This is a genomic window from Streptomyces sp. NPDC034043 (genome assembly GCF_055575675.1).
This window is the reverse complement of sequence record NZ_JBVISF010000002.1, coordinates 344063-398739: the sequence shown is the minus strand read 5'-3', so window position 1 is coordinate 398739 and position 54677 is coordinate 344063. Positions and strand designations below refer to the sequence as shown.

The 54677-nt window shown below is 72.8% G+C and carries 54 protein-coding genes and 1 pseudogene (2 of these 55 running past the window's edge); 31 read left to right on the top strand and 24 right to left on the bottom strand.

The genetic code is table 11. The annotated features are described in order from the left end of the window. On the top strand, positions 1 to 933 hold the 3' end of the coding sequence (locus tag ACZ51S_RS06485) for a glycoside hydrolase family 9 protein (protein ID WP_468477780.1). 1536 nt of this gene lie to the left of the window's left edge; only the last 933 of its 2469 coding nucleotides appear in the window; the start codon falls outside the window, past its left edge; its stop codon occupies positions 931 to 933. Positions 934 to 1081: 148 nt separating this feature from the next. Here the strand turns inward: ACZ51S_RS06485 and ACZ51S_RS06480 are convergent, their stop codons facing one another. From ACZ51S_RS06480 to ACZ51S_RS06470, 3 genes are all read right to left on the bottom strand, one after another. After that, entirely contained in the window at positions 1082 to 2053 is a 972-nt protein-coding gene (locus tag ACZ51S_RS06480) for a CE1 family esterase (protein WP_468959924.1), read from the bottom strand. A gap of 28 nt (positions 2054 to 2081) precedes the next feature. Beyond that, a complete protein-coding gene (locus tag ACZ51S_RS06475) occupies positions 2082 to 3533 on the bottom strand; it encodes an endo-1,4-beta-xylanase (protein ID WP_468888198.1) in 1452 nt (483 codons plus the stop codon). A gap of 362 nt (positions 3534 to 3895) precedes the next feature. Continuing rightward, positions 3896 to 4867, bottom strand: a complete 972-nt coding sequence (locus tag ACZ51S_RS06470) for a glycoside hydrolase family 6 protein (RefSeq protein ID WP_468959921.1) — start codon at positions 4865 to 4867, stop codon at positions 3896 to 3898. Positions 4868 to 5137: 270 nt separating this feature from the next. On the opposite strand from ACZ51S_RS06470, the gene ACZ51S_RS06465 reads away from it, so the two are divergent. Then, positions 5138 to 6169, top strand: coding sequence for a LacI family DNA-binding transcriptional regulator (locus tag ACZ51S_RS06465; RefSeq protein ID WP_468802689.1), 1032 nt, complete (start codon positions 5138 to 5140; stop codon positions 6167 to 6169). Between the two features lie 240 nt (positions 6170 to 6409). Here ACZ51S_RS06465 and ACZ51S_RS06460 read toward each other — a convergent pair whose 3' ends face one another. From ACZ51S_RS06460 to ACZ51S_RS06450, 3 genes are read right to left on the bottom strand one after another with little or no spacing between them, the layout of a single operon-like run. Further along, a complete protein-coding gene (locus tag ACZ51S_RS06460; protein ID WP_468477785.1) occupies positions 6410 to 7897 on the bottom strand; it encodes a glycoside hydrolase family 43 protein in 1488 nt (495 codons plus the stop codon). Beyond that, positions 7894 to 10113: a glycoside hydrolase family 3 N-terminal domain-containing protein gene (locus tag ACZ51S_RS06455; RefSeq protein WP_468477786.1), complete on the bottom strand. Its 2220-nt coding sequence runs from the start codon at positions 10111 to 10113 to the stop codon at positions 7894 to 7896. The genes ACZ51S_RS06460 and ACZ51S_RS06455 overlap by 4 nt, the downstream gene beginning before the upstream one ends. A 9-nt stretch (positions 10114 to 10122) precedes the next feature. After that, on the bottom strand, positions 10123 to 11136 hold the full coding sequence (locus tag ACZ51S_RS06450; protein WP_468477787.1) for a LacI family DNA-binding transcriptional regulator: 1014 nt from the start codon (positions 11134 to 11136) through the stop codon (positions 10123 to 10125). Between the two features lie 279 nt (positions 11137 to 11415). On the opposite strand from ACZ51S_RS06450, the gene ACZ51S_RS06445 reads away from it, so the two are divergent. From ACZ51S_RS06445 to ACZ51S_RS06390, 12 genes are all read left to right on the top strand, one after another. Beyond that, entirely contained in the window at positions 11416 to 12714 is a 1299-nt protein-coding gene (locus tag ACZ51S_RS06445; RefSeq protein ID WP_468959918.1) for an extracellular solute-binding protein, read from the top strand. Between the two features lie 76 nt (positions 12715 to 12790). Continuing rightward, positions 12791 to 13696 carry a carbohydrate ABC transporter permease gene (locus tag ACZ51S_RS06440; RefSeq protein ID WP_388932234.1) on the top strand — a complete coding sequence of 302 codons (906 nt, stop codon included), beginning with the start codon at positions 12791 to 12793 and terminating at the stop codon, positions 13694 to 13696. Next, a complete protein-coding gene (locus tag ACZ51S_RS06435) occupies positions 13693 to 14523 on the top strand; it encodes a carbohydrate ABC transporter permease (protein ID WP_468477789.1) in 831 nt (276 codons plus the stop codon). Before ACZ51S_RS06440 ends, ACZ51S_RS06435 begins: the two co-directional genes overlap by 4 nt. A gap of 96 nt (positions 14524 to 14619) precedes the next feature. Next, positions 14620 to 15939, top strand: a complete 1320-nt coding sequence (locus ACZ51S_RS06430) for a glycoside hydrolase family 30 protein (RefSeq protein WP_468477790.1) — start codon at positions 14620 to 14622, stop codon at positions 15937 to 15939. 29 nt (positions 15940 to 15968) lie between these two features. Continuing rightward, positions 15969 to 17027 (top strand): glycoside hydrolase family 10 protein, encoded by a 1059-nt coding sequence (locus ACZ51S_RS06425; RefSeq protein WP_388931418.1) that lies wholly within the window; start codon positions 15969 to 15971, stop codon positions 17025 to 17027. Beyond that, a complete protein-coding gene (locus ACZ51S_RS06420) occupies positions 17024 to 18070 on the top strand; it encodes a Gfo/Idh/MocA family protein (protein ID WP_468802684.1) in 1047 nt (348 codons plus the stop codon). Before ACZ51S_RS06425 ends, ACZ51S_RS06420 begins: the two co-directional genes overlap by 4 nt. Continuing rightward, complete coding sequence (locus ACZ51S_RS06415; RefSeq protein ID WP_468477793.1) at positions 18067 to 18927, top strand: DUF6807 domain-containing protein; 861 nt, start codon at positions 18067 to 18069, stop codon at positions 18925 to 18927. The genes ACZ51S_RS06420 and ACZ51S_RS06415 overlap by 4 nt, the downstream gene beginning before the upstream one ends. Beyond that, positions 18879 to 19661, top strand: a complete 783-nt coding sequence (locus ACZ51S_RS06410) for a cupin domain-containing protein (RefSeq protein WP_468888221.1) — start codon at positions 18879 to 18881, stop codon at positions 19659 to 19661. Before ACZ51S_RS06415 ends, ACZ51S_RS06410 begins: the two co-directional genes overlap by 49 nt. After that, positions 19661 to 21133, top strand: coding sequence for a non-reducing end alpha-L-arabinofuranosidase family hydrolase (locus tag ACZ51S_RS06405; protein ID WP_468477795.1), 1473 nt, complete (start codon positions 19661 to 19663; stop codon positions 21131 to 21133). Before ACZ51S_RS06410 ends, ACZ51S_RS06405 begins: the two co-directional genes overlap by 1 nt. Positions 21134 to 21252: 119 nt before the next feature. Then, positions 21253 to 22761, top strand: a complete 1509-nt coding sequence (locus ACZ51S_RS06400; RefSeq protein WP_468802682.1) for a DUF4246 domain-containing protein — start codon at positions 21253 to 21255, stop codon at positions 22759 to 22761. 94 nt (positions 22762 to 22855) lie between these two features. Beyond that, positions 22856 to 24592: a DNA polymerase/3'-5' exonuclease PolX gene (gene polX, locus ACZ51S_RS06395; protein ID WP_468802681.1), complete on the top strand. Its 1737-nt coding sequence runs from the start codon at positions 22856 to 22858 to the stop codon at positions 24590 to 24592. A gap of 310 nt (positions 24593 to 24902) precedes the next feature. Further along, positions 24903 to 25058, top strand: a complete 156-nt coding sequence (locus tag ACZ51S_RS06390) for a hydrophobic protein (RefSeq protein WP_388931438.1) — start codon at positions 24903 to 24905, stop codon at positions 25056 to 25058. Between the two features lie 246 nt (positions 25059 to 25304). Here ACZ51S_RS06390 and ACZ51S_RS06385 read toward each other — a convergent pair whose 3' ends face one another. Beyond that, complete coding sequence (locus ACZ51S_RS06385; protein WP_388931440.1) at positions 25305 to 25850, bottom strand: type 1 glutamine amidotransferase domain-containing protein; 546 nt, start codon at positions 25848 to 25850, stop codon at positions 25305 to 25307. A 229-nt stretch (positions 25851 to 26079) separates the two neighbouring features. On the opposite strand from ACZ51S_RS06385, the gene ACZ51S_RS06380 reads away from it, so the two are divergent. After that, positions 26080 to 26523: a flavin reductase family protein gene (locus ACZ51S_RS06380; RefSeq protein WP_468478934.1), complete on the top strand. Its 444-nt coding sequence runs from the start codon at positions 26080 to 26082 to the stop codon at positions 26521 to 26523. A gap of 123 nt (positions 26524 to 26646) precedes the next feature. Continuing rightward, on the top strand, positions 26647 to 27147 hold the full coding sequence (locus ACZ51S_RS06375) for a hemerythrin domain-containing protein (RefSeq protein ID WP_468478897.1): 501 nt from the start codon (positions 26647 to 26649) through the stop codon (positions 27145 to 27147). Here the strand turns inward: ACZ51S_RS06375 and ACZ51S_RS06370 are convergent. Further along, positions 27137 to 28168: a glutathione S-transferase family protein gene (locus tag ACZ51S_RS06370; protein ID WP_468802680.1), complete on the bottom strand. Its 1032-nt coding sequence runs from the start codon at positions 28166 to 28168 to the stop codon at positions 27137 to 27139. The two genes, ACZ51S_RS06375 and ACZ51S_RS06370, sit on opposite strands and share 11 nt — an antisense overlap. A 171-nt stretch (positions 28169 to 28339) precedes the next feature. On the opposite strand from ACZ51S_RS06370, the gene ACZ51S_RS06365 reads away from it, so the two are divergent. After that, entirely contained in the window at positions 28340 to 28858 is a 519-nt protein-coding gene (locus tag ACZ51S_RS06365; protein WP_468478899.1) for a SixA phosphatase family protein, read from the top strand. 133 nt (positions 28859 to 28991) lie between these two features. Here ACZ51S_RS06365 and ACZ51S_RS06360 read toward each other — a convergent pair whose 3' ends face one another. From ACZ51S_RS06360 to ACZ51S_RS06345, 4 genes are read right to left on the bottom strand one after another with little or no spacing between them, the layout of a single operon-like run. Continuing rightward, entirely contained in the window at positions 28992 to 29531 is a 540-nt protein-coding gene (locus ACZ51S_RS06360) for a hypothetical protein (RefSeq protein ID WP_468888233.1), read from the bottom strand. 31 nt (positions 29532 to 29562) lie between these two features. Continuing rightward, positions 29563 to 30369, bottom strand: a complete 807-nt coding sequence (locus ACZ51S_RS06355) for a metallophosphoesterase family protein (RefSeq protein ID WP_468478901.1) — start codon at positions 30367 to 30369, stop codon at positions 29563 to 29565. Beyond that, on the bottom strand, positions 30366 to 30620 hold the full coding sequence (locus ACZ51S_RS06350; RefSeq protein WP_388931455.1) for a hypothetical protein: 255 nt from the start codon (positions 30618 to 30620) through the stop codon (positions 30366 to 30368). The genes ACZ51S_RS06355 and ACZ51S_RS06350 overlap by 4 nt, the downstream gene beginning before the upstream one ends. Continuing rightward, on the bottom strand, positions 30617 to 31291 hold the full coding sequence (locus ACZ51S_RS06345; RefSeq protein WP_468478902.1) for a nucleotidyltransferase family protein: 675 nt from the start codon (positions 31289 to 31291) through the stop codon (positions 30617 to 30619). The genes ACZ51S_RS06350 and ACZ51S_RS06345 overlap by 4 nt, the downstream gene beginning before the upstream one ends. Positions 31292 to 31419: 128 nt before the next feature. On the opposite strand from ACZ51S_RS06345, the gene ACZ51S_RS06340 reads away from it, so the two are divergent. Genes ACZ51S_RS06340 through ACZ51S_RS06325 form a run of 4 tightly spaced genes read left to right on the top strand, consistent with a single transcriptional unit; the run spans position 31420 to position 34733 of the window. Next, a complete protein-coding gene (locus ACZ51S_RS06340; RefSeq protein WP_468478903.1) occupies positions 31420 to 32709 on the top strand; it encodes a cytochrome P450 in 1290 nt (429 codons plus the stop codon). Further along, complete coding sequence (locus ACZ51S_RS06335) at positions 32681 to 33004, top strand: plasmid stabilization protein (RefSeq protein ID WP_388931463.1); 324 nt, start codon at positions 32681 to 32683, stop codon at positions 33002 to 33004. The genes ACZ51S_RS06340 and ACZ51S_RS06335 overlap by 29 nt, the downstream gene beginning before the upstream one ends. Positions 33005 to 33027: 23 nt before the next feature. Further along, positions 33028 to 33702, top strand: a complete 675-nt coding sequence (locus tag ACZ51S_RS06330) for an HAD family hydrolase (RefSeq protein ID WP_468478904.1) — start codon at positions 33028 to 33030, stop codon at positions 33700 to 33702. Further along, positions 33699 to 34733: an NAD-dependent epimerase/dehydratase family protein gene (locus ACZ51S_RS06325; RefSeq protein ID WP_468478905.1), complete on the top strand. Its 1035-nt coding sequence runs from the start codon at positions 33699 to 33701 to the stop codon at positions 34731 to 34733. The genes ACZ51S_RS06330 and ACZ51S_RS06325 overlap by 4 nt, the downstream gene beginning before the upstream one ends. On the opposite strand, the pseudogene ACZ51S_RS06320 reads toward ACZ51S_RS06325, so the two are convergent. Then, positions 34711 to 34860 (bottom strand): annotated as a pseudogene (locus ACZ51S_RS06320) (glutathione-dependent formaldehyde dehydrogenase); the annotation flags it as partial. The gene ACZ51S_RS06325 and the pseudogene ACZ51S_RS06320 sit on opposite strands and share 23 nt — an antisense overlap. A gap of 219 nt (positions 34861 to 35079) precedes the next feature. On the opposite strand from ACZ51S_RS06320, the gene ACZ51S_RS06315 reads away from it, so the two are divergent. Both ACZ51S_RS06315 and ACZ51S_RS06310 read left to right on the top strand, forming a co-directional pair. Next, positions 35080 to 35616, top strand: coding sequence for a cysteine hydrolase family protein (locus ACZ51S_RS06315; RefSeq protein WP_388931473.1), 537 nt, complete (start codon positions 35080 to 35082; stop codon positions 35614 to 35616). Positions 35617 to 35678: 62 nt separating this feature from the next. Continuing rightward, entirely contained in the window at positions 35679 to 36791 is a 1113-nt protein-coding gene (locus tag ACZ51S_RS06310) for a carboxylate-amine ligase (protein WP_468478906.1), read from the top strand. Positions 36792 to 36888: 97 nt separating this feature from the next. Here ACZ51S_RS06310 and ACZ51S_RS06305 read toward each other — a convergent pair whose 3' ends face one another. Then, positions 36889 to 38358 (bottom strand): amino acid permease, encoded by a 1470-nt coding sequence (locus tag ACZ51S_RS06305; protein WP_468478907.1) that lies wholly within the window; start codon positions 38356 to 38358, stop codon positions 36889 to 36891. 521 nt (positions 38359 to 38879) lie between these two features. Between ACZ51S_RS06305 and ACZ51S_RS06300 the strand changes: the two genes are divergently transcribed. Beyond that, on the top strand, positions 38880 to 39245 hold the full coding sequence (locus ACZ51S_RS06300; RefSeq protein WP_468478908.1) for an STAS domain-containing protein: 366 nt from the start codon (positions 38880 to 38882) through the stop codon (positions 39243 to 39245). 15 nt (positions 39246 to 39260) lie between these two features. Then, a complete protein-coding gene (locus ACZ51S_RS06295) occupies positions 39261 to 39719 on the top strand; it encodes an ATP-binding protein (RefSeq protein WP_468478909.1) in 459 nt (152 codons plus the stop codon). A 54-nt stretch (positions 39720 to 39773) separates the two neighbouring features. Here the strand turns inward: ACZ51S_RS06295 and ACZ51S_RS06290 are convergent, their stop codons facing one another. After that, entirely contained in the window at positions 39774 to 40745 is a 972-nt protein-coding gene (locus tag ACZ51S_RS06290; protein ID WP_468478910.1) for a helix-turn-helix domain-containing protein, read from the bottom strand. Between the two features lie 120 nt (positions 40746 to 40865). Here ACZ51S_RS06290 and ACZ51S_RS06285 point away from each other — a divergent pair, with 120 nt between their 5' ends. Both ACZ51S_RS06285 and ACZ51S_RS06280 read left to right on the top strand, forming a co-directional pair. Continuing rightward, positions 40866 to 41906 carry a saccharopine dehydrogenase family protein gene (locus tag ACZ51S_RS06285; protein WP_468478911.1) on the top strand — a complete coding sequence of 347 codons (1041 nt, stop codon included), beginning with the start codon at positions 40866 to 40868 and terminating at the stop codon, positions 41904 to 41906. A 130-nt stretch (positions 41907 to 42036) separates the two neighbouring features. Next, complete coding sequence (locus tag ACZ51S_RS06280) at positions 42037 to 43113, top strand: enoyl-CoA hydratase/isomerase family protein (protein ID WP_468802713.1); 1077 nt, start codon at positions 42037 to 42039, stop codon at positions 43111 to 43113. A gap of 157 nt (positions 43114 to 43270) precedes the next feature. Here ACZ51S_RS06280 and ACZ51S_RS06275 read toward each other — a convergent pair whose 3' ends face one another. Further along, positions 43271 to 44014, bottom strand: coding sequence for a TetR/AcrR family transcriptional regulator (locus ACZ51S_RS06275; protein WP_468478912.1), 744 nt, complete (start codon positions 44012 to 44014; stop codon positions 43271 to 43273). A gap of 108 nt (positions 44015 to 44122) precedes the next feature. Further along, positions 44123 to 45046 (bottom strand): SDR family oxidoreductase, encoded by a 924-nt coding sequence (locus ACZ51S_RS06270; RefSeq protein ID WP_468478913.1) that lies wholly within the window; start codon positions 45044 to 45046, stop codon positions 44123 to 44125. Between the two features lie 156 nt (positions 45047 to 45202). Here ACZ51S_RS06270 and ACZ51S_RS06265 point away from each other — a divergent pair, with 156 nt between their 5' ends. Beyond that, positions 45203 to 46003: a hypothetical protein gene (locus ACZ51S_RS06265; protein ID WP_468802677.1), complete on the top strand. Its 801-nt coding sequence runs from the start codon at positions 45203 to 45205 to the stop codon at positions 46001 to 46003. Between the two features lie 38 nt (positions 46004 to 46041). Here ACZ51S_RS06265 and ACZ51S_RS06260 read toward each other — a convergent pair whose 3' ends face one another. The 4 genes from ACZ51S_RS06260 to ACZ51S_RS06245 all read right to left on the bottom strand — a co-directional run bounded on the left by ACZ51S_RS06260 (position 46042) and on the right by ACZ51S_RS06245 (position 50002). Continuing rightward, on the bottom strand, positions 46042 to 46188 hold the full coding sequence (locus tag ACZ51S_RS06260) for a hypothetical protein (RefSeq protein WP_468478915.1): 147 nt from the start codon (positions 46186 to 46188) through the stop codon (positions 46042 to 46044). Between the two features lie 67 nt (positions 46189 to 46255). Continuing rightward, on the bottom strand, positions 46256 to 47863 hold the full coding sequence (locus ACZ51S_RS06255) for a molybdopterin-dependent oxidoreductase (RefSeq protein WP_468959913.1): 1608 nt from the start codon (positions 47861 to 47863) through the stop codon (positions 46256 to 46258). A 67-nt stretch (positions 47864 to 47930) separates the two neighbouring features. After that, on the bottom strand, positions 47931 to 48110 hold the full coding sequence (locus ACZ51S_RS06250; RefSeq protein ID WP_388931498.1) for a hypothetical protein: 180 nt from the start codon (positions 48108 to 48110) through the stop codon (positions 47931 to 47933). A 206-nt stretch (positions 48111 to 48316) separates the two neighbouring features. Continuing rightward, positions 48317 to 50002: a ricin-type beta-trefoil lectin domain protein gene (locus tag ACZ51S_RS06245; protein WP_468959911.1), complete on the bottom strand. Its 1686-nt coding sequence runs from the start codon at positions 50000 to 50002 to the stop codon at positions 48317 to 48319. Positions 50003 to 50217: 215 nt separating this feature from the next. Between ACZ51S_RS06245 and ACZ51S_RS06240 the strand changes: the two genes are divergently transcribed. The 3 genes from ACZ51S_RS06240 (at position 50218) to ACZ51S_RS06230 (ending at position 52303) form a co-directional block, all read left to right on the top strand. Then, positions 50218 to 50874: a TetR family transcriptional regulator gene (locus ACZ51S_RS06240; RefSeq protein ID WP_468478917.1), complete on the top strand. Its 657-nt coding sequence runs from the start codon at positions 50218 to 50220 to the stop codon at positions 50872 to 50874. 23 nt (positions 50875 to 50897) lie between these two features. Beyond that, the gene (locus ACZ51S_RS06235; protein WP_468478918.1) at positions 50898 to 51818 is read left to right on the top strand and encodes a serine/threonine dehydratase; all 921 of its coding nucleotides are present in this window, start codon (positions 50898 to 50900) and stop codon (positions 51816 to 51818) included. A gap of 125 nt (positions 51819 to 51943) precedes the next feature. Next, on the top strand, positions 51944 to 52303 hold the full coding sequence (locus tag ACZ51S_RS06230) for a hypothetical protein (protein WP_388931508.1): 360 nt from the start codon (positions 51944 to 51946) through the stop codon (positions 52301 to 52303). 81 nt (positions 52304 to 52384) lie between these two features. Here the strand turns inward: ACZ51S_RS06230 and ACZ51S_RS06225 are convergent, their stop codons facing one another. The 3 genes in view from ACZ51S_RS06225 to ACZ51S_RS06215 are tightly spaced (at most 9 nt apart) and all read right to left on the bottom strand, a layout consistent with a single transcriptional unit that may run on beyond the window. After that, a complete protein-coding gene (locus tag ACZ51S_RS06225; protein WP_468478919.1) occupies positions 52385 to 52597 on the bottom strand; it encodes a hypothetical protein in 213 nt (70 codons plus the stop codon). Next, on the bottom strand, positions 52594 to 54510 hold the full coding sequence (locus tag ACZ51S_RS06220) for a peroxidase family protein (protein WP_468959908.1): 1917 nt from the start codon (positions 54508 to 54510) through the stop codon (positions 52594 to 52596). The genes ACZ51S_RS06225 and ACZ51S_RS06220 overlap by 4 nt, the downstream gene beginning before the upstream one ends. A gap of 9 nt (positions 54511 to 54519) precedes the next feature. Next, on the bottom strand, positions 54520 to 54677 hold the end of the coding sequence (locus ACZ51S_RS06215) for an alpha/beta fold hydrolase (protein WP_468802672.1). Its footprint extends 1207 nt past the window's final position; the window shows 158 of its 1365 coding nt (coding positions 1208–1365); its start codon lies beyond the right edge, outside the window; it ends in the stop codon at positions 54520 to 54522.

Genomic DNA, 54677 nt, shown 5'->3' with positions numbered 1-54677 from the left:
AACGCGCTCGGCCTCTCCTACGTCACCGGCTACGGCGACCGCTACGCCGAGAACCAGCACCACCGGTTCTGGGCGCACCAGAACGACGCCTCCCTGCCGCACCCGCCGGCCGGTTCCTTCGCCGGAGGGCCGAACGCCGGGCTGGAGGACCCGGTGGCCAAGGAGAAGCTGGCGGGCTGCGCCCCGGCGGCGTGCTACGTGGACGACATCGGCTCGTACTCCACCAACGAGGTGGCCATCAACTGGAACGCCTCACTGGCCTGGCTGGCGGCCTTCGCGGCCGAGCGGCGCGGCGCCCCGGCGGCGCCCGTGGTCCAGGTGACCCCGGCAGCCGTGACGGTCCCGGAGGGCGGCTCGACGCCGGTGGGCGTACGGCTCTCGGCCGCGCCCGCGCAGAACGTGACGGTGACGGTGGCCCGCAACTCCGGCGACGGGGACCTGTCGGCAGCCGCGAGCCTGGTGTTCACCCCCGCCGACTGGGCCACCGCGCAACAGGTTCCGGTCCTCGCCGCGCAGGACGCCGACGCGTCGCCGGGCAGCGCGACGTTCACGGCCGGCGGTCCCGGCGTGGGGCCGGCGGCGTTCACGGCGACGGAGGCGGACGACGACGCGCCGGCGGCCTCCTGCACGGTGGCGTACCGGATCGACAACGCCTGGGGCAACGGCTTCACCGCGACCGTGACCGTGCGGAACACCGGAACCACGACGGTCTCCGGCTGGACCCTCGGCTGGAGCTTCGCGGGTGACCAGCGGATCAGCAACGGCTGGAACGCCACCGTGACCCAGTCGGGCAGTTCGGCCACCGCCCGGGACGCCGGGTGGAACGGCACCCTGGAGCCCGGCGGCAGCGCGAGCTTCGGCTTCCAGGCGACGTACTCGGGCACCAACGCCATCCCGGCGCGCTACACGCTGAACGGTGCGCTCTGCTCCTGACCGCTCACCACGCCCTGAAGGCCCGCCCGCACCGGAACCCCTGGTGCGGGCGGGCCGCTCCCGTACCCGGCGCCGGTACGCGGTGGACGACGAAGGGGTGGAGCCAGGACGATCCTGGCCCCACCCCGTGGTTGCGCGGGCGGGTCACTCACCGGAACTGTGCGAAGAACCTCCAGATCTCTCCCTTGGTCCAGGTGGTGACGCCGCTCTCGTAGGGGGAGCCGTCGACCGGACCGGGCAGGTGGCCGCCGTCGAACGCGGCCCACTGGACCGGGTACCCGGCACGGCAGCCCGAGTAGGTGGTGGTGATGTGCGTCCGGCTGCCCGGGGCGGGCTCGCGCGGGCTCTGCGGAGCGCAGCCGTTGTTGCGGACGAACCGGTCGCGCAGGGACCGTCCCTGCGCGATGCCGAGGACGGCGTCGCCGACGCCGTGGATTCCGAAGTAGGCGATGGGCTGGGTGCCGCCGGCGCACCCGCTGATCTCGGCGCCGGAGATGACGGCGACGGCCCTGAAGACGTGCGCCCGGGTGCACGCGAGTGCGTAGCTCATTCCGCCGCCCCAGCTGAAGCCGGTGGCGAAACGCTGCGCCGTGTTGACGCAGAGGCCGCCCTCGATCCGCCGGATCATGTCGTCGACGAAGGTGACGTCCTCACCGCGCGGATTGGCCCAGCCGTTGTCGAGGCCCTGGGGGGCGACGAGGATCGCGCTGTTGCCGGACTGCTCCTGTTGGCCGTAGTAGGACCACGCGCTCCCGCTCGTTCCGCCCGAGGCGACGTCGCGGGCGGTTCCGCCCCGCCAGTGGAACGCGAGGACCAGCCGGTAGGGACGGCTGCCGGAGTAGTTGTCGGGAACCCTGAGGATGAAGCTGCGGCTCTTGCCGCCGCTCTGGATCGTGTGCGTACCGCTGGCCAGTGTCGGGGCGCTTCCGCATCCGCCACTGGACGACAGCTTGATCGTCTGTGCTTGCCGGTCGCCGTCCACCGTCGCCGCGTCGGCGGGCGCCGGCCGCACCGCGGAGAGCATGCCGATCGTGAGCGTCGCCGCCACCACGGCGGCCAGACGGGACCACCGGCGGTGCGTGCGCGGAGGGGCGGGGGAAGACGTACCGTAGGTCTTCATCGGTTCACCCTTCCGTCGTGGCGGGTAGTCAGGTGCGGGTCCAGCGCTGGTTGCTGCCGCCCGAGCAGGCGTAGAGCTGGATCAGGGTGCCGTTGGCGGTGCCGTTGCCGACGGCGTCCAGGCAGAGGCCGGACTGGACTCCGACGATGGATCCGTCCGAGTTCAGGCGCCACTTCTGGTTGTCGCCGCCCCAGCAGCTGTAGATCTGGACCTTGGTGCCGTTGCCGGTGCCGGCGGCGTCCAGGCACTTGTCGCCGTAGACCCTGAGCTCACCCCCGGCGGTGTACGACCACTGCTGGTTGGTGCGGCTGTTGCAGTCCCACAGGTTGAGCTGGGTGCCGTCGGTGGTACTGGCACCGGGGACGTCGAGGCACCGGCCCGAACCGACGCCCTTGACCTGCCCGGTGCCGGGCGTGGGGGTGGGAGTGGAGGAGCCGGCGTTGAGCGCGTTGAGCACGGCGGTGTACGCGGGCTTCTTGTTGCCGTTGCCGTCGAACAGCAGCGGCGTCTGCTCCGACCGCCAGGAGTCGGTGTCGCGCACGCCCCAGACGGTGATGCCGAGGCAGCGCGGGACGGCCAGGCAGTCGTTGGTCACGTTGGCGTAGGTCGTGGCCGAGGCGCCCTGGATGTCGAGCTCGGTTATCGCCACGTCGACGCCGAGGGCGGCGAAGCTCTGCAGGGTGGTGCGGAAGTTGCCGTTGTACGGGCTGTCGTTGTTGAAGTGGGCCTGGAATCCGACGCAGTCGATCGGGACTCCGCGCTGCTTGAAGTCCCGGACCATGGCGTACATGGCCTGCGTCTTGGCCCAGGTCCAGTTCTCGACGTTGTAGTCGTTGTAGCAGAGCTTGGCGGCCGGGTCGGCGGCGCGGGCGGTGCGGAAGGCGGCCTCGATCCAGTCGTTGCCGGTGCGCTGCAGGTTGGAGTCGCGCCGCGCGCCGGAACTGCCGTCGGCGAAGGCCTCGTTCACGACGTCCCACTGGGCGATCTTGCCCTTGTAGTGGGCCATCACGCCGTTGATGTGGTTGGTCATCGCCTGGCGCAGGGGGCTGCCGCTGAGGTTCTGCATCCAGCCGGGCTGCTGCGAGTGCCAGGCCAGGGTGTGGCCGCGTACCTTCTTGCCGTTCTGCACGGCCCAGTTGTAGACGCGGTCGCCCGCGGCGAAGTCGAACCGGCCCTGCTGGGGTTCGGTGGCGTCGATCTTCATCTCGTTCTCGGGCGTCACCATGTTGAACTCGCGGGCCGCGATCGAGGTGTACGCCGGGTCGCCCAGCCTGCCCGAGGCGACGGCGGTGCCGAAGTAGCGGCCGCTCTGCGCCGCCGCGCCGCCGAGCGTGCTTTCGGCGGCGTGCGAGGTCAGCGGAGCCACCAGCAGGGCGGCCGAACCGAGGACGCCGGCGACCAGCGCCGTACGGAGAACGCCGGCCTTCCGGCGGACGGCGGACGGGGGAATGGCGGACGGAGGAATGGCATTCGAGCCCATGAAAGAGCCTCCAGGAGAGAAATTCCACGGAAGGATGGGAACGCGGCAGAGCGAATCCGCGTGAACGACGCCCACGTCCAGGACCGCATCCATTGACAAAGGGCGCTCGCCGTCAGGGCGTGAATATCCGAGGCCGGCACCCGGCACCCGGCACCCGGGCGCAGACGGGGGGTATCGCCTCGGCCTCAGTCTGGAAACACCGCAGAAACATGTCAAGAGTTTCGTAAGTGTTTCGAGAATCCGGGCCCCCTCCGGTTAGTCCAATAGCCGCTTTTCATAGAACGATCCTCATCGAAAACATTTCGATGAGGATCGCTCGGCTGGGGCTGCGGCTGAAATGCCCGGGTGGAATCAGAACGTGGTCAGTAGCCGTAGACCATCTTGTACGCGACCTCCGGCAGGAACTGACCGGCCGTGGAGCCGGCCCCGACGCCGCAGTCGCCGTCGGACTCGCCGGGGACCTTGATCCACAGCAGCATCTCGGCACCGCCGCCGCGCTGGGTGGGCGTACCGATCCGGCGGCCGGTGGGGTTGCACCACTGGCCGTTGGAGCCGTTGCCGTTGCGGCTGGTGTCGACGACGAACGGTTTGGTGTAGCCGTAGGCTCGCAGGGCCGAGTTGACCGCGTTGCCGTAGGAGGTGTTCTGGTCGGTGGTGAAGTAGTTGGAGACGTTCAGCGCGAAGCCGCGCGCCCCGCCGACCCCGGCGGCGACGAGCTGCCGCGCCATGGTCGAGGCGTCGACCCAGCCGGGGTTCCCGGCGTCGAGGTAGACCCAGGTGTTGGGTGCCTTGGCGCGGAACTGGGCGATCGCGTTCTTCAGCATGGCGTTGCGCTCCGTGATCTGAGCGGGGGTCATGCAGCTTTCGTGGCCTAGCGCGTCGGGTTCGAGGACGACGACGGCCGGGCGGCTGCCGATACCACTGGCGAAGGCGGCGATCCAGGCGTCGTACGCGGCGCGGCTGCCGGCCCCGCCGCCGGAGTGACCGGCGCAGATGTCGCGGTTGGGGATGTTGTAGGCGACCAGGACCGGCAGCTTGTCGGAGGAGTCCGCGCGGCCGGCGTAGGCGCCAGCGGCGGCGGCGATGTCGCCGCTCCAGTTCCCGAACCAGCGGGCTCCCGGGGTGTTGGCGATGGAGGTCCGGATCGCCGCCGCCCGCCCGTCGCCGGGGTTCGCGTGGGCCCAGCGGAGCGCGGAGTTGTCGGGGTCGGTGTAGAAGCCGCTGGTCATGGTGGTCGGGTCGGCGGCGTATGCGGGGCCGGCGTTGAGCAGGGCGAGGCCGGCGGTGAGCGCACCGGCCAGCATGACGGACGCGGCTCGGACGGACTTGCGCATGGGTCTTCCTCCGGTGGGGGTGAGGAAATGGAAGCGCTTCCAGTTTTGATGGGGGGTCGGATCGCGCTGATGGGATGATTGGCGCCGCCGCCGGGGCGTGTCAAGAGGTTGAACGCAGAAGTACCGTTGGTGGCCGGTATGGCGTCATGGGTTGGAAGCGCTACCAGTTCCGGGCCGAGGACGGCGTTCACGGGCGGGTCCGAACCCGGGCGGCGCGTGGAATCATGGCCGCTGTTCGCCATCCGCGTGAGCCCGAGGAGCAGTCCGTCCATGGAGCCGTCGCCCAAGCGCATGCCGACCCTCGACGAGGTCGCCGCACGCGCCGGTGTGTCGCGCACGGCGGCCTCCCGGGTGATCAACAACGCCCCGAACGTCAGCCGCGCCAAGCGGGAGGCCGTCCAACGGGCGGTGCGCGAGCTGCGCTTCGTGCCGAATCAGTCCGCGCAGGCCCTCGCTACCCGCAGGGTGGGAGCAGTGGTGCTGGCGGTCGCCAGCGACGAACCGGGGCTGTTCGCGGACCCGTTCTTCGCGGAGGTCATCGTCGGCGTCAGCGCGGCGCTGGAACAGACCGAGCTGGAACTGATCCTGCTGCTGGCCAACACCCCGCGCGGCCGGGAGAGGTTCGAGCGGCTGCTGCGTTCCCGCCGGGCCGACGGCGTCATGCTGATGGCGCTGCGGGGCGACGATCCGCTGGGGCGCCTCGGCGAGGAGGCCGATCTGCCCGTCGTCTTCGGCGGACTCCCGCTCGTCGGGGAGCCCACGTGGTACGTGGACGCCGACAACCGGGGCGGTGCCCGCCTGGCCGCCGAGCACTTCGCGGGCACGGGCCGCCGACGGCCCGTCATGATCACCGGCCAGGTGGACACCAGGGCCGCGGTCGCGCGGGAACAGGGGTTCACCGACGGTCTGACCCTGTCGGGCCTGCCGCTGCTCGGGGTCGAGCCCGGGCAGTTCACCGAGGAGGGCGGTTCCGGGGCGATGGAGCGGCTGCTGCGGGCACACCCCGATGCCGACGCGGTGTTCGCGGCCTCCGACGCGATGGCCATCGGCGCCCTGCGCACCCTGCGGGAACGAGGGCTCCGGGTCCCCGAGGACGTCGCGGTGATCGGCTTCAACGACCTGGCGAGCGCCCGGCACACCAGCCCTCCGCTGACCACGGTCCATCAGCCGGTACGGGCACTGGGGCAGGAGATGGCCAGGATGCTGGTCAGGGCCATCGAAGGACACCGCCCCAGCCCGTTGATCCTCCCGACCCGCCTGACGGTGCGCGAGTCCGCCCCCGGTCCGTCCGCGCCCGCCTGACCGGTACGGGACGAGCTGCCACCGGCCGGCGGGGGCGCCGGCGTCCGGCACCTGCACGGCCGCGACGCCGGTGGCCTTGCTCGTGGCGCGGCGGCTGAAGGGCGGAACCGGCATGGCGAACTCCATGGTCCGTGGGGGTGGGGGTGCCGCGCACGAGGGAGGTCGGGCTTCGGCGGGCGTCGGGGACGAGGCGGCAGGCGGCGGTGGGGGACCGCCGCCTGCCGGCGGGCATACGCGGGGTCAGGGCCTGCCCGGCGGTTCCTGTGGGTTCGGGTACGTGATGTCGAACCCCGTGAAGTGGGCCCGGTTGGTGGAGGGACGGCCGTTGGAGGTGGCGTAGAGCCCGAGCTGGACGCTGGTGAACAGCGGGGTGAGGAAGGTGGCTTCGACGGTGGTGAGGTCCTGCCAGGTTCCCTCGGGGGCCGCGTGGGCGAAGGTGTGGCCGAAGCCGCGGATGCGGACCCCCAGGCGGACGGGGCCCGGGGGGACGGGAACGCCCGCCAGGACCTCGGCCCCGCGGCGGAGGCTGAGCCCTTCCGCGGTGAGGAGGAAGAGGAGGTGCGCGTCGTCGTCCACGATGACGGCGAGGCCCGCCTCTTCACCCGGTGCGGCGGGGGTGAAGCGCAGTTCGGTGGAGACGTCGCAGTCGGGCTGTTCCTGGGGGCGGGCCAGGAGCGACGGGGCGGCGCGTTCGCCGAGGCGCTCGGGGCGCAGCCGGAGGCGGAGCCCGTCGCCGGTGGTCCAGAACCGCTCCGGCGGTGTGCGCAGGCAGCTCCAGTCCGCGGAGAGCATGGCGAAGTCCTCGTGGACGGGGCGGCGGGGGCCGGTGTGGACGACGGGGGAGAAGACCGGCCGGCCCGCGTCCCAGCCGATCCGGCTGAGGAAGGTCTCGCGGCCGAGGGCGGAGCCGGGGCGGACGCCCAGGAGGACGGCCCGCCAGTCGCCGTCCGGGGTCCGGACGAGGTCGGCGTGCCCGGTGCAGGTGACCGGACCCGTGGCGGGCGGTAGCACCGGATTGCCGGGGACGCCCTCGTAGGGGCCGGTCACCCGGTCGGCGCGGGCGGCCACCACGCTGTGGTCCACATCGGTGCCGCCCTCGGCGGTGAGCAGGAGGTAGCCGCCGCCGGTCCTGTAGAGGTGCGGGGCTTCCGACCACCGGGCGCCGGCGTGGCTCCCCGACCACAGGACGTGCTCCGGTCCCGTCAGCCGTCGTTCGTGGGGGAGGTACTCGCGCATCCAGATCTCGGTGCGGCCCGCGGCGTCGTCCACGACTCGCGCGGCCGTGAACCAGGCCCGGCCCCCGCCCCGGCGGTTCCCGTCGCCGTCGCCGTCGTCCGGCCCCTCGTCGAAGAACAGCGACGGATCGAAGCCCTCACCCTCCAGCCAGTGGGGCTCCGACCACGGCCCCGCCGGGTCGGTCGCCGTGACGACGAAATGCCCGGGTCCGTCCATCAGCGTGCACACGAGGTGGAAGACCCCGTCATGGTGCCGGATCGTCGGTGCGAACAGGCCCCGGGAGGGCTCGCACCCGTCGAGGTCGAGCTGGGACGCCCGGTCCAGCGCGGAGCCGATGCGCCGCCAGTTCACGAGGTCGCGGCTGTGGAACACCGGAAGGCCCGGGAACCATTCGAAGCTGGACGTCACCAGGTAGTAGTCCGCCCCCACCCGGCAGACGGACGGGTCGGGCCGGAACCCGGGCAGCACGGGATCGCCGGAGAAACCGGTCATGGCACCGGGACGATCTCGACCGGCACGGACAGCACCCGGTCGGCCGCCGGGTGACGCACGGGGCCCTCCAGGACGAAGGAGCCCCGGAGCGGAAGATCACCGCTGGACCGTCCGACGGCCACGCCGATCTCCCCGGGCTCCACCCGTCTGCGCAGGTCGAGCCCGGTGAAGGAGGTCCGGTCGGCATGGACCGAGAAGGTGACCCGGGCGGCCGCGCCCGGCCGCAGTTCGACCCGGGCGAACCCGGCGAGCCACCGCCGCGGCCGGACGACGGAAGCCACGGGGTCGGAGAGGTACAGCTGGACCACTTCGGTCCCGGCCACCTCGCCGACGTTGCGTACGGTGACCGAAACGGCGACGGCCCCGTCCGTCGCGGCGGCGGGATCCACGGAGAGCTCCGAGCAGGTGAAGCTGGTCCAGCTCAGCCCGTGCCCGAACGGGAAGAGCGGGGTCGGGTCCACCGAGCTCCAGTCCGTGCGCCCGCCGAGCCTGGCGTGCAGGTAGGTGCCGGGCTGGCCGCCGGCCCGGCGGGGGATGGAGACGGGCAGCCTGCCGGACGGTTCCGCGGCACCGCTGAGGATCCGGGCCAGCGCCGTCCCGCCCTCCTCGCCGGGGAAGAAGGCCTGCACCACGGCCGACGCGCGCTCGGCCAGCGTGCCGAGCGCGTAGGGACGTCCGGAGACGAGGACCAGGACGGTCGGCACCTCCGAGTCCAGGACGGCGGAGGCGAGCGCCGCCTGGTCGCCGGGCAGGTCGAGGGTCTCGGCGTCGCAGCCCTCTCCGGAGGTGCCCCGGCCGAACATGCCCGCCCGGTCCCCGAGCACGAGCAGGTTCACGTCCGGATCGTCCGCGGTGACCGTGAACCCGGCGGCGGTGAGCGCCTGGCCGAGCGTCGGGATCTCCAGCCCGAGGTCACCGGGCAGCGCGACGTGGTTGGGGAAGGAGTAGCAGCCGAGGAAGGACTGGGGGTCGTCGGCGTGGGGCCCGCTGACCGCGACCCGGCACGGACGCAGCGGCAGGATGCCGTCGTTGGCGAGCAATACGGTGGACCGCTCGGCCAGGAGCCTGGCCAGGGCCCGGTTCTCCGGAGGGTCGAGGTCGACCGGCTCGGGCTTGAGGGGTTCCCAGTCGGGGTCGAGCAGGCCGAGCCCGGCCTTCTGGAGCAGGACCCGTTCCGCGGCCCGGTCGATGTGCTCCTCGGGCAGGCTTCCCGCCCGTACGAGTCCGGTGAGCGGCTCGCCGTAGCACCGGGCCGTGGGCAGTTCGACGTCGATCCCCGCGGTGAGCGCCAGCGCGCCGGCCGCGCCCCGCGATCCGGCGACACCGTGCCGGGTCTCCAGGAAGGAGACGGCGTAGTAGTCGGCGACGACCACACCGCCGAATCCGAGCTCGCCCCTCAGCAGTTCGGTCAGCAGCCCCTGGTCGGCGGCCACCGGGACGCCGTCCACGTCGGTGTAACTGTTCATCACCGACCGGGCGCCCCCCTCGCGCAGTGCCCGTACGAAGGGCTCGACCAGTACGTCGGCGAACTCGCGCGGTCCCGAGGCGACGGGGGCCATGTTGCGGCCGCCGCGCGAGGCCGAGTACCCGGCGAAGTGTTTGAGGGTCGCCACGATCCCGGCGCCCTCCAACCCCTGCACGTAGGCGGTGCCGATCGCTCCGACGAGGTAGGGGTCCTCGCCGATGCACTCCTCGGTCCTGCCCCACCGGTAGTCGCGGACCACGTCGAGCACCGGCGCCAGGCCCTGGTGGACGCCGACCCGCCGCATCCCCGCGCCGATGGCGGCGGCCATCCGGCGCACGAGCCCGGGGTCGAAGGAGGCGCCCCAGGCCAGTGGCCCGGGGAAGACGGTCGCTCCGAACGTCATGAACCCGGTCAGGCACTCCTCGTGGGCGATCGCCGGTATCCCGAACCGGCCGGCTCCGGTCACCCGCCGCTGGAGCGAGGCGAGCCGCTCCATTCCGGCTTCCGCGGTGATCGGCGCGGTGCCGTACACCCGGGTGAGCTGGCCGAGGCCGTGGGTGACGATGTCGTCGAGGCCGGGCGCGGACTCGCCGGAGTCGTCCTCCATCGGGGCGACGGGTGCGCCCGGATCCGAGGGCAGCGCCCAGAAGCCGGCGAGCTGACCCGCCTTCTCCTCCAGCGTCATCCGTTTCAGCAGATCGGCGACTCGTACGGACACGGGCAGGAGGGGGTCACGCCAGGGCTCGGTCAAGGAGTTCTCCTAGGAACGTGGCGGGGCGGTGGAGAGCCGGACCTTGAGCTCGGTCGAGAGCTCCATCCGGGGGCTGACCAGGGGCTGGCCGTCCAGGAGCTGGAAAAGGGTGCGGGCGGCGAGCCGGCCCATCTCCTCCAGTGGCTGGCGCACCGTCGTCAGCGGCGGTGACAGCCATTCGCACATCGGCAGGTCGTCGAAGCCGACCACGCTGAGGTCCCGCGGGACGCTCAGCCCGGCCTGCCGGGCGGCTTCGTAGACGCCCATCGCCTGCTGGTCGCTCCCGGCGAAGACGGCGGTCGGCGGTTCGGGGAGGGCGAGCAGTTCCCGGGCTCGCCGGAAGCCGCCCTCGTGCTGGAAGTCGCCGAACCGGATCAGGTCGCGGTCGACCTCGATCCCGGCCCGCTCCAGCGCGGCGCGGTACCCGTCGATGCGGGCCTGGCTGCAGAGCATCTCCTTGCGCCCGCCGATCGCGGCGATCCGGCGGTGCCCCAGCTCCAGCAGGTGCTCGGTGGCGGCGAGGCCGCCCGCCCAGTTGGTCGCGCCGATGCTCGGCACACCGTTGCCCGGCAGGTCGATCGGGTCGATGACGACCAGCGCCACCCCGGCCTGTTCGACCTGGGCACGCTGGGCCTGGGTGACCGAGGCGGTGACGAGGATGACGCCGTCGCTGTGGTGCAGGACCGGCAGCGCGGCCCAGCTCGAAGGCGTGGCCTCGCCCGGCGGGACGAGCGACACGACGGTGCCGACGCTGCGCCGGGCGCACTCGGCCTCGACGCCGCGCAGTATCTCCACCGCCCACGCGCTGTCCAGGCCGCCGATGATCAGGTCGACGAGGCCGGACCTGCGGGCCCTGGCCTGCGCGCCGGGGTGGAGGTAGTTGTGGGAGCGCAGCAGGCCCTCGATCCGTTCGCGTGTCGCGGGTGCGACGTCGGAGCGGCCGTTGACCACCTTGGACACGGTGGCCTGGGAGACCCCCGCCTCAGCGGCGATGACGGCCAGGGTCGGGCGCTGCTCGCTCAACTTCTCTCCTCCGCGCGGACGCCTTGGGCGGGCGACAGGTATCGCAAACTTTCGATGAGTCTCCGGGCGGCGCGACCGGGTTGTCAAGCGACAAGAAGCTTGTTGCTGAGGGAAATTCGGTAAGAAGGCTTGACCGTGAGCCTTCACGTTCCTAGTTTGTGGCAGCGTCAATTCGAGAATGTTACGAAAGATTTTCGAACCGGCTGAACCAGCGACGGGTACCGACTGACCGACCCGTACCGACCGACCCGAACCGGCATTCCCCACCCCGGAGGTCCCATGGCCAGCACACCCCCGAGTCGACGAACCTTCCTCGCGCTCTCGGGCCTGACCGCTCTGTCCGTCCCGCTCGCCGCGGCCTGCGGCGGCGGTGGCGGCGGCTCCGGCCCGGGGTCGGCGGCCGGCGGCAAGGTGTCCTTCGCGTGGTGGAACATCGCCACGACGGAGCCGGGCAAGTCCCTGTTCCCGCAGATCTCCTCGGCGTTCACGGCCGCTCACCCGGACATCACGATCAAGACCACCTCGTTGGAGAACGAGGCCTTCAAGTCCAAGCTGACGGCCGGCACTTCCTCGGGCAGGCTCCCCGACGTCTTCCAGACCTGGGGCGGCGGCGTGCTGCGGCAGCAGGTCGACGCGGGGCTGGTCGAGGACCTCACCGCGGCGTTCGGCTGGTCGTCCGAGCTCACCCCGGTCTCGCTGCAGGCCTACCAGTTCGAGGGCCGGACCTACGCGGTGCCGTACGACATCGGCATGGTCGGCTTCTGGTACAACAAGAAGCTCTTCGCCCAGGCCGGGATCACCGCTCCGCCGGCCACCTGGGCCGAGTTCCTCGAAGACGTCAGGAAGCTCAAGGCGGCGGGCGTCACTCCGATCGCCCTCGCGGGCAAGGAGAAATGGCCGGGCCACTACTACTGGGCCTACCTCGCGATGCGCGTCGCCGGCCTCCCGGCGCTCCAGCGGGCGGCGACCGCCAAGGACTTCACCGGCGCCGGCTTCGTCCGGGCCGGCGCCCACCTCAAGGAGCTGGTCGACCTCCAGCCGTTCCAGACGGGTTTCCTCGGCGCCGGCTACTCCACCCCCGGGGGCCAGGCCGCGACCATGGGCAACGGCAAGGCCGCCATGGAGCTGATGGGGCAGTGGGCGCCGTCGGTGCAGAAGGACGCTGGCGCGGACCTCGGAGCGGACCTGGGCTTCTTCCCCTTCCCGGCGGTCGAAGGCGGCGTCGGTCAGGTGACCGAGGTGTTGGGCGGTGGCAGCGGGTTCGCGCTGCGCAAGGGCGCCCCGAAGGAGGCACTGGACTTCCTGAAGTTCTTCGTCCTGGAGAACGAGTCCAGACTGCTGGCCTCCAACGGCTACCTGCCGGTGGTCAAGGGGGCGGAGAGCCAGCTCACCGAGCCCAACAGGAAGGTGGTGGCCGACAGCCTGGTGAAGGCGACGGGCTTCCAGCTCTTCCTCGACCAGGCCTACCCGCCCGCGGTGGGCCAGGAGGTCAACGACAGCGTGGCCGACCTCATGGCGGGCAAGAAGACGCCCGAGCAGGTCACCAAGTCGATCACCGAGGCTGCGAAGGGTGCCTAGCCCCGTGTCCACCCTGACCGAGGAGCGGACGCGGGACGCCGGGCCGGTGCGCCCGCCCGCCCCCGTACGGTCGCTCCTGCGCGGGCCGGGAAGCTGGGCGTCGGTCGCCTGGTTCCTCGTCCCGGCCCTGGTCCTCTTCCTCGTCTTCGTCCTCGCACCGATCGCGGTCGCCGTCTGGACCGGCTTCTTCACGTGGGGCGGGGTCGGCCCCATGGACGACTTCGCCGGCTTCGGGAACTACGCGAGGCTCTTCGGCGACCAGGTCTTCCTCGGCGACCTCGGGCGCGGGCTGTACCTGATCGTCCTGTCGGTCACGGTGCAGTTGCCCTTCGCGCTGTTCACCGCGGTCCTGCTCAACCAGCGGCTGCGGGGCCGGGCCGTCTACCGGGCGCTGTTCTTCGCGCCGTACATCCTGTCCGAGGTGGTCACGGCGGTCCTCTTCACGATGATCTTCCTTCCCGGCGCCGGCATGGCCGACCACCTCGCCGGCCTCCTCGGCCTGGAGGGGCTGCAGGGCAAGTGGCTCGCCGATCCCTCGACGGTCATGCCGACCCTGTTCGTGGTCATGACCTGGAAGTACTTCGGGTTCCACATGATGCTCTTCCTCGCAGGCCTGCAGGGCATTCCGGCCGAGATCCTCGAAGCCGCCTCCATCGACGGCGCCGGCGCCTGGCAGCGCTTCCGGAACGTGACGCTTCCGCTGCTCGGGCCGACGATCCGGATCAGTGTCTTCCTCTCGATCATCGGGGCCATCCAGCTCTTCGACCTCGTCTGGGTCATGACGGCGGGCGGGCCCAACCACTCCTCCGAGACGATGGCCATCTCGATGTTCCAGTTCGGCTTCAAGCGCTACCAGGTCGGCTACGCCAGTGCGATCAGCGTGGTGCTGTTCATGATCAGCCTGGTCTTCTCCCTCTTCTACCAGCGCTACGTGCTCCGCCGTGACCTGAGCGGGGCCATCACCTCGGGAGGCGGCCGATGAACGCCCGCAGGACGGTACGGGGCCTGTCGCTGCACGCCGTGGTCTGGCTGATCGGCGCGTTCGTCGTCGTGCCGCTGGTCTACGCGGTGATCTCCGGGTTCAAGAGCACCGGAGAGCTGACGACCAACCCGTTCGGGCTGCCGGAGCACTGGGAGACCGGCAACTACACCGGCATCCTCGGCGAGGGGATGTTCTGGCGGCAGATCGCCAACAGTGCGGGCATCGCGATCGGCACGACGTGCTGCACGGTGGCGGCGTCCGCGATGGCGGCGTTCGTGCTGGCCCGCTACGCCTTCCGGGGCCGGGAGCTGTTCTACACGCTGTTCACGATCGGGCTCATGTTCCCGTTCGCGGTGGCCGTACTGCCGTTGTTCCTGCTGCTGCGCACCTTCGGACTGCTCGACAACCCGCTCGGGGTGATCCTCCCGCAGGCGGCCTTCGGGCTCCCCATGACGATCATCATTCTGCGCGGCTTCTTCCGGACCATCCCGGCGGAGGTCGAGGAGGCGGCCGTCATGGACGGCTGCGGCAAGTTCCGCTTCTTCTGGAAGATCCTGCTGCCGATGGCCCGTCCGGCGCTCGGCACGGTGTCGGTGCTGGCGATCGTCGCGAGCTGGAACAACTTCTTCCTGCCGCTGCTGGTCTTCAACGACCCGAAATGGCAGACGATCCCGGTCGGAGTCCAGCAGTTCCAGGGCCAGTACTCGACCGACTACGCGCTCGTCCTCGCCTACATCGTGCTCGCCATGGTCCCCGCCCTCGCGTTCTACGCCGTCGCCGAGCGGCAGCTGATCGGCGGCCTCACCGCGGGCGCCACCAAGGGCTGACCCGTCCCGCGCGACCTCCACCCCCGAGGAGACATCGTGAAACGCCTGACCGCACTCGCACTGCCATTTTTGTTAGCGCTAACATCAGCGACGGCCGTGGCCGCCCCCGCGCGCGACGCCATCGACTTCCGCACGGCGCTCCAGCCCATCGACGGATTCGGCTTCTCGATGGCCTTCCAGCGGGCCGACCTGCTGCACGGCGCGCGCGGCCTCGGCCCGGCCAAGCGGCGCGAAGTCCTCGACCTGCTGCTCAGCAAGGACAAGGGCGCGGGCCTGTCGATCCTGCGTCTGGGCATCGGGTCGTCGACCGACAGGGTCTACGACCACATGCCGACGATCCTGCCGGCCGATCCCGGCGGCCCGGACGCCACGCCGGAGTACGTCTGGGACGGCTGGGACGGCGGCCAGGTCTGGCTCGCCAAGGAGGCCAAGTCCTACGGCGTCGAACGGTTCTACGCCGACGCCTGGAGCGCCCCGGCCTTCATGAAGACCAACGGGAGCGAGAACGACGGCGGCGAGCTGCGGCCCGAATGGCGTCGGGCCTACGCGGACTACCTCGTCCAGTACGCGAAGTTCTACCGGCAGGAAGGCATCGGGATCACCGACCTGGGATTCACCAACGAACCCGACTGGACGGCGGCCTACGCCTCGATGCGGTTCACCCCGCGGCAGGCCGTCGACTTCCTCAAGGTGCTCGGGCCGGCCGTCCGCGCGTCCGGACTGAAGACCGGGCTGGTCTGCTGCGACGCCGCCGGCTGGGACCGGCAGGTCGCCTACACCCGGGCCATCGAGGCGGACCCCGCCGCCGCCAGGTCCGTGCGGACCGTCACCGGCCACCGCTACAGCGGCCCGACAGCCGTCCCGCAGCCGACCGGCAAACCGGTGTGGATGTCGGAATGGTCCCCGGACGGGGCCACCTGGAACGAGAACTGGGACGACGGCAGCGGCTACGACGGTCTCGCCGTCGCCGCCGACATCCAGAACACCCTGACCACCGGCAACGCCAGTGCCTACGTCTACTGGACCGGCGCCTCCCTCGGCGCGACCCGGGGGCTCATCCAGCTCGCCGACCCCGGTGACGACTACCGGGTGTCCAAGCGGTACTGGGCCCTGGCCGCCTTCAGCCGCTTCATCCGGCCCGGCGCCGTCCGCGTTCCGGTCACGCACGCCGACCAGGCACTGAAGATCACGGCCTTCCGCAACACCGACGGCAGCCGCGTCATCGAGATCCTCAACACCGCGACCACCGAAAGCTCCGCCGCGTTCTCCCTCCGCGGCGCGCACGACCGGCACCCCGACGGCTACGTCACCGACGGAACCCGCTCGATCACCCCGGCCGACGTCGTCTCCACGCACGGCACGACCCTCACGGCGACACTCGCCCCGCGCGCGCTCACCACGATCGTCCTCGACTGAACCGCCCGCACCCCGAGGAGCAACCCGCCATGTCCGTTCACCTGCCCGCTCCCCTGTCCCGGATCCTCACCGCCCTGTCCGCCGCCGTATGTCTCTCGGCCGGTCTCGCCGCGGCGCCCGCGGCCGCCGAGCCCCGTCCCAGGACGCTCGGCGAACTGGCCGCGAAGCACCACAAGTACTTCGGCTCCGCCACCGACAACCCGGAGTTCACCGACGCCCCCTACCTGAAGCTCCTCGGCAGCGAATTCGGCCAGACCACCCCCGGCAACGCCATGAAGTGGTACGCCACCGAGCCGGAGCGCGGCGTCTTCGACTTCACCGACGCCGACAAGGTCGTCGCGTTCGCCAAGGCCCACCACCAGAAGGTCCGCGGCCACACCCTCGTCTGGCACAGCCAGCTCCCCGCCTGGCTCACCGAGGGCACCTGGAGCGCCGACGAACTGCGCTCCATCCTCAAGAACCACATCCAGACGGAGGTCCGGCACTTCAAGGGCCAGGTGATCCACTGGGACGTCGTCAACGAGGCCTTCAACGAGGACGGCACCTACCGCGAATCGCTCTTCTACAAGACGCTCGGCCCCGGCTACATCGCCGACGCCCTGCGTTGGGCCCACGAGGCCGACCGGCACGCCAAGCTGTACCTCAACGACTACAACGTCGACGGCATGGGCCCCAAGAGCGACGCCTACTACAAACTGATCAAGCAGCTGAAGGCCGAAGGGGTCCCGGTCGAGGGCTTCGGCATCCAGGGCCACCTGGCGCTCCACTACGGCTTCCCAGCCGACGTCCAGCGGAACATGCAGCGCTTCGCCGACCTCGGGGTCGACGTCGCGGTCACCGAGCTCGACATCCGGATGACCCTCCCCGCGACCCCCTCGATGCTCGCCACCCAGGCCACCTGGTACGCCGACTACGTCAGGGCCTGCCTGGCGGTCAGGAGGTGCGTCGGCGTCACCATCTGGGACTACACGGACAAGTACTCGTGGATCCCCTCCGTCTTCCCCGGCGAGGGCGCGGCGCTGCCCTACGACGAGAACCTGCTGCCCAAGCCCGCCTACCACGCGATCAGGAAGGTGCTGGGCGGATGATCAGGACGGCGATCGTCGGAACGGGCGGGATCGCGGGCATCTGCCACGCTCCGGCCCTCCGCGCGCAGGCGCACCGGGCCCGGATCGTGGCGGCCGTCGACGTGGACGCCGCCCGCGCCGAGGAGTTCGCGGCCGGACACGGCGTCCCCGCGGTCTACACCGACCTGCGCACGATGCTCGAGGAGCAGAGGCCGGACCTCGTGCACCTGTGCACGCCTCCGTTCCTGCACGCCGAACAGGCCGTGGCCTGCCTGGAGTCGGGGGCGTGGGTGTGGTGCGAGAAGCCGGTGGCCCGGTCGCTGGCCGAGCTCGACCGGATCCGCCGCGCCGAGGGGCCCGCCTTCGCGGGCGCGGTGTTCCAGCACAGGTACGGCTCGGGGTCCCGGTACCTGCGCGACCGGATCACGGCCGGCACCCTGGGCCGTCCGCTCGTCGCGCAGTGCGTCACCGCGTGGTATCGCGACGACGCCTACTACGAGGTGCCCTGGCGCGGCACCTGGGAGAGCGAGGGCGGCGGCCCGACCCTGGGCCACGGCATCCACCAGATGGACCTGATGCTCGCGGTGCTCGGCGAATGGACCGAGATACGGGCGATGGCCGGCCGCCTCGCGCGCGAGGTCCAGACCGAGGACGTGTCCGCGGCCCTGGTCCGGTTCGGTGACGGAGCCATCGCGACGGTCGTCAACAGCGTCCTTTCCCCCCGCGAGGAGAGCTACCTGCGCTTCGACCTCACCGACGCCACCGTCGAACTGCGGCACCTGTACGGCTACTCCAACGCGGACTGGACCTTCACCCCCAGCTCGCCGGGGGTGAAGTGGGAGCCCCCCGACGACGTACCCAGCTCGCACACCGCCCAGCTCGCGGCCTTCCTGGACGACTACGAGGCGGGGACCCGGCCCGACCTCGGCAGGCCCACCATGGAACTGGTCACCGCCCTGTACAAGGCCGCGATCACCGGCCTGCCGGTCCGGCGCGGCGAGATCGACGAGGCCGACCCGTTCTACGGCTCGCTCGACGGCGGGCGCCCGGAGGTGTTCCGGTGACGTTCGAACTCCTCGAGGACGAGGACTCGCTGACCGTCCGGGCCCGCGGCGTCGACCTCTTCCGGTACGTGCACCGGCCGGTCATGGACCCCTTCGAGGCGCCGAAGCCCTACCTGCACCCGGTGCGCACGCTCGCCGGAGACGTGGTCACCGGGTACCGGCCGCACGACCACCGCTGGCACAAGGGCATCCAGATCACCGCGTCGTGGCTGTCCGGGCAGAACTTCTGGGGCGGCGGCACCTACCTGCGCGGCCAGGGCTACGTGGACCTGCCGAACCTCGGCACGATGCGCAGCCTCACCGTGTCCGCCGCGACCGGCCACGGCCGCGCCGTGATCACCGAAGCCCTGGCCTGGCACACGATGGCGGGGGAACACTGGATCGACGAACACCGCACGCTGACCGCGCACGGCCCCGGGGCCGGCTACTGGACCCTGGACGTCACCACCTCGCTGACCAACGTCCACGACGGCGCTCTGACGTTCGGCAGCCCCGGCACGCAGGGCAGAGAACTCGCCGGATACTCCGGCCTGTTCTGGCGCGGCCCGCGCGAGTTCACCGGCGGCGCGGTGACCGGCCCCGCGATGGGCGAGCGGGGCGACTGGCTGGCCTTCACCGGCGCGCACGACGAGGTCGACCGCTCCTCCACCCTCCTGTTCCTGGACGATCCCGACGCCCCCGGCCACTGGTTCGTCCGCACCGAACCCATCCCCGCCGTCAACCCGTCCCTGGCGTTCGAGGAGGAACTGCCACTGGCCCCCGGCGACACCCTGTCGCGCCGCTACCGGATCGTCGTCGCCGACGGCGCATGGACCGCCGGCCGCGTCTCCCGCCACCTCGCGGACCACCCGTGGTGAGCCCGTTCCCCGGGGGCGTGGGGATCTCCGGGCTCACCGTCTACGACTGGGAAGCCGCCGACGGGCTGTGCGGCGGCACGCCCCACATGCACCTCGTCTGCTCCGAGGCCTACGTCGTCATCGCCGGCGCGGGCAGCGTACAGACCCTCACCACCTCCGGTTTCGGCGAGACCCCGCTGCTCCCCGGCGACGTCGTCTGGTTCACCCCCGGCACGATCCACCGCCTCGTCAACGACGGAGACCTGCGCCTCGTCGTGCTCATGCAGAACGACGGACTGCCCGAGGCGGGCGACGCCGTCTTCACCTTCCCCGCTCCCGTGCTGGCCGATCCCCATGCCTACCGCAGGGCGGCCGGCCTGAGCGGCGACCGCTCGGCGGCAGCGCGCCGCCGCCGCGACCTGGCGCTGGAGGGTTTCCTGGCCCTGCGCGAAGGCGGGCTGAGGGAGTTCCACAACGCGGCCCACCGGCTGAAGAGCGAGCTCCTGGACGCCTGGCGGATCCGCTGGCGCGACGGCGCCCTCGCCGCGGCCGTCACGACCGGCCGTCAGCTGGAACGGCTGAAGGCCGGAGACCTCTCCCACCTCGCCGACGGCGAAGTGTCACGGCTGGAGCGCCCGCGGCGCCAGCGCTTCGGCATGTGCGGCCTCCTCCACACCTATCCCGTACCCGACCCCTCGACGCGCCCGCCCCGCGGTCCGTCGGGAACACCCCATCCCCCGAAGGAGCCCTTCTGATGTGGTCCCGCCCACCGTCCCCGGTCCATCCGGTACGACGCCTGCTCGCCGTCCTCGCACCCCTGCTGCTCCTGGTCGCCTTCCTCGGTGCCCAGCCCGCCGCGGCGGCGACGGTCGACCCCAACGCCTCGTACGTGCTGGTCAACCGCAAGAGCGGCAAGGCCCTGGACGTCTACAACCTGGCGACCAATGACGGCGCCCGCATCACCCAGTGGACCAGGAACGACCAGCTCCAGCAGCAGTGGCAGTTCGTCGACTCCGGCGGCGGCTACTACCGCATCAAGTCCCGCCACTCCGGCAAGGTGCTGGACGTCCAGAACGGGTCCACCGCGAACGGCGCCGCGATCGTCCAGTGGGCCGACGCGAACGGTACGAACCAGCAGTGGCGGCTGGCCGACAGTGCGGACGGCCACGTGAGGTTCATCGCGCGCCACAGCAACAAGGTCCTGGAAGTGCAGGGAGGCTCCACCGCCGACAACGCGAACGTCGTCCAGTACGACGACTGGGGCGGCACCAACCAGCAGTGGCAGCTCGTCCGGGTCGGCGCCGGCAACCCCGGCACGTGCGAACTGCCGTCGGCCTACCGCTGGACGTCGACGGGCCCGCTGGCGCAGCCGAAGCCCGGGTGGGCCTCGCTCAAGGACTTCACCGTCGCCCCCTACAACGGGCGGCAGCTCGTCTACGCGACGACCCACGACACGGGCAAGAGCTGGGGCTCGATGAACTTCAGCCCGTTCACCAACTGGTCGGAGATGGCGACGGCCGGCCAGAACGCCATGTCGGCGTCCACCGTCGCGCCCACGCTCTTCTACTTCGCGCCGAAGAACATCTGGGTGCTCACCTACCAGTGGGGCGGCGGGAGCGCCTTCTCCTACCGGACGTCGAGCGACCCCACCAACCCCAATGGCTGGTCGCCGCAGCAGGTGCTCTTCTCCGGAAGCATCGCCGACTCCGGAACAGGACCGATCGACCAGACGATCATCGGTGACGGCACGAACATGTACCTGTTCTTCGCCGGTGACAACGGCAAGATCTACCGGGCCAGCATGCCGATCGGGAACTTCCCGGGCAGCTTCGGCTCGAACTCGACCGTGATCATGAGCGACACGACGAAGAACCTGTTCGAAGCCGTTCAGGTCTACAAGCTCCAGGGCCAGAACCGCTACCTCATGATCGTCGAGGCGGACGGCTCGCAGGGCCGCTACTTCCGCTCGTTCACGGCCACCAGCCTGGACGGCACGTGGACGCCGCAGGCCGGGAGCGAGAGCAGCCCGTTCGCCGGCAAGGCCAACAGCGGCGCCACCTGGACCAACGACATCAGCCACGGCGAGCTGATCCGCACCACCGCCGATCAGACCTTCACCGTCGACCCCTGCAACCTGCAGTTCCTCTACCAGGGGCGTGACCCCAACGTCGGCGGCGACTACGGCCTGTGGCCCTACCGGCCGGGCCTGCTGACACTGCGTCGCTGACGGCGTGACACGGGCCGGCTCCACCGCGGAGCCGGCCCGTGAACCCGCCCACGGCAGCGGTGTCGGTGTGCTGGGCTATTCTTCCCGCCACCGCACACCGACTGTAGGGACCACGAGAATTGACCGGCCTGCCCGCTTTCCCCCTGCCCTTCCAGACTTCCCGTTCCATAGCGTTCGCCAAGCCCCGCACACTGCGGGAACTCGACATGATGGAGTGCAGCGCGCACATCCGGGCTAAGCCGGGCTGGTCCGACAAGATGGGCGATGACGGCATCGTCGCCAGGTGGACCCGAGAAGCGGTCGCCCAGGGCCTCACCGAAGCGCAGGTCCGCTACGTGCTCGACGAGCTCGTGCACTACGCCGCGCTGCGGGACGCACGGACCGGCATCGAGGTGTCCGCCGTCGACGGGGTCTGGCAGTCGGACACGCTGGTCGACGAGGAGCTGAGGTCCCGGCTGCGCGAGGCGGTCCGGGTCCTGGAGGAGGTCCCCGAAGCGGAACGGGACTGGCATCCCGGATCCGACGGACAGGTGCTGGACCTGGTGCACCCCTCGCTGTTCTGCCTGGTGCGCGGCGTGAGCGGGGCGCCCGAGGAGGCGTGGCGGAATCCGGCGGACCGCTACTCGAAGTACGAGTTCTCGGAGAAGTTCCAGTGGCTCCCCACGGACGTCGACGTCAGTGACGACGGCGGGGTCACCTTCCTCTCGTACGTGAACAACGTCCACCCCGAGACCCATCGCGAACTGGCCGCGGTCCTGCCTGACTTGTTCGCCCGCCTGCGCCCGCTGCTGGAGAACGTACTGACCGACCTGCGCCACCCGCGGCCCCTGCGGATCGAGACCGATCCCTACGGGTGGTACGGCTCGAAGCCGGAGCGCCCGGACCGGTCCTCCTACAGTGACGACGAGGCCTACGCCCAGGCCCGCCGAGCATGGGAAGCGGCCCTGGACGAGTGGTGGGAGAACCGCCGGCCGGTCGTCCCGGACGCCCCGGCCTTCACCCCGCCCGAGCCGCCCGGCGAGGCCGACCGCGTCGACCTGCGCGGCCGCCGTCTCCAGGTCATCGTCAAGCTCGCCACCGTTCACCTCACCCCGGAGAAGCCCGAGTACCCGGGCGGCTCCTGGCACGTCGAGGGGATGCTGAACGAGCGGATCGTCTCGACCGGCATCTATTACTGGGACAGCGAGAACATCACCGAAAGCCGGCTGGGCTTCCGGGCGGCACTCGACGACCCGGACTACGAACAGAACGACGACGACGGCCTGCGCGAGGTCTACGGCCTGGAGGACGAGGACGCGCTGAACCAGGTGCTGGGATCGGTATCGACGCTGGCGGGGCGCTGCCTGGCCTTCCCGAACGTCCTGCAACACCGGGTCGGCTCGTTCCGCCTGATGGACCCCACCCGCCCGGGGCACCGCAAGATCCTGGCGTTCTTCCTGGTCGACCCCTCGCAGAGGATCGTCTCGACCTCGGACGTGCCTCCGCAGCAACCGTGGTCCGACACCTCCACCATGACGCTCGAGCAGGCCGAGGAGCACCGCGAGCAGCTCATGCGGGAGCGCAAGTTCTTCGTCGACGAACACAACGACCAGCTCTACGAACGGGAATTCTCCCTCTGCGAGCACTGAACCACCTCGCCACCCGTCCGCGGCCGGGCCCGGGCTTCACTCCCGCACGGGCGCCCGGCGCGCCCGGCGCGGGCGGGCGGGGCACCCTGGAGGTATGGGCCGAGCCAACGACCGGGTCGAGGCGATGCTCCAGGAGTACGCCGACCTCATCGCCATCCGGGGCGGGGAGGCCTTCAAGGCCCGCGCCTACGAGAAGGCGGCCCGAGCCGTCGGCGGCCACCCGCAGGACGTCTCGACCCTCGACGCGAAAGGCCTGCGCGAGATCCCGAACGTCGGCAGGTCCGTCGCCGACAAGATCCTGGAGTACCTGCGGACCGGCCGCATGACGGTCGTCGACGAGGCCCGGGCGTCCGTGCCGGCCGGAGTGCGCGAGCTGGTCGCGATTCCGGGGCTCGGGCCCCGCCGGGCGATGCTCCTCTACGAGGAGCTCGGGATCACCTCCGTCGACCAGCTGGTCGAGGCCGTCCACCAGGAACGGCTGCGCGACCTGAAGGGCTTCGGGGAGCGGACCGAGGAGAAGATCCTGCACGGCGTCGCCCTCCTCAGGAAGGCCGGCGAGGGCAGGATCCTGATCAGCGCCGCGATGGACCTCGCCGAGCAGCTCGTCGCCGAACTGTCGGACGTCCGCGGCTGCGTCCGGTGCACGTACGCCGGATCCCTGCGCCGCATGAAGGAGACCATCGGCGACATCGACATCCTGGTCGCGGCACGCCGGCCGGCCCCCTTCATGGACGCCCTCACCGCCCTCCCGGACACCGCCGAGATCATCGCGCGGGGGGAGAAGAAGACCTCCGTACGGACCGCCGCCGGCGTCCAGGTGGACCTGCGGGTCCTGCCGCCGGCCTCCTGGGGCGCCGGGCTCCAGTACTTCACCGGATCCAGGGCGCACAACATCCGCACCCGCGCGCTCGCCGTACGCCAAGGCCTCAAGCTCTCCGAGTACGGCCTCTTCGACGCCGAGACCGGCGAGAGCGTCACCTCCGGGACGGAGGAGGCGGTCTACGCCCGGCTCGGACTGCCCTGGATACCGCCGACGCTCCGCGAGGACCGCGGCGAGATCGCGGCCGGCCTGCGCGGCGAGCTGCCCGATCTCGTCACCGAGGAGGACATCCGCGGCGATCTGCACACGCACACCGACCTCACCGACGGGCTGGCCCCCCTGGAGGAGATGACCGCCGCCGCTGCCGCCCGCGGCTACGCGTACTACGCGGTGACCGACCACGCCCCGAACCTGTACATGCAGCGCATGACCAGCGAGAAGATCCTCGCCCAGCGGGAGCGGGTACGCGCGCTCGACGACGCGCACCGCACGATGCGGCTGCTGCACGGCACGGAACTCAACATCGGCCCCGACGGCGCCCTGGACTGGCCCGACGAGTTCCTCGCCGGCTTCGACATCTGCGTGGCCTCCGTCCACTCCCACTTCGATCAGAGCAGGGAGGACCTCACCCGCCGCCTCGTCCGCGCCTGCGAGAACCCGCACGTCGGCATCATCGGGCACCCCACGACCCGGCGGATCGGCAGGCGCCCGCCCATCGACGCCGACTTCGACGAGGTCTTCAAGGCCTGCGCCCGGGCGGGCACGGCGCTGGAGATCAACGCGCATCCCGAGCGGCTCGACCTGTGCGACGAGGACGTCCTGCGCGCGAAGCGGTACGGCGTGAAGTTCGCCGTGAACTCCGACGCGCACGCCACCACCCATCTGCCCTACATGCGCTACGGGGTGGCCACGGCGCAGCGCGGCTGGCTCACGGCGGACGACGTCATCAACACCTGGCCCCTGGCCAAGCTGCGCCGGTTCCTCGGCAAGCCGGGAGGCCGTACGCGCTGACCGGGGCGTTACCGGGCGCTCAGTCCGGGGGTTCCGGCACCGGCTCCTCGGGGTTGCCGTCCGGGGGACCGGAGGGCCGCGACGGGGGCTTTGCCGGCTCCGTCGGCTCCGGCTCGCGGGGGACGGGCTGCGGTCCGGACGGGACCGGCTCCGGGCCGTCCGGCGGGGGCGGGCTGGGACGGGTCACGGTGTTCACCTTTCTTCCGGCGATGCCGGCCCGGGAATGGGGCGGGCGCGCGGGGGCAAGCGCTGCATGCGGTCGCCCGGCCCCCGGGCGCCGCTTGCCGGCCGTTCGATTCGGAGGTGGGTCATGGTTCCGCTCCTTCTGGTCCTGTTGCTGATTCTGCTGCTCCTCGGCGCGGGTTTCGCGGTGAAGGTCCTCTGGTGGGTCGCCATCGCGGTGCTCGTGCTGTGGCTGGTGGGGTTCGTCGCCCGGGGCAGCGGCGGGCGCTGGTACCGGTGGTAGCGCACCCCATGGCACCGCCCGGGGGCCCGCCGGTCCGGCGGGCCCCCGGGCGGTGCCCGCCGCCGTTCGGGTGACCCGGGGCCTAGGCCCTGTCGTCAAAGTCCCGCCTGGCCCGCGGCCCCCGGCACCGCACCTCGCCGCGTTGTCGGGGCACCCGAGTACGTCCAGTACGCGGGCGCCCCTCCGCCTTGCGATGCACGGCACCGGACGCCGCAGGCCTGACCGGCGCTACTTTGACGACAGGACCTAGGGGTGCAGGTGCCGGTCGAATTCCCGCAGGACGGCGCCACAGAAGGCCTCCAGGTCGTCCGGTTTGCGGCTGGTGACCAGCGTCGACGGGGCCGCGCGGCAGACCCGCACCTCCTCGTCCACCCAGCTGCCGCCGGCGTTGCGGACGTCGGTGGCCAGGCTCGGCCACGAGGTCAGGGTCCGGCCGCGTACGACGTCGGCCTCCACCAGCATCCAGGGGGCGTGGCAGATCGCGGCGACCGGCTTGCCCGCGGTGAAGAAGCTGCGGACGAAGCCGACGGCCCGCTCGTCGGTCCGCAGGGCGTCGGGGTTGGCGACCCCGCCGGGCAGCACGAGCGCGTCGAAGGCCTCGGACGTGTCCCCGGCGAGGACGTGGTCGACGGTGAAGCGGCCCGCCTTGTCGAAGTGGTCGAACGCCTGCACCTGCCCGGCCTCGGTCGACACCAGCTGGGGATTCCAGCCGGCCCCCTCGACGGCCTTCCACGGCGCGGTCAGTTCCACTTCCTCGACGCCTTCGGGCGCGGTCAGAAAGGCGATGCGCACCGAATCCACCTCCTTCGGCTCGTACGGATTGCGCGTACGCCCCGCCCCTGCCCGGACACGCGCCGCCCAAGCACCCGCGTTCGCGGGACGGCGGCGGAGGATGGGCGACGAAGAACCCCGCCCGCCGCCAGGCGCGGCCCCACTCCCGGGAGACACCGTGACGGACCCCCATCCCCGACCCGATCCCGCCCCCGGCCTCGGCGCCTTCGCCGAAGCGGTGGACGGCACGATGTACGTCGTCACGGCCGCCTCGGGCGGGCGGCGGGCCGGCTGCCTGGTCGGCTTCGCCTCGCAGTGCTCGATCGAACCGCCGCGCTTCACGGTGTGGCTGTCCACCGCGAACCACACCTACGACGTAGCCCGCACGGCCCGGCACCTCACCGTGCACGTGCTGGGCCGTGAGCAGCGGGCCCTGGCGGAACTGTTCGGCGGGCAGACGGGCGACGGCGTCGACAAGTTCGCCCGCACCGCCTGGCGGCCCGGCCGGGATGGCAGCCCCGTGCTGTCGGACGTACGCGTCTGGTTCACCGGCCTGGTCGAAGAGACCGTCGCGGTGGGCGGTGACCACGTCGGCTTCGTGCTGTCCCCGGTGGACCAGAGCGGCGGATCCGCCGGCTCCGGGCCGCTGCGCTTCGGCGCGGTCCGCGACGTGGAGGCCGGCCACCCGGCCTGACCAGCCCGGCCTGACCAGCCCTGCCGGCCCGGCCGACCGCCGAACGGCGGCACCGGGGGTTTCAACCGCCCGCGAGTGAGCACCTGCCACACGACGCAGACCCCGACAAAAGGAGGCACGGCCATGGCCGTCGAAGCGAAGGAACAGGACGTCGTCGAGCTGATCCTCCAGGACCACCGGACCATGGAAGAGCTGTTCCGGCAGATGCGGAGCGTCGAGGCGGACCGCGCGGGCGCGCTCGCGAAGTTCTCGGCGCTGCTCATCGCCCACGGCGAGGCGGAGGAAGCCGAGGTCTACGGCGCGCTCAAGCGCTTCAAGAACGTGGATGACGACGAGGTCGAGCACGGAGTGGAGGAGCACGACGAGGGCAACCAGGCGCTGCTCGCGCTGCTGGAGGCGGACGACATCGGCTCCGAGGACTGGGACTCCAAGCTGGAGGACCTGGTCAAGGCCGTCTCCCACCACCTGGACGAGGAGGAGCGGACGATCCTCAACGGCGCCCGGGAGAACGTCCCGGACGAGCGCCGGGCCGAGCTCGGCGCCGCGTTCCTGAAGGAACGCCAGAGGCTGCTGGAGTCCGGCTGCGGCAGCGTCGAGAACGTACGCGCCGTCGTCAACCGGTGAGCGCCGGCGACCGGGCCGTCAGTGGATTGTGGTCCGCCGGCACCCGCTCCGCCCGGGGCGGCGGCCCCGGCGGGGTGCCGTCGCCGAAGGGCCGGCCGCCCAGGCGGGCCCGGTCGTGCGGGGCAAGCCAGGCCTCCGCCCGGGGACCGGCCGGCACGATGCCGGCGGGGTTGATGTCGGAGTGCACGAGGTAGTAGTGCCGTTTGATGTGGTCGAAGTCGACGGTGTCGCCGAAGCCGGGCGTCTGGAACAGGTCCCGCGCGTACTCCCAGAGCACCGGCATCTCGGCGAGCTTGTTCCGGTTGCACTTGAAGTGGCCGTGGTAGACCGCGTCGAAGCGCACGAGCGTGGTGAACAGCCGTACGTCCGCCTCGGTGATGGTGTCTCCGACCAGGTAGCGGGAGCTCGCGAGCCGGTCGGACAGCCGGTCGAGCCGGGCGAACAGCTGCTCGTACGCCTCCTCGTACTTCTCCTGGGTCCCGGCGAAACCGGCCCGGTAGACGCCGTTGTTCACGTCCCGGTAGACCACCTCGTTCACCGCGTCGATCTCCGGCCGCAGCCGCGGCGGGTACAGTTCGGGCGCGCCCGGACGGTGGTGGGAGGTCCACTCCAGCGACAGGTCGATCGTGACCCGCGCGAAGTCGTTGGTCACCACCGCGCCGGTCGGGACGTCGACGATCGCGGGCACCGTGATGCCGCGGTCGTAGCCGGGGTCGCGGGCCAGATAGGCCTCCTTGAGGCGTTCGATGCCGAGCACCGGGTCCCGGCCGCCCGGATCGAGGTTGAAGGTCCAGCTGTCCTCGTCGTGCACCGGGCCGGCGACGGCCATCGGCAGGGCGCTCTCCAGACCGAGCAGCCGCCGTACGACCACCGCCCGGCTCGCCCACGGACAGGCCCGGCTCACCACCAGCCGGTAGCGCCCGGGCTCCACGGGGAAGCCCTCGCGCCCGTCGGCGGTGATCCGCGTCCCGATGTACCGGCTGTCGCGGGTGTACTCCTTGCCGGGATTCACGTAGCTCACCCCGTGCGCCTACCCGCGCGGTGCCGTGGTGAACGCGGGGGGCCCTCCCGGCCGGGCCGGGGCGCGGCCCCCGGGTGCGGTGGGCGGGTTTGGCCGGCGGGTCCCGGGGCAGGGGCACGGCGCCGACCGGCTGAGACGGCCGGCGCCCGCATCGGCCCGGAGGAGGCAGAGGTGTCCGCGAAGCAGGAGCGACGACTGGTCCTGGTACGGCACGCCAAGGCAGTGCCCAAGGGCGGTATCGAGGACTTCGACCGGCCGCTGGCCGACCGGGGACGCGGGGACGCGGAGGCGATGGGACACCGGCTGGGCGGGTCCCGGCTCGGGGTGGACCTGGCACTGTGCTCCCCGGCCGCGCGCACCCGGCAGACGTGGCAGCTGATGCGGCCCTCGCTGTCGGACCAGCCGCCGGTCGTGTACGAGGACAGGCTCTACAACGCGGAGATGGACACCCTGCTCGCCGCCGTCACCGCGACGGACGACGGCGTGTCCGGACTCCTGCTGGTGGGCCACAACCCCGGCATCCACGAACTGGCCGCCGCCCTCCCCGGGGACGGCCCGGAGGAACTCCTGCGGCGGATCCGTGCGTCGATGCCGACCTGCGCCGTCGCCGTCCTGGAGTTCTCCGGCGACTGGGCGGACCTCGCACCCGGCACCGGCCGGCTGGCCACCCTCCTGGCCCCCGGCGACTGACCCGCGCGACCGATCCGCGCGGCCTCCGCGACCCGTCCGTTCAGCCCCTGCGACCGATCCGTACCGGCCCCCGGCGGCTGATCGGCCGGGGATCGTCCGGGCGGCGGCTGATCGGCCGGGGATCGGCCGGGTGTCAGGGCCGGCCGGCCGTGGTCCGCGCCGCCCCCGGGGCGAACACCTCGGCGGCACGCTCCCCGCGCAGGGTCTCCAGGATCCGCAGCTGACGCTCCGCCCGCCGCAGGAGCTCGTGGAGGCGTACGCCGTCGATCCGGCCGTCGGCGGCCGCCACGGCGCGCAGCGAGCGCCACATGCACGCGTTGCCCTCGACGGCCAGGCGCATCGCCTCCAGCTCCAGCACGTCGCTGAGCGGTGAACGGGTGAACAGGCGCCCGTTGAGCTTGAGCCGCCCCATCCTCTCGGCGATCCGCCCGAGGGCGGCGCGCCCCCGCTTCTCCGGCACGTCCAGGGCGGCCATGACGCGGCGCAGGCTCTCCCGGTCCTGCGCGGCCTCCTGCGCCAGCGCCGCCAGCGGCGGTCCCAGGGCCGTGCCGCGACGGGCTCCGGCCGCGCGGCGCAGCAGCTCCACGCCCGAGGTCGCCGCGGTGAGGTGGTCGTTGAGGTAGACCCGCAGCAGATCCCGGGCGGGGCGGGCGGAGGAGGGCCGCCTGGTCATCCGGGTTCCTCCCGGCCGGTGGCGGTGCCGGTCATCGGCTCGCCCCCCGGGCGGCGACCGGGGCCCAGCGCGGCGCGCCCCGGTGCGAACCGTCGGGGCTCCCGTCCGCGGAGGCGTGGGGGGAGAGGTGGTACACCGAGAAGGCCTGGCCGATGACGGGCATGGCCACGTTGCGGACCTGGATCCCGCCCGCCGTCATGCCGTGCTCGGTGCCGAGGTGGGCGTGGCCGTGCACGGCGAGGTCGGCGCCCTCCTCGTCCATCGCCTCGGCGAGGAGGTAACTGCCGAGGAAGGGGTAGATCTCCCGGGGCTCGCCCGCCAGGGTGTCCGGCACGGGGGAGTAGTGGGTGAGCGCGATGCGCACGGCGCTGCCGGCCTCGCGCAGTTCGCGCAGGGCCCGTCCGAGGGATTCCGCGCTGGCGCGGGTGGAGCGGAGGAAGGACTTCATCTCCGGTTCGCCGAACTCGCTGGCGCTGCGCCCGGCGAAGCCGCCGCAGAAGCCCTTGGTCCCGGCGATCCCCACCGGGGTGCCACCGACGTCGAGGAGGACGCCGTCGCCCTCCAGTACGTACAGGCCCGCCGAGCGGAGCTCCTCCGCGACGGCCTCCTGCTGGTCGCTCTGGTAGTCGTGGTTGCCGAGCACCGCGACCACGGGCACCGGCAGCCCGGCCGCCTCGGCGGCCACCACCCGTGCCTCGTCGAGGGTGCCGTGCCGGGTCAGATCACCCGCGAGGAGCAGCAGGTCCGCGCACTCGCCCAGGGTGTCGAAGGCGGGCCGCAGCAGTCCGGCGCTGCCCGGTCCGAGGTGGATGTCGCCGACGGCCGCGACGCGGATCATGACAGCTCCTCGGCGTGGTCGGGCGGGCGGGCGCGGCTCAAGGTGATGTCGTCGTACCAGTCGAGCCCGGACAGCTCCTCGCCGGCGATCCGCAGGACGGCCGCCTTGCGCTCCTCGTCGCCGACGCAGCCCCGGACGACCGCACGGCCGCCGTGCAGCTCGACGCGCACACCCAGCTCGGCGAGCTCGTCACCGGCCAGGCGCTCGCGCAGGTGCTCGATGCGGTACTCGATGATGCGGGTGGCGCTCATGCACTTCCTCCCGTCGGTCCTTCTCCCGTGGTGTCCGCTCGGTCGATGACGCGGAGCCTTTCGAGCAGGTGGAAGAACGCGTCGGGCAGCGGGGCCGCCCGGTGGTCGCGCTCCAGCCGGCCCCAGTCGATCTGCTCCCGCAGCATGCGGGCCATGGGCAGCAGGTCGCCGAAGTCGCAGTAGTGCTCGCACAGCGCGGCGAGCCGGCTGTCCATGAGGTCGGTGGGGGAGAGGACCGGCATCCACACCGAGTCCACCGCCTTGACGCTCGCCCGTTCCAGCAGCTCCGTGCTGACCGGACGCCGGGCCAGTTCGAAGATCAGGTCGATCTCCTCCCCGCCCGAGCGGCCCTTGACCAGCCAGTCCTCCGGCGCGCGGCGCATGGTGATGCCGCCGTCCTCCAGGGCCTTCACGGCCTGGTCGGCGTCCTCGGGCCGTACGCAGAAGTCCGTGTCGTGCTGGAAGCGCGCCGGCAGCCCGTGGGCGAAGGCGGCCACGCTGCCGGCGAGGGCGAAGGGCGGCCCGGCGCGCTTGAGCAGAGCCGCCACCCGCTTGGTGGTCTCCAGGATCGCCTGGGTGTGGTCCTTGGGCAGTGGCCCCTCCGCCGGCGCGGGAGGGCGCAGGCTCTCGGGCGGGGCGACGCCTCCGAGGGAGGAGGTCCGAGCGGCCATGGGGCGCCTCCCTGGTTCCGCCTGCGCGGTGTCACGGTCGGGCATGGATGCCGCCTAACCGGTTCGGGCCCCGTCGAAACCCCCCGGGCGCCAGGAGTGCGGAGGGGGACCGCGGGTAGGCGCCCGGCATGCCCCCATTGATCGACAGCACGGTCCCCCTGCTGGCCCAGGGCTACGCCTGGGCCCCCGACCTGCGGCGCCGCCACGGCGACCCTCCCGCCGTCCGGACCCGGCTGATGGGCCGGCCCGTGCTGCTGCTGCACGGCCCGGCCGCCGTGGAGTTCTTCTACGACGAGCGGCACGTACTGCGTCACGGAGCCCTCCCCGGCCCCGTGCTCGACACCCTGTTCGGGCGAGGCGCGGTCCACACCCTGGACGGGGACACCCACCGCGTCCGCAAGGCCATGTTCGTGTCGCTGCTGATGCGGGACGGCGCGGTGGACGAGCTCGCCGCACTCGTACGCCGGCACTGGGCGGCCGCCGTCGACGGCTGGCGGGGCCGGCCGGCCGTCCTCTTCGACGAGGCGGCCGTGGTGCTCGCCCGGGCCGTCTGCGACTGGACGGGCCTGGCGGTCCCCGAGGACGCCGCCCGCGAGATCTCCGAGGACTGCGTGGCCATGGTCGACGGCTTCGCGACCCCCGGACCGCGCCACTGGCGGGGCCGCCGGGCCCGGGCCCGCCAGGAGGAGTCCCTGGCGCGCACCATCGACGAGCTCCGCGGCGGAGTGACCCGCCTGCACCAGGCGCTGCCCCCGGGGAACGGCGACACCGCGCTGGAGACGGTCGCCCGGCACCGCGACGCGGACGGGCGTCTGCTCGACGCCCGCACGGCGGCCGTGGAACTGCTCAACGTCATCCGCCCCACCGTCGCCGTCGCCTGGATGGTGGCCTTCGCCGCGCACGCCCTGCACCGACGGCCCCGCCTCGCCGACGGACTGCGGGCGGACGACGGGGCGTACGCCAGGGCCTTCGCCCACGAGGTGCGCCGCTTCTACCCCTTCGTGCCCTTCGTCGGCGGTCTCGCCGCCCGCGACCTGCGCTTCGGCCGGGAGGCGGTGCCCGAGGGCACCCTCGTGCTCCTCGACGTGTACGGCCACCACCACGACCCGGAGCTGTGGCCCGACCCCTACCGCTTCGACCCGCTCCGCTTCCTCGGCCGGGAGCCCGGCCCCGGCGAGATCATCCCCCAGGGCGGCGGCGACGCCCGCACCGGCCACCGCTGCCCCGGCGAGGACATCACCGTCGGTCTGCTCGCGGAGTTCGCCTCCGCCCTGGCCGGCCTGGACACCGACATCCCCGAGCAGGACCTGAGGATCCCGCTCCACCGCATCCCGACCCGGCCGCGCAGCGGTTTCACCGTGGCGGTCCCGTCCCGGCAGAGGAGTCACCATGCCCCGCGGTTCCAGTCCCAAGCGTGAACGGCAGTACGAGCACATCAAGGAGAGCGCGGAAGAGCGCGGCGAGAGCCCCGAGCGGGCCAAGGAGATCGCCGCGCGCACCGTGAACAAGGAACGGGCCCGCGCGGGCGAGTCCAAGACGGCGAGCCGGACCTCGCTCGAGGACATCTCCTCCTCCCGGCGCGGCGGGCTGCGCTCCCACAGCGGGGCGCAGGGGCCGACGTACGACCAGCTCTACGAGGAGGCCAAGCGCCGCAACGTGCACGGCCGTTCCTCCATGGACAAGGCCGAACTCAAGCGGGAGCTGGGCTACTGACCGCCGAACCCCGGGAGGCCGGCATGAACCGGGCCGCGCTGTTCGACGTCGACGGCACCCTCGCCGACACCAACCACCTCCACGTCACCTGCTGGTGGGAGGCGCTGCGGCAGGCGGGCCACGACGTCGCGATGCACGACATCCACCGCGCGATCGGCCTCCCCGGCGAGGACCTGATCGCGCGGCTGCTGGGCGAGGACCGCGACAAGGACCAGGACGGGGCGCTGTCCGCCGCGCACGAGACCCTCTACGGCACCTACTTCGACCGGCTGCCCCCGCTGGACTCGGCGGCCCGGCTGCTGCGCGAGCTGGACCGCCGGGGCTGGCGGGTGGTGCTCGTCACCTCCGCCAAGGACACCGAACTGGACGCCCTGCTGAGGGCCGTCGACGCCGACGACGCCATCACCGCGACGGCCAGTTCCGACGACGTCGACGAGGGCAAACCCGCCCCCGACCCGGTGCACCACGCCCTCCGCCTCGCGGACGCCCCCGCCCGCGGCTCCGTCCTCGTCGGCGACACGGTGTGGGACATGCGGGCCGGCACCCGGGCCGACGTCGCCTGCGTCGGGCTGCTGTGCGGGGGCATCCCCCGGGCCGACCTGGAGGAGGCCGGAGCCCGCGCCGTGTACCAGCACCCGGCCGACCTGCTCGCCCACCTCGACCGGAGTCCCTTCGCCCAAGAGGAGGCGGTCCGATGACCGGGATCCGAGTGGTGGTCACGGGAGCCACCGGAAACGTCGGCACCAGCGTGGTGCGGGCCTTGGCAGACGACCCCGCCGTGGAGTCCGTACTGGGCCTGGCCCGCCGGCTGCCCCATTGGCAGCCGCCGAAGACGCGGTGGGAGGCCGCGGACGTCGAGCCCGGCGGAACCCCCCTCGAACCGCTCTTCGACGGCGCGGACGCGGTCGTGCACCTCGCCTGGAAGTTCCAGCCCACCCACGACCCCGCCGAGACCTGGCGCACCAACGTCCTGGGCGGCATGCGCGTCTTCGACGCCGTCGCCGCCGCGGGCGTCCCCGCCCTCGTCCACGCCTCCTCCGTGGGGGCGTACTCGCCCGGCCCGAAGGACCGCGCGGTGGACGAGTCCTGGCCCACGCACGGCTGGCCGCAGGCCGCGTACACGCGGGAGAAGGCCTACCTGGAACGGGTCCTGGACGCCTACGAGGCCGCCCACCCCGGCGTCCGCGTGGTGCGGATGCGGCCCGCCTTCCTCTTCAAGCGGGAATCCGCCTCCGAACAGCGCCGCATCTTCGCGGGCCGGCTGCTGCCCGGCCGCCTGGTGCGGCCCGGGCTGGTGCCCGCCGTGCCCGACCTGCCCGGACTGCGCTTCCAGGCCATGCACACCGACGACGCCGCCGCCGCTTACCGCGCGGCCGTCCTGATCCCGGTGCGCGGGGCGTTCAACCTGGCCGCCGACCCGCCGGTGGACGCCGCCGTCCTCGGCCGGATCCTCGGCGCCCGGAGCCTGCCGGTGCCCGTCGCTCCGGTACGCGCGGCGCTCGCGGCGGCCTGGTGGCTGCGCCTCGTACCGGCCTCCCCCGACCTGTTCGACGCCGTCCTGCGGTTGCCCCTGATGGACACCGCGCGGGCCCGCGCGGAGCTGTCCTGGGAGCCGCGCCACACCTCGGTGGAGGCCGTCAGGGAGTTCCTCGACGGCCTGCGGGGCGGTGAGGGCATGGAGACCGCCCCGCTCGCACCCGACCGGCTCAGGGCTTCAGCAGCGTCTTGATCATGCCGTCCTCCCGGGCCTGGAACATCGCGTAGGCCCGGAGGGCCTCCTCCAGCCCCATCGTGTGCGTGGCGAAGCCCTCCACCCCGAGCGGGTGCGAGTCGTCCAGCGGCAGGACGTCGTCCACCCCGGGCCCGCTCCAGCCGCGCCGGCACGAGGTCGACGCCGCTCACCAGCCCTGCGCCCCGGTGCGGGACGACCAGGGCGGCCACCCGCCCGAAAGGGATCTGATAAGGGGAGCAAGGGTGTGCAACAGACAATCGGCGCCTTCCCGAGCCCTTCGTGAGTATTCGCCCGCCCCCAGGGCAGGTGCCCCACGGATCCGGGGACCCAGGAGGTGAGCGGCATGCCGGGCAGCGCCCTGATCGTCATCGACATGATCAACACCTACGAGTACGCCGACGCCGAGCGGCTGCTGCCCTCCGCGCGCCGCGCCCTGCCCGGCATCGGAACCCTCCTCCGCCGCGCCCGTGAGCGGGAGGTCCCGGTGATCTACGTGAACGACAACTTCGGATTGTGGCGCTCCCACCACGGGGAGATCCTGGAGACGGCTCTCGCCGGGCCACACGCCGACCTCGTCGAGCCGGTCCGGCCCGACGAGGACTCCCTCTTCGTCGTCAAGGCGCGCCACTCGGTCTTCTACGAGACCCCGCTCGCGTACCTCCTCGGCCGGCTCGGCGTCGGCCGGCTGGTGCTGTGCGGCCAGGTGACCGAGCAGTGCGTCCTCTACTCCGCGCTGGACGCCCACATCCGCCACCTGGAGGTGACCGTCGTCCGCGACGCCGTGGCCCACATCCACGAGGAGCTGGCGGACGCGGCACTGCGCATGATGGAGACGAACATGGACGCGGAGGTACGGGACGCCGCGGACGTGTCCTTCTGACCGGGCCCGGCATGGGGGCACGGCCTGCGGGTAGGTACGGGGCACTCGGCAAGGAGGACCCGATGGACGTTCTGACCATGGGGGTGGAGGAGGAGTTCCACCTCGTCGACCGCGGCAGCAGGGCACCGGTGAACCGGGCCCCGCAGGTGATCCGCGAGCTGGTCCCGGAGCTGGGCGGTCAGGTCCAGGCCGAGTTCTACACGACCCAGGTGGAGGTCTGCACCCTGCCCGCCGTCGAGCGGGAGGACCTGCGCGCGCAGCTGCTGCGGCTGCGGAGCTCGGTCGCCGGGGCCGCGGACGGGGCCGGCTGCCTGGCGGTCGCCTCCGGCAGTCTCGTGATCATGCCGCACGAGCCGCTCACGATCACCGACAACGCCCGCTACCGCCTGATGGCGAGCCGGTTCTCCGGGCTCGTGGGCCCCGAGCGCCTCGTCTGCGGCTGCCACGTCCACGTGGGCTCCCTGGACCGGGGCCGCGCCCTCGCGCTGGCGAACCAGATGCGGCCCTGGCTGCCGGTGCTCCAGTCGATCACCGGCAATTCCCCGTTCGTCTGCGGCCGCGACACCGGCCTCGACAGCTGGCGCTCGGTGGCCTACTCCTCCTGGCCGACCGTGGGACCGCCGCCGCTGCTCGACGAGCGCCAGTACCTCGCGCACGTGGACGGGCTGATCAGCGCGGGGGTGCTGCTCGACCGCAAGATGATCTACTGGCACGCCCGCCCCTCGGAGCACGTGCCGACGCTGGAGATCCGCATCTCCGACGTCAACGCCGATCTCGACACCGTGGTCCTGACGGCCGTCCTCGTACGCGGCCTCGCCTCGGTGCTGCTCGAGGAGGCGGACGCGGGCGTACCGCCGCCGGAGCCGCCCGATCGCGTGCTGCGGGTGGCCCACCGCCTGGCCGCGCGGCACGGGATCGACGGACCCGGCCTGGACGTGTGGACCGGCGGTCCGGCGCACGCCGACCTGCTCGTCGACCGGCTGGTGGAACGGGCGGCGCCGGGGCTGGAGAAGGCCGGCGACCTGGGCGCGGTGGAAGCCCTGTGGGCCGCACTGCGCCGGCGCGGCACCGGCGCCCGCCGCCAGCGGGCCGTGTACGCGGCGACGGGCAGCCTGGAGGCGGTGGTCGACAGCCTGAACGCCGCCACGGGCAGCCTCGCCGTCGAGGCGGCCTGAGGCACCCCGGGCCCGGGCACGCGGCCCGGGTACGCCGACGGGGGCGCACCGGCCGGGGTGGGCCGGCACGCCCCCGCCGGGGGAGTGCGGTCAGCGGTCAGGACCGGGCCGCGGGCTCCAGTGCCTCGTCGGTGCCGGCCGCCGCACGCGCCGCGATCTGCGGGTTGCGCGACTTCAGCACGGCCCAGCCGACGGCCAGGCAGACCGCCCAGCCGGCGCCCACGTACAGGGAGACGCGGCTGTCCGGGTCGATGGCGATCATCACGGTGACCAGCAGCAGGAAGGCCACGGCGATCCAGCTGCAGATCGTGCCGCCCGGCGCGGGGAAGGAGGAGGCGGGCAGCTTGCCCGCGACCACCGCGCGGCGGTACAGGATGTGGCTGACCAGGATCATCAGCCAGGTCCAGATGCCGGCCGTGGTGGCCACCGACATGACGTAGCCGAAGGCCTTCTCCGGGACGATGTAGTTCAGCACCACGCCGATGCCCATGAGGGCGGCGGACAGGGTGATGGCCACGGCCGGGGTCTTGGTGGAGCTGAGCTTGCCCAGCAGCTTCGGCGCCTCGGAGTTGGCGGCCAGGTCGCGCAGCATGCGGCCGGTGGAGTACATGCCGGAGTTGCAGGACGACAGGGCCGCGGTGAGCACCACGAAGTTGACGATGGCCGCGCCGGCCGGGATGCCGATCTTGGCGAAGGCCGCCACGAACGGGCTGACGCCCGGCTGGAACTCGGTCCACTTGACGACCATCAGGATCACGCTGAGGGCACCGACGTAGAAGACGATGATGCGCCACGGCAGGGTGTTGATGGCCTTCGGGAGGGTCTTCTCCGGGTTCTCGGACTCGCCCGCGGTGACGCCGACGAGCTCGACGGCCAGGTAGGCGAACATGACGCCCTGGAGGGTCATCAGGCTGGAGCCGACGCCCTTGGGGAAGATGCCGTCGAAGGCCCACAGGTTGGACACCGCGGCGGTGTCACCGGCCGCGCTGAACCCGAAGGTCACGACACCGATGCCGATCACGATCATGCCGATCAGGGCGGTGACCTTGACCATCGAGAACCAGAACTCGATCTCGCCGAAGATCTTCACCGAGATGAGGTTCGCGACGTACAGGACGACCAGGAAGATCAGGGCGGTCACCCACTGGGGCACGCTCGGGAACCAGTAGTGCATGTAGATCGCCGCGGCGGTCAGCTCGGCCATGCCGGTGACCACCCACATGAGCCAGTACGTCCAGCCCGTCACGAACCCGAAGAACGGGCTGAGGAACTCGCGGGCGTACTCCGCGAAGGAGCCCGAGACGGGGCGGTACAGGAGCAGCTCGCCGAGCGCTCGCATGATGAAGAAGACGATGACGCCGGCGAGGGCGTACATGAGGATGAGGCTGGGTCCGGCCTTGGCGATGTTCGCCCCGGCTCCCAGGAAGAGGCCGACGCCGATGGCGCCGCCAATGGCGATCATCTGGACCTGGCGGCTGCCGAGGCCGCGCTCGTAGCCTTCCTCGGGCGTGGTGCCCGGGGTGGCGTTGTCGTCGCCGTGGTGGTGTTCGACCTGCGTCGAGGTCATGCTCTGGTGCGCCTTTCCGCTCCATGCCGATCCGCGCCGTGCTCGGCTGCGGACCGGGTTCCGATCCCCCGGATGCTGATGGAGTTGCATGCCGGCGGTCGGCCGACTTCAGCGCCCCTGCCCGGACGTGGGTGGTCCGGCAGGCGGTCGAGAAGATGTACCACGGTGTCCGGCTCCGTACCGTGGCGAACATCACCGGCAAATCGGCCATTCGCCCGTGACCAGGCCCAAAGACCCTTGCGCGGTGATGTCATCGTTATCCGGATCTGAGCCTCCGCTGAGCGAACGCACAATGACATCGAGGCAACACGTGCCACCGTCGTCCGCCCGCCCCATGTGCCCCGTCACCCAGCGTGACCGAGGAGCCCTCGCGCGGACGGAGACCCGGGCTCCGGCGCCGGCCTGCCCCCTCGGGGGCCATACCGAGGGCCCCCGGGAAGGTCGCCGGGAGTCTGACCACGCCGCATAGAGCGCCGGGGCCGGGGAAGGCGTAGGGGGCAGCTGACGGAAGGTGATGCCGGATGGTCTCCGGAACGGACGACAAGCGGTTCACCGTCGCGGTGCGCACGGTGGACGAGGCCGTGCTGCTCACCCTCGGCGGGGAGCTGGACCACGACACGGCGGCCCCGCTGCGCGAGGCCCTGGACGCGGCGGCCGCCCGGGGCGGCCGGCTGCTGGTGGACATGGCGGGCCTGCAGTTCTGCGACTCGACCGGCCTGAACGCCCTCCTGCACGGCCGCCTCGCCGTCCAGGAAGCCGGCGGCAGCCTGGAGCTGGCCGGACTGAGCGGCCCGGTCGCCCGGATGTTCCGCATCACCGGCGCGGACGGGGTCTTCCCGGTCCACGCCGATGTGGACCAGGCGCTGGGATCCGTACGGGGCCGATGAGAGGGGGCGGGAGCCGTGGAGCAGCGTGGCGCGGCCGGACGCAACTGGCTCCTGGTTCTCGAAGGGATGCCCGACCCGGTCCTGCGCAGCCGTGACTTCACCCGGCGGGCGCTGACGGCCTGGCACTGGCTGCCGGCGAAGGGGCAGGCCGCACGGGAGGCGGCGGAGGACGTGGTGCTGCTGGTGTCGGAGGTGGTGGCCAACGCCTGCCTGCACGGCGGCGGACCCGGAGCCCTCGTCCTGGACTGGACGGACGAACGGCTGCGGATCGAGGTCACCGACAGCAGTCCCACGCCGCCCAGGCGACCCGCCGACCGGAAGGGAGGGGACCCGCGGCAGCCGGGCGGGCACGGGCTGATGATCGTCGACCGGCTGGCCCGGAGGTGGGGTTCGCGGCCCGGGGTGATCGGCAAGTGCGTCTGGCTGGAGGTGGCGTGCCCCGCCGCCCTCGGCGGAGGTCCTCCCGCGCCGTGACGGTCCCGCGGCTCGAGCGGACCTCGGGCTGGAGCTGACCCCGCCCGTGCGGTGTCACCCGCTGCCGAAGCGCTCGGGCCCGGGGCGGGTGCCGGAGCGGAAGGTGCGGCGGTAGGCGTCCGGGGGGACGCCGACGGTCCGGTGGAAGTGCCGTCGCAGGGTGGTGGAGGTGCCCATGCCGGTGGCGCCGGCGATGGCCTCGATGGTCTCGTCCGTGGTCTCCAGCAGCTCCTGGGCACGGCGGATGCGCTGGGCGTGGAGCCACTTCAGCGGGGTGGTGCCGGTGAGCGAGGTGAAGTGGCGGGCCAGGTGGCGCGAGCTCATGCGTGCCTGTCGGGCCAGGTCTTCCACGGTGAGCGGCTCGTCCAGGCGCCGGAGGACCCAGGGGAAGAGGCCGGCGAGGGGATGGTTGCCGGGATCGGGAACCGGGGTGGAGATGAACTGGGCCTGCCCGCCGTCGCGATGCGGTGCCACGACCAGCCGACGGGCGATCTTGTTGGCGTTCGCCGAGCCGTGGTCGAGGCGGACGAGGTGGAGGCACAGGTCCATGGCGGCGGCCTTGCCGGCGGAGGTGAGCACGTCGCCGTCGTCGACGTAGAGCACGTCCGGGTCGACCGTGACGCCGGGATGGCGCCGGGCGAGTTCCCCCGTGTGGGCCCAGTGCGTGGTGGCGCGCTTGCCGTCCAGCAGGCCCGCGGCGGCCAGCACGAACGCGCCCGTGCACAGGGACACCACGCGTGCGCCCGCCGCGTGGGCCGCGCGCACCGCGTCGAGGAGTGCCGCGGGCGGCTCGACGTCCGTGTCGGCCCAGCCGGGGACGATCACGGTGTCGGCGTGCGGGAGGTGATCGAGTCCGTGGTCCATGTCCACGTGGTAGCGGCCGATCCGCACGGAGCCGGGGCCACAGAGGGAGAAGTCGTACCAGGGGTCCACGAGGTGGGTCAGGTCCGAGCCGAACACCTCGGTCGCCAGGGACAGTTCGAAATGCAGCATGCCGTCGGTGACGGCCAGCGCGACGGTATGCATGTCCGGAAGTGTACGAGGCGTGTCGTTCCGGACGCTCGTGGGAGGGGCTGCCCGACGACAGGATGTCCAGGACGGAACACCGCGGAGCAGCCGCGGACCAGCGGACACGGGGAGCGACTCATGGGGTCGGAGCAGCGGGTGGCGGTTTTCGGTGCGTACGGGCACACCGGACGGTTCGTCGTGGCGGAGTTGCTCGGGCGTGGGTACACCCCGGTGCTCAGCGGACGTGACGCGGACAAGCTGAAGGCGCAGGCGCACGAGGCCGGCCTCGACGCCCGCGTGGCGTCGGCCGGTGATCCGGCCTCCCTCGACCGCGCCCTGGCCGGTACGTCCGCCGTGATCAACTGCGCCGGGCCGTTCGCGTCGACGACGGCCCCCGTCATCGAGGCCGCCCTGAGGGCGCGGATTCCGTACCTGGACGTCGCGGCCGAGATCGAGGCCAACCTCGACACCTTCGCGCACTTCTCCGACCGGGCGCGCGAAGCGGGAGCGCTCATCGTCCCGGCGATGGCCTTCTTCGGCGGTCTGGGCGACCTGCTGGCCACGGCGGCGATGGGCGACTGGACCGAGGCCGACTCGGCGCACGTCGCCTACGGACTGAGCCACTGGCACCCCACCGCCGGCACCAGGCTGTCCGGCGCGGTCTCCCGGGAGCGGCGCGGCGACCACCGCCTGCGCTACACCGGAGGCCGCTGGGAGCGCCGCACCGATGCCCCGCCCGCCCTGGAATGGTCCTTCCCCGAGCCCATGGGACCGCGCCGGGTGATCGGGGAGTTCACCATGGCCGACGTCGTGACCATCCCCAGCCACCTGTCCGTCCCGGACGTGACCACGTACATGACCGCCGAGGCGGCCCGCGACGTCGTCGCGCCCGACACGCCCGCGCCGGCCGCCGCCGACGAGAGCGGCCGGTCCGACCAGACCTTCCTCGTCGACGCCGTCGTACGGTCGGGCGGCGCCGAACGGCGCGCCGTCGCGCGCGGGCAGGACATCTACGCCGTCACCGCGCCCCTCGTCGTGGAAGCACTCGACCGCGTCCTCGGCGGCCGCACCCGCGTGGTCGGCGTCGCCTCCGCGGGCCGGATGTTCGATGCCGTCGGCTTCCTGCGCGCGCTGTCCCCGCACATCTGGCTGGAAATGTCTCCCCGGGGATCGTCCTGAGCCTCCGGACCGCGCCGGTCCGCCACCCGTTCGCCGGACCGCCGGTGCCCGTGCGCCCGTTCGCCGCAAACCCGATCAGACTTGACAAGATCGTTAGAAACGATCTTCATATGGCGACGGAAGCGACATACTGACGGACGTGACCGAAGACACCGTTCTCATCGAGACCGACGGTTGTACGGGGCTGATCACCCTCAACCGTCCCCAGGCCCTCAACGCACTCACCCACTCCATGGTGCTGAGGATCGGCGAAGCCCTGACGGCCTGGGAGCACGACCCGGCCGTCAGCCAGGTCCTCCTGCGCGGGGCCGGTGAGCGCGGCCTGTGCGCGGGCGGGGACATCAGGGCCATCCACGCCGACGCGAAGGCCGGCACCACCGGCTCCCTCGGCTTCTGGCGGGACGAGTACCGGCTCAACGCCCGCATCGCCCGCTACCCCAAGCCGTACGTGGCCCTCATGGACGGGATCGTGATGGGCGGCGGCGTCGGGCTCTCGGCCCACGGCGGCGTCCGCATCGTCACCGAACGCTCCCGCGTGGCCATGCCCGAGACCGGCATCGGCTTCGTCCCCGACGTCGGCGGCACCTACCTGCTCTCCCGCGCCCCCGGCGAACTCGGCACCCACCTGGCCCTGACCGGCACCGCGATCGGCCCCGGCGACGCCATGCTGTGCGGACTCGCCGACCACTACCTGCCCTCCGACTGGCTGGAGGAGTTCACCCGGGAGCTGACCGCCGCGCCCGTGGCCGAGGTGCTGCCCAAGTTCGGCGGCGCGACCCTCCCCGGGTCCCCGCTCGCCGCCGAGCGGGAGTGGATCGACCGCTGCTACGCCGCCGACACCGTCGAGGAGATCCACTCCCGGCTGCGCGGCTCCGGTCTGCCGGCCGCGCGGGAGGCCTCGGAGCTCCTGCACGCCAAGTCGCCCACCTCCCTCAAGGTCACCCTGGCCGCGCTGCGCCGCGCCCGTGAACTGGACTCGCTGGAGCGCGTGCTGGAGCAGGAGTACCGGGTCTCCGCCGCCGCGCTGTCCACACCCGACCTGGTGGAGGGCATCCGGGCCCAGGTGATCGACAAGGACCGGCGCCCGCGCTGGTCCCCGGCCGCCCTCTTCCAGGTCCGGCAGGCCTCGGTGGAACGGCACTTCGCCCCGCTCGGCGAGGGCCGCGAACTGACCTTCCCGGAGCACGGGCCGGCCGGCCGCGGCTGATCCGGGTCACCGGGCGTCCCGGAGCGACCGCGCGCCGGCCCGGGCCCCCCGGCCTCCCGTGTCAGCCCCGGCGGCCCCCCGCCCACGGGCCCTGGTTTCCGCGCTTCCCGCCCGCGGCGACCGGGCCGGCCGGGACCGCCCGGCCGCGCCTCCCGCTTCAGCCCCGCTCGAGCCGGGCCGCAAGACCGTCGAGGACCCGCTGGAGCCCGTAGTCGAAGTTCTCCTCCCGCAGCCGCTCCGGATCCCTGCCGTGCTTGGAGTAGGCGTGGTCCCTCACCACCGGGTGGTCCTCCAGGGCCGCCTCGGCGGCGGGCAGCAACGATTCCAGCCACTCCGCCTCGCTCTTCCCGCTGCGGGCGAGCAGCGAGAGGTAGGAGGCCTCGCTGGTCGTGGCGCCGATGACGTAGGAGATGACGGCCTTCACCGCGAGGTCCGCCTCGGCCGCCGGGAACCCGGCCGACAGGGCCAGCCTCAGCAGCCGGTCCGACATCCGGATCAGGTTCGGTCCCAGGTACGCCAGACCGACCTGGCCGAGGACCGAGGCCACCCAGGGGTGGCGCAGCACCATGTCGCGCAGGCTGTGCCCGCACTGCGACAGCGCCTCGCGCCACCCGTCCGGGCCGCCGCCCTCGGGCAGCTCCAGCTCCCCGTACACCTGGTCCACGACCAGCTCGATCAGCTCGTCCTTGTTGGCCACGTGCCGGTACAGCGAGGTGGCGGCCGTGCCCATCTCGGCGCCGAGCCTGCGCATGCTCAGCGCCTCGATGCCCGCCGCGTCCAGGAGCCGCACGGCGGCGGCGACGATCTGCTCCTGGCTGAGCGCGGGCTGTTCCTTCTGGCGGCGCGGCCGGGTCCACACGGAGGGCACGGGCGCGGAGGTCTGCTGCTCTGGAGAGGACATACCCCCCACCTTACCCACCCGTGCGCACGGTGTACGCACCATGCGTACACCCGTTTCGGCACCTCCGCCCGAAAACCGGCCCGCCCGCCCCCGGAGGCCGTCGGCGGCTCAGCGGTAGCCGGTGGTGTCCGCCGGCAGGTCCCGGTCCTGGACCTCGACCAGGTACCGCCAGGCATCCGGCCGGCTCCCGTCGAGGTCCGTGAACCCGTAGACGCCCGCGAGCTGCCCGCTGGAGAGGGACTGCCCGTTCCAGCGGGACACCTCCGGGTCGCCCGCCAGCGCCGCGACCGCGCGGCCCACGTAGGAGGGGGTCTCGGAGATCGCGAAGTGCGGGACCTTCTCCAGCGCGTCCCGCCAGTTGTCCTCCGTCACCCCGAAGGTCTCCAGCATGATCTCCGAACGCAGCCAGCCCGGGGTCAGCGCCACCGCCGTCGCCCCGCGCGGACCCAGCTCGTGCCCGAGGGAGAACGCCATCCGCAGCACCGCCGACTTGGCGAGGTCGTAGAAGAAGGAGTTGCGGTAGCGGGTCGCGTTGTACTCGGCCGTACCGTCCGTCATCTCCACCACCAGACCGCCCCGTTCGCGCAGCATCAGCGGCAGCGCGAAGTGACTGGTCACGGCATGGGTGTCGATCGCCAGCCGGAGCAGCCGGAGCCCCCGGTCCAGGTCGTGTTCCCAGACGGGGCTCTCCCACTCGAAGAGGTGCTCCGCGCCCCAGATGTCGTTCACCAGCACGTCGAGACGGCCCTGCTCGGCGTCGATCCGCCCCACCAGCGCCTCGACCTGGTCCGGCACCAGATGGTCCGCGACCACCGCGACGCCCCGCCCGCCGGCGGCCGTCACCAGCTCGGCCGTCCCCTCGATCGTCTCCGGACGGCCGTACTCCGAGGGCCGCCCGGCGGTACTGCGTCCCGACACGTAGACCGTCGCCCCCCGCGCCCCCAGCTGGACCGCGATCCCGCGCCCCGCGCCCCGCGTCGCCCCGGCCACCAGGGCCACCCTGCCCTCGAGGTCCCGCTCGTCGTCGCGCACGCCCCGACCCTACGCCCGCCGCCCCGCGCACCGTGGCCGGATCGGCGCTCTTTCCGGCGTGGCGCGGGTACGGCTGGATGGCGTGGGAACCCCGGCCCCCGAAGCCCCCCGCGCCCCCGCGCCCCCGCGCCCCCGCCCCCAGGAAGGCACAGGCCGATGAACGCACCCGCCATGACCGGCTTCGACGAGGTCTACGGACTGCCCGACCCGCGCGGCTACTTCACCCGGCTCCAGCCGTACGCCTACCAGACCCCCGCACACGCCCAGCCGGTGTTCCGCGCCCTGGCCGGCGAGCTCGCACCGGGCCGGCGCACGGTGCTCGACGTCTGCTGCTCGTACGGGATCAACGCGGCCCTCCTCAACCACGACGTGACCCTGGACGAGCTGTACGCGCACTACACCTCACCGTCCGCCGCGCGCCTGACCACCGCCGAACTCATCCTCCGCGACCGGGACTTCTACGCCGGGCGCCGCCGCCCCGACGCCGTACGGGTCATCGGCACCGACATCTCGGGGCCCGCCGTGCGGTACGCCCTGGCGGCCGGGCTGCTCGACGAGGGCTACGCGGAGGACCTGGAGGCCGCCGAGCCGGGGGAGCCGCTGCGCCGCTCCCTCCCCGGCGTCGGCCTGATCACCGTCACGGGCGGGACCACCTTCCTCACCGGGCGCACCTTCGCCCGGCTGCTCACGGCCATCGGCGCCCCCGTCCCGGTGGCGGCCTTCGTCCTGCGCACCCACGACTACCGGGCCATCACCGCCTGCATGGAGTCGTACGGGCTGGCCGTCGTGCGCGCCCCGGACACCCGTCCCCAGCGGCGCTTCACCGACCCCCGCGAGCAGGCCCTCGCCGAGGCCGCCGTCACCGCCCTCGGCGAGGACCCCGAAGGGAAGGAGTCGGCGGGACACTTCCACACCCGGCTCCACCTGGCCCGCCCCGCGGGCCGGGCGGGTCTCTGACCACACGGAACTCTGGTCGCGTCTCATCGAAGCGCAGCTCAGGGAGGTTTCCGGCCGGTGAGGAACACGGCGGCTTCCGCCTCCGCCTCAGCCGGCCCGACGGTGACCGGGCCGGCGTGGGCGCCGCCCGCGACGAGCGTCGTCAGCCGCTCGGGGTGACTGGCGAGGAGATGCGGGCCGATCATGGCGCCCATCGAGGCGCCCCACACGGCCGCCTGCGCGTGCAACGTCTTCTGCCGGGCGCGGCCCCCGTCAGGGGCGCACGTCCACCGTGACGGAGTGCCGGCCCGTCGCCCCGTCGGGCAGGGTGCCCCGGCGCTGTTCCGGCTGCACCGCGCCCTGTCCGTCGGTGGCCCGGACCTGAAGGGTGTGCCGCCCGGGCGCCGCCTCCCACGGCCACAGCCACTGCCGCCAGGTGTCCACCCCGTCCGCCGCGCCGAGCCGGGCCTCCCGCCAGGGCCCGTCGTCGGCCCGTACCTCCACCCGGGCGATTCCCCGGTGCTGTGCCCACGCCACCCCGGCCACCGCGACCGGGCCGGCCGGCAACCGCGAGAAGGGGCGCGGGGTGTCGATGCGGGACTGCGTCTTGACCGGCGCCCGCCGCGCCCAGGACCGGCGCACCCAGTAGGCGTCGTACGCGTCGAAGGTGGTCAGCCGCAGCTCGCGCAGCCACTTGCAGGCGGAGACGTACCCGTAGAGGCCCGGGACGACCATCCGTACCGGGAAGCCGTGCGCGAAGGGGAGCGGCTCCCCGTTCATCCCGACGGCCAGCAGCGCCTCCCGGCCGTCCATGACCGTCTCGACGGGGGTGCCGATCGTCATCCCGTCCACCGAGCGGGCCACCAGCTGGTCGGCGGGGCCGCCGCGCGACGGCGGCCGCACCCCGGCCTCGCGCAGCAGGTCCGCGAGGCGTACGCCGAGCCAGCGGGCGTTCCCCACGTAGGGGCCTCCGACCTCGTTGGACACGCAGCACAGCGTGATGTCGTGCTCGGTCAGCGGGCGGGCCAGCAGCTCCGCGAAGGTCAGCGTCAGCGGTGTGGCGACCCCGTCCCCGCGGATGTCGAGCCGCCAGGTGTCCGCGTCCACCCGGGGCACCACCAGGGCGGTGTCCACGCGGTAGAACTCCCGGGCGGGGGTGATGAACGGCCCCAGGCCCGGCACGCCCAGGTCCGCCCCGGCGGGTACCGGCGCCGCCCGGACGGCCGGGGGCGGCAGGACCAGGTCCGCCCGGGAGGAGGTGGCCCCCGCCGAGCCGTGGGCGCCGATACGCCGGCCCGCGTATCCCGCCGCCGCCGAGGCGGCCACGGTGGCCGCCAGCAGCCGGCCGAAGGCGCGCCGGTCCAGCGGCCAGGTCCCGCCGGAGCGGCCCGCGCCCGGGCGGGGCCGGCGCAGGGCGGCGGCCAGGACGTACAGCACTGCGGCCGCCACCGCCCCGCCCGCCAGCGAGGGCAGCGCGTCCTGCCAGGCCGCCTCGGGGCGGCTGAGCGCGGCCACCGCCCCGAGCAGCCCCACGGACACGGCGAGCGCGCAGCCCGCGCGGGGACGGCGTACCGCGAGGATCCCGGCCGCGGCGGCTGTCAGAGCCAGCAGGATCAGCGTCCCCAGGGTCAGCACCAGCTTGTCGGAGGTGCCGAAGGCCCGTACGGCCCATTCCCTGACGGCCGCCGGGGTACGGTCCACCACGGCCCCGCCGACCGCCGTGAGCGGGGCCGCCTCGGGGCGTACGAGCGCGGCGGCCGGCTCCGCCGCCGCCAGTCCGGCGAACCCGGCGGCCAGTCCGGCGAGTGCGGCGGCCGGTCCGCCGACGGCGCCCGCCTGGGCCGACGGGCGGCGCCCCGGCCGATGCCGCGTACGAGTCATCCGGAGCCACCTCCGCCGAGACGGGTCGGCCATCTCCCCCCGTCCTGTCACGGTAGCGCCGGCGCCGTCACCGGTGCGCGGCCCCGGGCGGCTGTGCCCGCACGGTCTCGCGGCCGCGGCTCCCTGCGGCGGCGCGCGCCTCCGGGGCGGGGCCGGCCGGGCGGCGCTTGCGCAGCTCGACGACACCGTCGGTGATGCCGGCGGCCGGTGCGGGGTTCCGGGTGAGCTCGTGCGCGGTCTCGGACATGTGGGTGCTCTCCTGTCGCCTCGTGGCCCTGGGGCGTGGGAGGGGGAGCCCGCCGAATCGTTCCGGCGGCCGCCCCCGGACCGGGCCAGTGAACCCAGCGCGCCGGCCGGGCGGGGGCGGCCGGGCCCAGGTTCCCCCGGAAGGGTGAGGGGCGGGGCGCGGTGCGGGCGGCCGCCCCCGCCGGAGCGGCGGGGGCGGCCGGAGGCTCAGACCGGCAGGGACCAGGCCTGGTCCACCTGGTGGTCGCCGCAGGCGGTCAGCCGCAGCCGCTCGGCCGGGGCGTCGGGGGTCGCGGGCGCGGCCGGGGCGGTCAGGCACTGCCCGCTCGTCTCCTCGACCAGGGTCCCGTCGCGCCGGTGGCTCCAGCTCTGCCCGGCCTGCCGGCCCGGCGCGCAGTCGGCCAGTTCCACGAGGCCGCCCGCGCGTGCCGTGAGGCACTCTCCGGCCAGCCGCAGCCGTCCGCCGCCGCCCAGGGTCCAGCGCTGGTCGGCCCCGGCGGTGCAGGTCCCCAGGACCACCGCGCCCGCCCCGGCGGTACTGGCCCCGTCCGCGCACTTGGCGCCGAGCCCGTTGATCTGCCCGGTCGGCACCGCCTCGGCGCAGCCGCGCGGGGTGAGCCGCCAGACCATCGTGTCGTGCGCGCCGAGCCGTCCGGTGAGGGAGTCCGCCACCCTGGCGCGCCGCCCGCTCCACAGGTCCTCGGCGTCCACCGCGCAGGGTGCGGGCAGTCCGATGTCGGCGAGCGGCACCGAGATGTCCCGGGTGCTGCCGGAGCGGTTGAGCACGGCCACGGCACGGTCGCCGTTCGCCAGCGGCCGGGCCAGCACCTCGAAGGTGGCGTTGGAGGAGACCACGGCGCCCTGCCGGCCCATCGGGTCCTGGTCCAGCTCGATCAGGCGGGTGTTGCCGAGGGCCGCGAGCCCGCCCGGGGTGAGCGCGGACACCTCGGAGGACAGGATGAAGGGGGCCGCCATCATCGCCCACAGCCCGACCTGGCTGCGGCTCTCCGCGTCCGTGAGGCCGGGGGCGCCCGCGATCAGGAAGTCGGGGTCGTTCCAGTTGCCGGGGCCCGCGTACCGGCCCAGCCAGCGGTTGTAGCCGTAGTTGCCGAGCACCGAGCTCCACCGGGAGGTGGCGGGCGCGTTCGGGGCGTACACCTTGATGTCCCGGCCCTCGCGCCACAACTGGCCCGTCTCCCCGACCCAGTCGAGGACCTTGTGCCAGTCGGAGCCGCCCCATTCGCCCTGCTGGAAGTAGGCGGGCGCGGAGGCCGACAGCACCATGGGCCGGCCGCTGTCGCGCAGGGCCCGGGCCACGGAGTTGTAGGCGTCCCGGTAGGCCTGCTCCTTGGTCTTCCCGGGCGGGATCCACAGGTTGCAGCCGTCCATCTTGACGTAGTCCACCTTCCACGACGCGAACTGCCGCGCGTCGCGGGCGTAGTGGTCCGGGCCGCCGCCCTCGGGCGAACCGCTGCCCGGGTAGCGCTCGCAGGTGAGGGAGCCGGCGTCCTCGTAGATGCCGAACTTGAGCCCCTTGGCGTGCAGGTACTCCCCGAGCCAGGCCATGCCGTGCGGGAACTTCCGGGCGTCGACGACCAGGTTCCCCCGCGCGTCGCGCTCCTTCAGCATCCAGCAGTCGTCCACGGTCACCGTGTCGTAGCCCTTCGCGGCGAGGCCGCTGGTGACGAGCGCGTCGGCGTTGGCGACCACGGTGGCCTCGTCGATGTCGCACATGTAGTGCGCCCAGTTGTTCCACCCCATCGGAGGGGTGAGCGCGAGCGGGGTGTCCCAGGTCGCGGTCGGCTCGGCCGCCGCCGGGGCGGGGCCGAGCGCGAGGGCGAGCAGGGCGGCCGCGGTCAGACAGGGGAGCGAGGCGCGCGGGCGAGGCGGCACGGGGCCTCCTTGGCGTGGGGGAGTACCGGCGGACGATCGTGCCCAGTGCAGCGGTGCGACTACCCGCTGTCAACATAAGTCGATGGTTATGGCTTGATGACCAGCAATATGGCCGCAGTCGATGTCACACGTCCGTGGTCGGCGGGCGGGAGGGCCGCGGACCCGCGACCACCGCCGATACGTCGTCTGATACGGCGGCTGATACGATGTATCCCATGCCGAGGAGATCAGCCGCCCTGGACCGCGCGACCCCCGGGGCCATCGCCGCCGCCGCCCTGCGCCTCCTCGACGAGGAAGGCCCCGGAGCCCTCAGCTTCCGCGCCCTCGCCGAGCGGCTCGACGTCTCCCACGCCACCGTCCAGCGCCGCTGCACCGACCTCGCCGGCCTGCTCGACCTGTGCACCGAGCACCTCGCCGGGCAGCTGCCCGAGATCCCCGCCGGCACCGACTGGGCCGAGGCCGCCGAACTGCGCTTCGGCGCCCTCTACCGGCTGCTCACCGCCCACCCCGGACTGCTCGTCCTGCGCGGCGGACGGCCCTGGCTCGGCCGGCAGCTGCTGGCCCGCCTCGTCGAACCCGCCCTCGCCGACAGCGTCGCCGCCGGGATGACCCCGGCCGAGGCCATGACCGTCTACCGCCGGATGTACCTGCTCACCCTGGGCAGCGCCGCCTTCGTCGACCACCGCGACCCGGCCGGGGCCACCGCGGCCTCCCGGGCCGCCCTCGCCGCGCTGGACCCGGCCGCGTTCCCGGTCCTCACGGGCGCGCTGGGCGACGTACTGCCCCCGCTGACCGACCACGAGGTGTACTACGGCGCCCTGCGCCAGCTCATCGAGGCAGCCCGGCCCGCCGGCCGGCGGCCCGAGTCCTGAACCGCGAAAGGCAGACCGCCCCCATGGAACAGCACCTCGACTACGCCGCCGTCCGCGCCGCGGCCGTCCGTACCGCCGGGGCCGTCCGGCCCGCCGCCGTGGTACCCGCCGCCGAAGGCGTCTGGTACGCCCTGGAGTACCTCCAGCACACCGGCTCCTTCAAGGCCCGCGGCGCGCACAACTTCCTCGCCGCGCACCGCGAGGCGGGCGGCCTCCCCTCCGCCGGGGTCACCATCGCCTCCGGCGGCAACGCCGGCCTGGCCTGCGCCTGGGCGGCCCGCGCGCAGGGCGTCCCCGCCACCGTGTTCCTCCCCGCCAACGCCCCGCGCGTCAAGGTCGACCGGCTGCGCGGCTACGGGGCCGACGTACGGCTCGTCGGCGACCGGTACGCCGAAGCGCTCGCCGCCTGCCGGGAGTTCGCCGACCGGAGCGGCGCGCTCAGCAGCCACGCCTACGACCACCCGCTCGTCGCCGCCGGCGCCGGAACCCTGCTCGACGAGGTACGGGCCGCGCTGCCCGGCCTGGACACCGTCGTCGTCGCGGTCGGCGGCGGCGGGCTGTTCGCCGGCGTCGCCACCGCCGCCCGCGAACACGGCGTCCGGGTGGTCGCGGCCGAACCGGAACACTGCCGGGCCCTGAACGCCGCCCTGGAGGCGGGCGGGCCCGTGGACGTCCCCGTGTCCTCCGTGGCGGCCGACTCCCTCGGCGCCACCCGGGTCTCGGCCGACGCCTACGCCGCCGCCCGGCACGGCAACAGCCTGTCGGTGCTCGTCCCGGACGAGGCGATCGGCTCCGCCCGCCGGGCCCTGTGGGAGGAACACCGCATCGTGGTCGAGGCCGGGGCAGCCACCGCCCTGGCGGCCCTGCGCACCGCGCCGGAGCCGCTGGGCGAGCGGGTCGCCGTCGTCCTGTGCGGGGCGAACACCGACCCCCGGGACCTCTGAACGCAGCGACGATGGTCGCCCCGCCCCGCGACTTTCGAGTACGGCGCGCCCGCCCCGTCCCTGCGAGGCTCTGACGCGTCGGTGCGCACCGCACCGCCACGTCGAGGGCACGGAGGAACGGGGCCATGGCTCAGCGCAAGGGTTGTCTCATCGGGTGCGGTATCGCCCTGGTGGTGGGGGTGGGGCTCCTCGTGGCGCTCTTCTTCGGGGCGGCCAAGGTCCTCGACATAGCCGACAAGACCCTGCTCGACCCGAAGGTCTACGAGGAGGTGCGCGTCGGCGACGCCGAGGGCGAGGTCCGCGCGAAGCTGCCCTCGGGCGACACCTTCGTCAAGGACGCCCTCAAGGACGGCGGCCCGGCGGAGCCCGCCGGCAGCGTCTGCGCCTGGTACCTCTCCGCCGCCGACGGGCAGACCGAGGACGTGCTCCGCTTCTGCTTCAAGGACGGCAGGCTCGCCGAGAAGGCCCAGTACCGCATGAAGTAGCACCCGCACGGTAAGCGGCCGGACCTCCCCGTCCGCCCTGGACGCCGCCCACGTTCCCCGGCCTCGCCGTCACCCTCCGCCTCAGCCCGACCGGCCGTCCAGCCGGGCGGCCGAGCGGGAGAGGCCGTCGGCGGCCGTGGCGCACCGCCGGGCCAGTTCCTCGACCCGGGCCCGGAAGGCGTCGGCCTGCGGACCCCTCCACTCCAGGACGTCACAGGCACCGCGCAGCCGGTCCGCCCGCTCGCGCAGGGCGGCGGCGTGGCTGCGCAGGCCGTCGGCGGGGTGTCCGCTCACGACCGCTCCTTCCAGGGCGCGAAGGCGTTGGTCACTCCGGCCAGGGCCGGGGCCAGCTCGGGGTGGTGCCGCAGCAGCACGGTGACCATCGAGTTCCGGTCGATCCAGCGCAGCCCCTCGGCCGTGTAGACCTCCGGCCGGTAGTCCGTGGTGAAGAACCGGTCGCTCTTGATCCGGCGGCTGGCCATCAGGACGAAGACCCGGAAGAGGGTGTCGCTGAAGCCGAAGCCCGCCGGCCGCGGCTCGGCCAGGTTCCCGACCAGGGTGTCCACCCGGTCGAGGCGGCCGTCGTAGAGCTCGCGCAGCAGCGGGGTGTCGCCCGGGTGGCCCCCGGTCAGCTCCTCGAAGGAGGTGACGGGCCGCTTGCGCAGCATCTGCCGCTGGGCGTTGTAGCGGGGGATGCCCCGCTCGCGGTCGCGCAGGACGTCCACGGTCCCGAGGTCGATGTGTTCGCCGGAGAGCCGCTTGAGGTTGCGCAGCGCGTCCGGATGGTTGTGCAGGACCAGGGCCCCCGGGTTCGAGACGCCGAAGGTGTAGAACAGGTCGCTCATCCCGTAGGCGTCGATCGCGGTGCGCGTGGTCGCGCCCTGCATGTCGTCGAAGCCGATGACCTCGCGCCGCTCCCCCCGCCGGTGGTCGCGGACGGTGACCTCGTCGGGGATCAGCGGGTGCAGCCGGTACGCCGACACGAACTCCTCCGTCATGGAGAAGGGCGCGGCGTGGTGGTCGGTGCCGGACCCCAGGGTGCCGCTGAGCGCCTCTCCGCCGATCCGGCCGAAGGTCCTGGTGACCCAGCGGGGCAGCAGCCCGTACCAGTTGGCGCGCATCGCGCGGTGCACCACGGGGTGGTCGAGGATCCCCGGGGTCCACTCCACGGTGTGGATCTTCGCCATCAGGGCGGTGTTGACCAGCCGCGCCGTGTGGAAGATCCGCTCGTCGTCCCAGGTGGGGTGGTGCGAACGGACCAGATCGCAGATGGAGTTGTGCTCCTTGGCGAAGAGGGTGTGCAGCAGCGACAGACCGGTCCAGTAGTCGCTGTTCATCCCGGTGGCGTCGAGGCAGTCCATCCCGGGCCGCGGATCGGCCGGCAGCCGCCCGCCGTCGACGATCAGGTGCCCGTGCTCCCCGGTGCGCAGGGAACGGCAGCGGGCCTCGTCGGATCCGTACAGCTGCGAGCCGTCCCACCAGTGGCTGACGGTGTTCTCGTACGTCGGCGGGACGTGCGGGGTGGTGTGCGCGACCGGGTCGGGGCGGGTGCGGTGCACCCGCATCGGGCAGCTGCCGCCCCGCTCGGCCCAGTCGTCGTCGGCGGCGAGCGGGACGGTGAAGGGCTCGGCCTCCTCGTTGTCCCCGTGGTTGGCCCAGCCGTGGTTCTGGAACTGGATCCACGCGGCGGCCAGCAGGTTCAGGGTGGGAGCCGGGGTGAAGCCGCGCCGGGCCAGCAGCTGCCGGCTGACCTCGCGGGGACTGGGCGTCATCAGCGCCGCGTCCTCGTCCGGGTACGCCATGTGCAGCGGCGCGTTGCGGTCCAGGCGGGTGCCGGCCCGGCCCATGTCCTCGTCGTACGGGTCGTAGCCCGAGCCGTCGTACGAGCGGTACGGCGCGAGGTCCTTGGTGGGCCGCCGGTCGCGCTCACCGCCCGCCCCGAAGGTGTCGTGCAGGTTGTGCCGGCGCAGGTCACCGCGGATCACGGACAGGTTCAGCAGCCCGACCGGGCCCGGCAGTTCGTACCACTCGCGGGTGCGGTTGATCCGGGCGAAGGCCGCCGACTCCAGCCGCTCCAGCAGGCCGGGCGGGCCGTACGGCTGCGGCGGCGCGGGCGGCGGCTGGTGCCGGCGGGAGGTCTGCGACGGCAGTTCCGGCGCGGCCGGCGCCGTATCCGTCGGGGGTGTGCGGGGGTCGGTGTCGGTCATACGGGGTCCTCAGCGGTCGTGGAGGGTGAAGAGGTGCGTGCCGGTGACCCGGCCGCGGAAGGCGGCGAGCTCGGAGTCGACGTGCGTGCGCGCGTGCGGGACGTCGTGTTCGAGGTTGTGCGCGTACCGTTCGGCGGCATGGCACAGCGGGAAGGCGTGGGTGTCGT

What these genes read in the sequence shown, in the direction of transcription:
- ACZ51S_RS06285 (WP_468478911.1), top strand. Translation starts at nt 40,866, where the DNA reads ATGGGGTCGGAGCAGCGGGTGGCGGTTTTCGGTGCGTACGGGCACACC.
- ACZ51S_RS06420 (WP_468802684.1), top strand. Translation starts at nt 17,024, where the DNA reads ATGATCAGGACGGCGATCGTCGGAACGGGCGGGATCGCGGGCATCTGC.
- ACZ51S_RS06230 (WP_388931508.1), top strand. Translation starts at nt 51,944, where the DNA reads ATGGCTCAGCGCAAGGGTTGTCTCATCGGGTGCGGTATCGCCCTGGTG.
- ACZ51S_RS06310 (WP_468478906.1), top strand. Translation starts at nt 35,679, where the DNA reads ATGGACGTTCTGACCATGGGGGTGGAGGAGGAGTTCCACCTCGTCGAC.
- ACZ51S_RS06475 (WP_468888198.1), bottom strand. Translation starts at nt 3,533, where the DNA reads ATGGGCTCGAATGCCATTCCTCCGTCCGCCATTCCCCCGTCCGCCGTC.
- ACZ51S_RS06255 (WP_468959913.1), bottom strand. Translation starts at nt 47,863, where the DNA reads ATGACTCGTACGCGGCATCGGCCGGGGCGCCGCCCGTCGGCCCAGGCG.
- ACZ51S_RS06325 (WP_468478905.1), top strand. Translation starts at nt 33,699, where the DNA reads ATGACCGGGATCCGAGTGGTGGTCACGGGAGCCACCGGAAACGTCGGC.
- ACZ51S_RS06315 (WP_388931473.1), top strand. Translation starts at nt 35,080, where the DNA reads ATGCCGGGCAGCGCCCTGATCGTCATCGACATGATCAACACCTACGAG.
- ACZ51S_RS06355 (WP_468478901.1), bottom strand. Translation starts at nt 30,369, where the DNA reads ATGATCCGCGTCGCGGCCGTCGGCGACATCCACCTCGGACCGGGCAGC.
- ACZ51S_RS06250 (WP_388931498.1), bottom strand. Translation starts at nt 48,110, where the DNA reads ATGTCCGAGACCGCGCACGAGCTCACCCGGAACCCCGCACCGGCCGCC.
- ACZ51S_RS06265 (WP_468802677.1), top strand. Translation starts at nt 45,203, where the DNA reads ATGAACGCACCCGCCATGACCGGCTTCGACGAGGTCTACGGACTGCCC.
- ACZ51S_RS06260 (WP_468478915.1), bottom strand. Translation starts at nt 46,188, where the DNA reads ATGATCGGCCCGCATCTCCTCGCCAGTCACCCCGAGCGGCTGACGACG.
- ACZ51S_RS06330 (WP_468478904.1), top strand. Translation starts at nt 33,028, where the DNA reads ATGAACCGGGCCGCGCTGTTCGACGTCGACGGCACCCTCGCCGACACC.
- ACZ51S_RS06235 (WP_468478918.1), top strand. Translation starts at nt 50,898, where the DNA reads ATGGAACAGCACCTCGACTACGCCGCCGTCCGCGCCGCGGCCGTCCGT.
- ACZ51S_RS06335 (WP_388931463.1), top strand. Translation starts at nt 32,681, where the DNA reads ATGCCCCGCGGTTCCAGTCCCAAGCGTGAACGGCAGTACGAGCACATC.
- ACZ51S_RS06300 (WP_468478908.1), top strand. Translation starts at nt 38,880, where the DNA reads ATGGTCTCCGGAACGGACGACAAGCGGTTCACCGTCGCGGTGCGCACG.
- ACZ51S_RS06480 (WP_468959924.1), bottom strand. Translation starts at nt 2,053, where the DNA reads ATGAAGACCTACGGTACGTCTTCCCCCGCCCCTCCGCGCACGCACCGC.
- ACZ51S_RS06460 (WP_468477785.1), bottom strand. Translation starts at nt 7,897, where the DNA reads ATGACCGGTTTCTCCGGCGATCCCGTGCTGCCCGGGTTCCGGCCCGAC.
- ACZ51S_RS06340 (WP_468478903.1), top strand. Translation starts at nt 31,420, where the DNA reads ATGCCCCCATTGATCGACAGCACGGTCCCCCTGCTGGCCCAGGGCTAC.
- ACZ51S_RS06220 (WP_468959908.1), bottom strand. Translation starts at nt 54,510, where the DNA reads ATGACCGACACCGACCCCCGCACACCCCCGACGGATACGGCGCCGGCC.
- ACZ51S_RS06290 (WP_468478910.1), bottom strand. Translation starts at nt 40,745, where the DNA reads ATGCATACCGTCGCGCTGGCCGTCACCGACGGCATGCTGCATTTCGAA.
- ACZ51S_RS06305 (WP_468478907.1), bottom strand. Translation starts at nt 38,358, where the DNA reads ATGACCTCGACGCAGGTCGAACACCACCACGGCGACGACAACGCCACC.
- ACZ51S_RS06470 (WP_468959921.1), bottom strand. Translation starts at nt 4,867, where the DNA reads ATGCGCAAGTCCGTCCGAGCCGCGTCCGTCATGCTGGCCGGTGCGCTC.
- ACZ51S_RS06380 (WP_468478934.1), top strand. Translation starts at nt 26,080, where the DNA reads ATGTACGTCGTCACGGCCGCCTCGGGCGGGCGGCGGGCCGGCTGCCTG.
- ACZ51S_RS06445 (WP_468959918.1), top strand. Translation starts at nt 11,416, where the DNA reads ATGGCCAGCACACCCCCGAGTCGACGAACCTTCCTCGCGCTCTCGGGC.
- ACZ51S_RS06360 (WP_468888233.1), bottom strand. Translation starts at nt 29,531, where the DNA reads ATGACCAGGCGGCCCTCCTCCGCCCGCCCCGCCCGGGATCTGCTGCGG.
- ACZ51S_RS06410 (WP_468888221.1), top strand. Translation starts at nt 18,879, where the DNA reads ATGGACCGCCGGCCGCGTCTCCCGCCACCTCGCGGACCACCCGTGGTG.
- ACZ51S_RS06345 (WP_468478902.1), bottom strand. Translation starts at nt 31,291, where the DNA reads ATGGCCGCTCGGACCTCCTCCCTCGGAGGCGTCGCCCCGCCCGAGAGC.
- ACZ51S_RS06240 (WP_468478917.1), top strand. Translation starts at nt 50,218, where the DNA reads ATGCCGAGGAGATCAGCCGCCCTGGACCGCGCGACCCCCGGGGCCATC.
- ACZ51S_RS06350 (WP_388931455.1), bottom strand. Translation starts at nt 30,620, where the DNA reads ATGAGCGCCACCCGCATCATCGAGTACCGCATCGAGCACCTGCGCGAG.
- ACZ51S_RS06405 (WP_468477795.1), top strand. Translation starts at nt 19,661, where the DNA reads ATGTGGTCCCGCCCACCGTCCCCGGTCCATCCGGTACGACGCCTGCTC.
- ACZ51S_RS06390 (WP_388931438.1), top strand. Translation starts at nt 24,903, where the DNA reads ATGGTTCCGCTCCTTCTGGTCCTGTTGCTGATTCTGCTGCTCCTCGGC.
- ACZ51S_RS06275 (WP_468478912.1), bottom strand. Translation starts at nt 44,014, where the DNA reads ATGTCCTCTCCAGAGCAGCAGACCTCCGCGCCCGTGCCCTCCGTGTGG.
- polX (WP_468802681.1), top strand. Translation starts at nt 22,856, where the DNA reads ATGGGCCGAGCCAACGACCGGGTCGAGGCGATGCTCCAGGAGTACGCC.
- ACZ51S_RS06425 (WP_388931418.1), top strand. Translation starts at nt 15,969, where the DNA reads ATGTCCGTTCACCTGCCCGCTCCCCTGTCCCGGATCCTCACCGCCCTG.
- ACZ51S_RS06465 (WP_468802689.1), top strand. Translation starts at nt 5,138, where the DNA reads ATGGAGCCGTCGCCCAAGCGCATGCCGACCCTCGACGAGGTCGCCGCA.
- ACZ51S_RS06435 (WP_468477789.1), top strand. Translation starts at nt 13,693, where the DNA reads ATGAACGCCCGCAGGACGGTACGGGGCCTGTCGCTGCACGCCGTGGTC.
- ACZ51S_RS06375 (WP_468478897.1), top strand. Translation starts at nt 26,647, where the DNA reads ATGGCCGTCGAAGCGAAGGAACAGGACGTCGTCGAGCTGATCCTCCAG.